Source organism: Spirochaetota bacterium, assembly GCA_034190085.1.
Classification (GTDB): domain Bacteria; phylum Spirochaetota; class UBA4802; order UBA4802; family JAFGDQ01; genus JAXHTS01.
The window spans coordinates 1-57,671 of record JAXHTS010000002.1; the positions used below are offsets into that span (position 1 = coordinate 1).

The 57,671-nt window shown below is 35.9% G+C and carries 47 protein-coding genes (1 of these 47 running past the window's edge); 16 read left to right on the top strand and 31 right to left on the bottom strand.

From position 1 onward, the window contains the following. Positions 1-157 precede the first annotated feature (157 nt). Together purD and SVZ03_00195 are read right to left on the bottom strand one after the other, a co-directional pair. Entirely contained in the window at positions 158-1,408 is a 1,251-nt protein-coding gene (purD, locus tag SVZ03_00190) for a phosphoribosylamine--glycine ligase (GenBank protein ID MDY6932622.1), read from the bottom strand. 199 nt (positions 1,409-1,607) lie between these two features. Continuing rightward, positions 1,608-3,074, bottom strand: coding sequence for a VWA domain-containing protein (locus tag SVZ03_00195; protein MDY6932623.1), 1,467 nt, complete (start codon positions 3,072-3,074; stop codon positions 1,608-1,610). Between the two features lie 428 nt (positions 3,075-3,502). Between SVZ03_00195 and SVZ03_00200 the strand changes: the two genes are divergently transcribed. The 5 genes from SVZ03_00200 (at position 3,503) to SVZ03_00220 (ending at position 7,835) form a co-directional block, all read left to right on the top strand. Further along, positions 3,503-3,925: an NfeD family protein gene (locus SVZ03_00200; GenBank protein ID MDY6932624.1), complete on the top strand. Its 423-nt coding sequence runs from the start codon at positions 3,503-3,505 to the stop codon at positions 3,923-3,925. Between the two features lie 92 nt (positions 3,926-4,017). Continuing rightward, entirely contained in the window at positions 4,018-4,638 is a 621-nt protein-coding gene (locus SVZ03_00205; GenBank protein MDY6932625.1) for a DUF924 family protein, read from the top strand. A 56-nt stretch (positions 4,639-4,694) separates the two neighbouring features. Next, positions 4,695-6,782 carry a hypothetical protein gene (locus SVZ03_00210; protein ID MDY6932626.1) on the top strand — a complete coding sequence of 696 codons (2,088 nt, stop codon included), beginning with the start codon at positions 4,695-4,697 and terminating at the stop codon, positions 6,780-6,782. Positions 6,783-6,848: 66 nt separating this feature from the next. Further along, complete coding sequence (locus SVZ03_00215) at positions 6,849-6,992, top strand: hypothetical protein (GenBank protein MDY6932627.1); 144 nt, start codon at positions 6,849-6,851, stop codon at positions 6,990-6,992. Positions 6,993-7,055: 63 nt separating this feature from the next. After that, a complete protein-coding gene (locus tag SVZ03_00220) occupies positions 7,056-7,835 on the top strand; it encodes an EcsC family protein (protein ID MDY6932628.1) in 780 nt (259 codons plus the stop codon). 306 nt (positions 7,836-8,141) lie between these two features. Here the strand turns inward: SVZ03_00220 and SVZ03_00225 are convergent, their stop codons facing one another. After that, the gene (locus SVZ03_00225) at positions 8,142-8,906 is read right to left on the bottom strand and encodes a slipin family protein (protein ID MDY6932629.1); all 765 of its coding nucleotides are present in this window, start codon (positions 8,904-8,906) and stop codon (positions 8,142-8,144) included. 115 nt (positions 8,907-9,021) lie between these two features. Further along, on the bottom strand, positions 9,022-10,344 hold the full coding sequence (locus SVZ03_00230; GenBank protein MDY6932630.1) for a nodulation protein NfeD: 1,323 nt from the start codon (positions 10,342-10,344) through the stop codon (positions 9,022-9,024). Positions 10,345-10,808: 464 nt separating this feature from the next. On the opposite strand from SVZ03_00230, the gene SVZ03_00235 reads away from it, so the two are divergent. Genes SVZ03_00235 through SVZ03_00245 form a run of 3 tightly spaced genes read left to right on the top strand, consistent with a single transcriptional unit; the run spans position 10,809 to position 13,452 of the window. Beyond that, positions 10,809-12,077 carry a HEAT repeat domain-containing protein gene (locus SVZ03_00235; protein ID MDY6932631.1) on the top strand — a complete coding sequence of 423 codons (1,269 nt, stop codon included), beginning with the start codon at positions 10,809-10,811 and terminating at the stop codon, positions 12,075-12,077. Positions 12,078-12,087: 10 nt separating this feature from the next. Beyond that, positions 12,088-12,504 (top strand): hypothetical protein, encoded by a 417-nt coding sequence (locus SVZ03_00240; GenBank protein MDY6932632.1) that lies wholly within the window; start codon positions 12,088-12,090, stop codon positions 12,502-12,504. Between the two features lie 9 nt (positions 12,505-12,513). Then, positions 12,514-13,452 carry an acetylxylan esterase gene (locus SVZ03_00245; protein MDY6932633.1) on the top strand — a complete coding sequence of 313 codons (939 nt, stop codon included), beginning with the start codon at positions 12,514-12,516 and terminating at the stop codon, positions 13,450-13,452. Positions 13,453-13,465: 13 nt separating this feature from the next. Here SVZ03_00245 and SVZ03_00250 read toward each other — a convergent pair whose 3' ends face one another. From SVZ03_00250 to SVZ03_00275, 6 genes are all read right to left on the bottom strand, one after another. After that, positions 13,466-14,137: a protein-L-isoaspartate(D-aspartate) O-methyltransferase gene (locus SVZ03_00250; GenBank protein MDY6932634.1), complete on the bottom strand. Its 672-nt coding sequence runs from the start codon at positions 14,135-14,137 to the stop codon at positions 13,466-13,468. Further along, positions 14,127-16,172: a VWA domain-containing protein gene (locus tag SVZ03_00255; protein MDY6932635.1), complete on the bottom strand. Its 2,046-nt coding sequence runs from the start codon at positions 16,170-16,172 to the stop codon at positions 14,127-14,129. The genes SVZ03_00250 and SVZ03_00255 overlap by 11 nt, the downstream gene beginning before the upstream one ends. Positions 16,173-16,222: 50 nt before the next feature. Continuing rightward, positions 16,223-19,039, bottom strand: coding sequence for an excinuclease ABC subunit UvrA (gene uvrA, locus SVZ03_00260; GenBank protein MDY6932636.1), 2,817 nt, complete (start codon positions 19,037-19,039; stop codon positions 16,223-16,225). Next, positions 19,036-19,332 carry a hypothetical protein gene (locus SVZ03_00265; protein MDY6932637.1) on the bottom strand — a complete coding sequence of 99 codons (297 nt, stop codon included), beginning with the start codon at positions 19,330-19,332 and terminating at the stop codon, positions 19,036-19,038. Before SVZ03_00265 ends, uvrA begins: the two co-directional genes overlap by 4 nt. 224 nt (positions 19,333-19,556) lie before the next feature. Next, positions 19,557-22,064 (bottom strand): hypothetical protein, encoded by a 2,508-nt coding sequence (locus SVZ03_00270; protein ID MDY6932638.1) that lies wholly within the window; start codon positions 22,062-22,064, stop codon positions 19,557-19,559. A gap of 87 nt (positions 22,065-22,151) precedes the next feature. Further along, positions 22,152-22,838 (bottom strand): hypothetical protein, encoded by a 687-nt coding sequence (locus SVZ03_00275; GenBank protein ID MDY6932639.1) that lies wholly within the window; start codon positions 22,836-22,838, stop codon positions 22,152-22,154. Positions 22,839-23,140: 302 nt separating this feature from the next. Here SVZ03_00275 and SVZ03_00280 point away from each other — a divergent pair, with 302 nt between their 5' ends. The 3 genes from SVZ03_00280 to SVZ03_00290 all read left to right on the top strand — a co-directional run bounded on the left by SVZ03_00280 (position 23,141) and on the right by SVZ03_00290 (position 26,572). Continuing rightward, positions 23,141-23,920 carry an enoyl-CoA hydratase gene (locus SVZ03_00280; GenBank protein ID MDY6932640.1) on the top strand — a complete coding sequence of 260 codons (780 nt, stop codon included), beginning with the start codon at positions 23,141-23,143 and terminating at the stop codon, positions 23,918-23,920. Positions 23,921-24,101: 181 nt separating this feature from the next. Continuing rightward, positions 24,102-25,694, top strand: a complete 1,593-nt coding sequence (locus SVZ03_00285; GenBank protein MDY6932641.1) for a tetratricopeptide repeat protein — start codon at positions 24,102-24,104, stop codon at positions 25,692-25,694. 104 nt (positions 25,695-25,798) lie between these two features. After that, positions 25,799-26,572, top strand: a complete 774-nt coding sequence (locus SVZ03_00290; protein ID MDY6932642.1) for an ABC transporter ATP-binding protein — start codon at positions 25,799-25,801, stop codon at positions 26,570-26,572. A gap of 38 nt (positions 26,573-26,610) precedes the next feature. Here SVZ03_00290 and SVZ03_00295 read toward each other — a convergent pair whose 3' ends face one another. The 18 genes from SVZ03_00295 to SVZ03_00380 all read right to left on the bottom strand — a co-directional run bounded on the left by SVZ03_00295 (position 26,611) and on the right by SVZ03_00380 (position 45,619). Beyond that, a complete protein-coding gene (locus SVZ03_00295) occupies positions 26,611-26,961 on the bottom strand; it encodes an STAS domain-containing protein (protein ID MDY6932643.1) in 351 nt (116 codons plus the stop codon). Positions 26,962-26,978: 17 nt separating this feature from the next. Beyond that, positions 26,979-27,968 (bottom strand): Gfo/Idh/MocA family oxidoreductase, encoded by a 990-nt coding sequence (locus tag SVZ03_00300; protein MDY6932644.1) that lies wholly within the window; start codon positions 27,966-27,968, stop codon positions 26,979-26,981. A 325-nt stretch (positions 27,969-28,293) separates the two neighbouring features. Then, positions 28,294-29,373, bottom strand: coding sequence for a 3-dehydroquinate synthase (gene aroB, locus SVZ03_00305; protein MDY6932645.1), 1,080 nt, complete (start codon positions 29,371-29,373; stop codon positions 28,294-28,296). 326 nt (positions 29,374-29,699) lie between these two features. Continuing rightward, positions 29,700-30,446, bottom strand: coding sequence for a ribonuclease III (gene rnc / locus SVZ03_00310; GenBank protein MDY6932646.1), 747 nt, complete (start codon positions 30,444-30,446; stop codon positions 29,700-29,702). A gap of 294 nt (positions 30,447-30,740) precedes the next feature. After that, positions 30,741-30,977, bottom strand: a complete 237-nt coding sequence (gene acpP / locus SVZ03_00315) for an acyl carrier protein (GenBank protein ID MDY6932647.1) — start codon at positions 30,975-30,977, stop codon at positions 30,741-30,743. Positions 30,978-31,278: 301 nt separating this feature from the next. Beyond that, positions 31,279-31,473 (bottom strand): 50S ribosomal protein L32, encoded by a 195-nt coding sequence (rpmF, locus tag SVZ03_00320; protein ID MDY6932648.1) that lies wholly within the window; start codon positions 31,471-31,473, stop codon positions 31,279-31,281. Between the two features lie 79 nt (positions 31,474-31,552). Next, positions 31,553-32,269 (bottom strand): tetratricopeptide repeat protein, encoded by a 717-nt coding sequence (locus SVZ03_00325; GenBank protein MDY6932649.1) that lies wholly within the window; start codon positions 32,267-32,269, stop codon positions 31,553-31,555. Between the two features lie 7 nt (positions 32,270-32,276). Next, entirely contained in the window at positions 32,277-33,950 is a 1,674-nt protein-coding gene (locus tag SVZ03_00330) for a S1 RNA-binding domain-containing protein (protein ID MDY6932650.1), read from the bottom strand. Between the two features lie 114 nt (positions 33,951-34,064). Next, positions 34,065-34,739 carry a (d)CMP kinase gene (gene cmk / locus SVZ03_00335; GenBank protein MDY6932651.1) on the bottom strand — a complete coding sequence of 225 codons (675 nt, stop codon included), beginning with the start codon at positions 34,737-34,739 and terminating at the stop codon, positions 34,065-34,067. 15 nt (positions 34,740-34,754) lie between these two features. After that, a complete protein-coding gene (gene aroF / locus SVZ03_00340; protein ID MDY6932652.1) occupies positions 34,755-35,771 on the bottom strand; it encodes a 3-deoxy-7-phosphoheptulonate synthase in 1,017 nt (338 codons plus the stop codon). 56 nt (positions 35,772-35,827) lie between these two features. Continuing rightward, positions 35,828-36,880, bottom strand: a complete 1,053-nt coding sequence (gene pheA, locus SVZ03_00345; GenBank protein MDY6932653.1) for a prephenate dehydratase — start codon at positions 36,878-36,880, stop codon at positions 35,828-35,830. Between the two features lie 3 nt (positions 36,881-36,883). Then, positions 36,884-37,402, bottom strand: a complete 519-nt coding sequence (gene scpB, locus SVZ03_00350; protein MDY6932654.1) for an SMC-Scp complex subunit ScpB — start codon at positions 37,400-37,402, stop codon at positions 36,884-36,886. A gap of 315 nt (positions 37,403-37,717) precedes the next feature. Further along, positions 37,718-38,479: a segregation/condensation protein A gene (locus tag SVZ03_00355; protein ID MDY6932655.1), complete on the bottom strand. Its 762-nt coding sequence runs from the start codon at positions 38,477-38,479 to the stop codon at positions 37,718-37,720. Between the two features lie 354 nt (positions 38,480-38,833). After that, complete coding sequence (locus SVZ03_00360; protein MDY6932656.1) at positions 38,834-39,193, bottom strand: response regulator; 360 nt, start codon at positions 39,191-39,193, stop codon at positions 38,834-38,836. Positions 39,194-39,474: 281 nt separating this feature from the next. Then, positions 39,475-40,539 (bottom strand): chemotaxis response regulator protein-glutamate methylesterase, encoded by a 1,065-nt coding sequence (locus SVZ03_00365; GenBank protein ID MDY6932657.1) that lies wholly within the window; start codon positions 40,537-40,539, stop codon positions 39,475-39,477. 2 nt (positions 40,540-40,541) lie between these two features. Continuing rightward, positions 40,542-43,763: a chemotaxis protein CheW gene (locus SVZ03_00370; GenBank protein MDY6932658.1), complete on the bottom strand. Its 3,222-nt coding sequence runs from the start codon at positions 43,761-43,763 to the stop codon at positions 40,542-40,544. A gap of 40 nt (positions 43,764-43,803) precedes the next feature. After that, positions 43,804-44,337: a chemotaxis protein CheW gene (locus tag SVZ03_00375; GenBank protein ID MDY6932659.1), complete on the bottom strand. Its 534-nt coding sequence runs from the start codon at positions 44,335-44,337 to the stop codon at positions 43,804-43,806. A 487-nt stretch (positions 44,338-44,824) separates the two neighbouring features. Beyond that, positions 44,825-45,619: a glycerophosphodiester phosphodiesterase gene (locus tag SVZ03_00380; protein ID MDY6932660.1), complete on the bottom strand. Its 795-nt coding sequence runs from the start codon at positions 45,617-45,619 to the stop codon at positions 44,825-44,827. Between the two features lie 474 nt (positions 45,620-46,093). Here SVZ03_00380 and SVZ03_00385 point away from each other — a divergent pair, with 474 nt between their 5' ends. From SVZ03_00385 to SVZ03_00405, 5 genes are all read left to right on the top strand, one after another. Further along, positions 46,094-46,642 carry a hypothetical protein gene (locus tag SVZ03_00385; protein ID MDY6932661.1) on the top strand — a complete coding sequence of 183 codons (549 nt, stop codon included), beginning with the start codon at positions 46,094-46,096 and terminating at the stop codon, positions 46,640-46,642. A gap of 342 nt (positions 46,643-46,984) precedes the next feature. Beyond that, positions 46,985-47,830, top strand: a complete 846-nt coding sequence (locus SVZ03_00390) for a hemolysin family protein (protein MDY6932662.1) — start codon at positions 46,985-46,987, stop codon at positions 47,828-47,830. Positions 47,831-47,832: 2 nt separating this feature from the next. After that, the gene (gene recO, locus SVZ03_00395) at positions 47,833-48,585 is read left to right on the top strand and encodes a DNA repair protein RecO (protein MDY6932663.1); all 753 of its coding nucleotides are present in this window, start codon (positions 47,833-47,835) and stop codon (positions 48,583-48,585) included. A 124-nt stretch (positions 48,586-48,709) separates the two neighbouring features. Continuing rightward, complete coding sequence (gene purB, locus SVZ03_00400; GenBank protein ID MDY6932664.1) at positions 48,710-50,005, top strand: adenylosuccinate lyase; 1,296 nt, start codon at positions 48,710-48,712, stop codon at positions 50,003-50,005. Between the two features lie 334 nt (positions 50,006-50,339). Then, positions 50,340-51,668, top strand: coding sequence for a hypothetical protein (locus tag SVZ03_00405; protein MDY6932665.1), 1,329 nt, complete (start codon positions 50,340-50,342; stop codon positions 51,666-51,668). Between the two features lie 359 nt (positions 51,669-52,027). Here SVZ03_00405 and SVZ03_00410 read toward each other — a convergent pair whose 3' ends face one another. The 3 genes from SVZ03_00410 to SVZ03_00420 form a co-directional block, all read right to left on the bottom strand. After that, positions 52,028-54,421 (bottom strand): response regulator, encoded by a 2,394-nt coding sequence (locus tag SVZ03_00410; GenBank protein ID MDY6932666.1) that lies wholly within the window; start codon positions 54,419-54,421, stop codon positions 52,028-52,030. Between the two features lie 20 nt (positions 54,422-54,441). Next, positions 54,442-56,064, bottom strand: coding sequence for a histidine kinase dimerization/phospho-acceptor domain-containing protein (locus SVZ03_00415; GenBank protein ID MDY6932667.1), 1,623 nt, complete (start codon positions 56,062-56,064; stop codon positions 54,442-54,444). 306 nt (positions 56,065-56,370) lie between these two features. After that, positions 56,371-57,671 carry the 3' portion of a HAMP domain-containing sensor histidine kinase gene (locus tag SVZ03_00420; protein MDY6932668.1) on the bottom strand. The gene runs 340 nt beyond the window's last position, so only the last 1,301 of its 1,641 coding nucleotides appear in the window; its start codon lies off the right edge, out of view — the gene reads right to left on this strand; it ends in the stop codon at positions 56,371-56,373.

A 57,671-nucleotide genomic window follows, 5' to 3' on the forward strand; every position in this document is an offset into this window, starting at 1 on the left:
GAATCAGGTAAATGCCATCCATCAGATTTTGATATTAAACCCATAACGATATCCTCCAGTAATATTATGCCTCTTAATGAAAGTATCGGCAAATATTACTCCCTACTGGAATAGACTCTAATTGTAAAATCACACAATATAGAGATCATAATACATATTATAAATACTTTTTTACCCTGTTGCCAATGTCCGGTCTATAATACATCCCCTCAAATGAAATCTTTTCGATTTCATTATAAACCTTATCCCTGGCAGAGATATAGTCATCGCTAATAGCCGTTACATTAAGCACCCTTCCCCCATTTGTATAGAGGCTGCCGCCCTCAGTCCTTGTCCCTGCATGGAAGAGGATTATATCATCGCTTAGGGATTCAAGCCCCTTAATTTCCTTTCCCTTCTTATAATCCCCAGGATATCCCCCGGAAGCCAGAACAACGGTTATGGCAAATTTATCAAGAAAAAATAATTTTAAATCTTTCAGATTACCACTAATTGTCTTTTGAAAGACATCCCCAAGTTTGCCATCCAGCAAGGGTAGAATAGCTTGGACCTCGGGATCTCCAAATCTAACATTGAACTCTAAAACCCTAATCTCATCATCACAAACGATTAGACCCGCATATAAAATTCCCTTAAAGGCGATCCCCTCCTCCCTCATCCCAGCTATCGTAGGTTTTAATATCTCAGTGCAAATCCTTTGTAATTTCTTATCATTTATAAGTGGCGCAGGAGCATATGCACCCATACCTCCCGTATTGGGGCCTCTATCTTCATCAAAGATTCTCTTATGATCCTGCGCAGCCACAAAGGGGAGTACCGTCTCACCATCAGAAATGCCTAACACCGAGACCTCCTCACCATCAATAAAATCCTCGATGAATACCCTTGTGTCATCCCTCACATTCTGATTCACAAAATCTATTGCTTCTTTCCTGCTTTCCGGAATACCTACCCCCTTTCCCGCGGCAAGACCATCAAGTTTAATAACCATTGGATAATTTTCGTATCCCTCGATATATTTAATAATACCATCCCTGCCTATAAAGTCAATATGCTTTGCCGTTGGTATGGCATATTTCTCCATTATTGATTTGGCAAATAGCTTGCTTCCCTCAAGCATAGCAGCCCTTTTGCTTGGACCAATGACTGGGATTCTCTTACCCTCTAAGTAATCTACAATTCCTGAACATAGTGGCGCCTCCGGACCCACTATTACAGCGTCTATCCTCTGTTCAACACAGAATTTGGATATCCGATCAAAATCATCTATGGGCATATCAATCCTGTATTCATCCCTTATCCCTCCGTTTCCCGGGGCGACAAACACCTCCCTAGCGCTCCCATCACTGAGCAATCTCCAATATAAAGCATGCTCCCTACCGCCAGAACCGATGATTAAGTATTTCATTACTCCTCCCATAATTATACAATGATATTCAGCCTTTACGAAAGAAATTACAAACCAATTTCCTTCATCCTATCACAGCTTTTGTAGCCGGATCATATAGGACTCAACTCATAAATTATTCTATTAACAAAAAATCCTATAGTTGTGAAAGGGTATTAGCAGATGCTTTGCAGAAATAAAAAGGAAGCATTAAATTTTTTCAAGCCATATTTGTTCCTCTGAAGATGAAGTAGGCTTTGCCTATTCTAATCTCATCCCAATCATACAGCGCCTTTGGCCTAAGAAGCTTTTTGTCATTGAGGTAGGTTCCAAAATCAGAGGCCAAATCAAAAAGATAGTATGAATTCTTAACCCTCTTAATCTTAGCATGTCTTGGGGAAACTGTATCATCATCAATAACGAGATGATTCCCCTCCCCGCTGCCAAGTGTAAACTCTTTATACACTATTGGTATTTTACCCCATTTTTCAGGCCCCTCTCTTCTCATAAGCCAGGGCTTTGAATATAAACTCTCATAATTCTCCGGATCTGATTCGATCTCCATCAAATCGCCTGTTTTGTCATACACCTCAGAATCCTTAGGGGAATCATGATACATCTTAATTATCTTTGGCGGGACAGAGAGCCTTTCAATAATCTTGCTATTTCTTCTAAATGAATATATTATTATGAAGACTAACAGCAGTAATAACAGAAAGATTAGGCCAAGCAATAATATCTCTGAGAGGTTCTTAAAATGAAATAAATCAAATCCTCTCTTTGTCGAAAACTCCACGCTGTCTCTATCCCTAATAGAGCCGTATTTCAGCCTAACCTCTACTTTATGGGATTTTCCATCTGGCTTAGCCATGGATTGATAACTAATCATATAGTGATTGTTTAACATATTCACTATGGTTCTATATATCGAATTCACTTCTTCCACTCTATGATTATATATCACCCTTCCGCCAGTTATTTTGGAGATCCTTGAAAGGATTTTTTTTCTTTGAGATGATTTTGAGCAAATAAAATATATTGGAATATCATTCTCTTTAGCATAATTTATGATATCATCAACCTCGATTGTGCTTCCCTCATCCTTGCCATCGGTAAACACAATAACAGCCTTTTTCAAAACATCAGCCTTAGTTAAAAGATTGATGGAATCATATATGCAATTATAAAGCATGGTCTTGGTGCCATGCCTCTGAACCTTTTCTATATTCTTAAACAACTTAATTTTATTGTTGGTAAAGCTGGTGAGCAGTGTGACCTCATCATTAAACCTGAAGACTGCTATTTTATCATTGGGCTGTGCATTATTTGCAATCTTCTTCGCTGACCTCTTAATCTCTGCGAGGAATTGTCGACTTATGCTCTTGCTCGTATCTATTGAAAATACAAGATAGAGAAAATCTTCTAAATTTGATTGGCTCTTTACAGTTACATAATTGACTCTATAATCATCCTCATAGAGAAGTATATTCTCCTCATCCAATCCTGTAATCACCGTATTATCAATGTCCTTAACTGTGAGAAATAAATTAACCTGTGGGAAATCAGATTCTGCATCAATGCTTTTCAGTTTTATAAAAGGCCCTGCCAGAACTTGGGATTTACCTATAATTATAATTGTAATTATTAAAGACCAAATAAACTTAAGCCCACTACCATAAGGATTCACGGATATACCTTTCCACTCTATTTTATTAAATTATTCAAAAAGATGCCATCATCTCAGTTTCATTATCGGACTAAAGAGTACTATATGCAATACTTTTCTCATTGACTCATTCACACATTGTGTAAATTTGTTGTACATTAATGATAACAGTGCATCATCATAAGCACGTCCGCGAGTGAGGAGATGCTTTTTCACCTAATTCACTTAAGAATAGGCTTTTCTTTTTGACTTGGGTAGAGGCAACCAGATGCTTCCACTTTTAGGAAAGTTACAACTTGACAAGTAAATGTGAAAATGGTATTGATGAGTCATTCATACAAGTTCGATAATAAGTGAGAATATCATAACGCCTATTGCTTTTATTAGGGACGAAGCAGCCATATCGCTTGCGCTTTAAGAATATTATTGCATTGAGGAAAAAATATTTTATGGATGAAAGGGGTTGGACAGTTCGCATCATATGGAGATATACGCTTCTCCAACTTCCTGCTATTGCTTTGCTTGTAATGAGCCTAATTATGGTTCGACGATGGATATGGGATGATATGCCCTTTTGGCTTTTAGGGAGTATTATCGGTTTTTGGATTGCCAAGGATATAATAATGTTCAGGTATGTATGGAGATCTTATGACTGGGATCGTTCATCAGAATCGAACTCAATGATCGGTGAGCGGGGCCTTGCGAAGGAACGTTTGGCTCCCTTGGGATATATCCAGATACGAGGCGAGCTATGGCGCTCCAGGGTGATGGATGATAGTCCTCCGGTTGAGAAGGGAGAAACAGTCCAGGTACGCGATATCAATGGATTAACCCTACTAGTAGAAAGCTGTAATGAAGAAACTCAAAAATAAAATATTCAACCATAGTATAGTTCAGTAAATAATGCCAATAATCGTGGTATAATGCTTAAACATAAATCATATATACTTTGAGAAGATTTAGAATGAGCTCAAGAATAGATGAGATAATTTCCTTCTGGTTTAGCGGATCACTGGATACAGCTGATCTAATTTCAGAAAGGATTAAAGTTTGGTTTCATACTGATGAAACATTCGATAATGAGATACGCGAAAGATTCCAATCCGATTATGAAGCAGCCATTCATGGACAACTTGATTCATGGAAAAACTCATCCCGTGGAATGCTTGCATTAATCCTCATACTCGATCAGTTTTCAAGGAATATGTTTAGAGGAACACAACAGGCTTTTGCACAGGATCACATTGCACTCCAGCTCTGTTTGGAGGGCATTGCACAGGGTAGGGATATAGAACTTAGTCAATTGGAAAGAGCCTTCTTCTATATGCCATTACAACATGCGGAGGACAATGATCTTCAGGAATTAGGCATGAAAAAATACAAACAACTTCATAGCCAAACCCCAGAGGGAATAAAGAAAGAGATGCTCGGTTTTCTTAATGCCTCAACAGAACATCGCAACATCATAAAACAGTTCGGTCGATTTCCTCATAGAAACCAAATTCTTAAACGCGCATCTACTAATGAAGAAGAAAAATTTCTAAAAACCCAAAATTCTTGGTATGGACAAAGGCCTGTACAATAGGCAATTAACTGGCTTTCATGAAATGCTAAAAAACTGAAAGTGCAAGGGATTGAGTAATGATAGAAATCTTTGAATCAATTATTAACACACTAATCAAGCCCAAAGAGGATGACTGTGCTTTCTATATTTATAATCCTATAGAACATCTAGATGATAAAAGTGAAAAAAATATAGACATCTTAAAGTCATTAAACGCCGCTTTCCTCATCACCCTTGCAGGCTCCAGACATCCATTTTATAAAAGAGCTAAAGATTATCTCTGCCGAATGGCAGACTCTTCACAACATATAGATGTAGCTCGATTTTATATTAATGGGACAGAGATAATCCGTCAAGAGATCGAATCTTTATATAAAGACGATCCTGATTTTGCTGACAGAATGAACACTCTTTATAAATGGGTTTCCAATAAAAGGAATCTGAACAGCGTTGAAGAGACAACTGAAAAAATATGGTCAGTTTTTTTCCCAGAAGCGACCGACATGCATACTAACAGAAATCAAAGTGTAGAATCCTTACGTTCGAAACGTACAATAAATATTAAAGAATTGAATGCTACACCAATCGAGAATCCAGCTCAACAGGTGCTGTTTACATCAAATGTTCTCCTAACAACCCCTCCTGAATCTATATCTATAGATGATCTTCACTTCAGTTTTCATTTAAAAGAAAAATTAGCTCAAACCTCCCAGGAGCCGCAACTATACTGGTATGATCATCCAATTCAGATTGGTGTGGAACCTGAGAATAACGAAGTCTTTTATGGCCTAAGCAACTTGGATAGGACACTTGAGTTTGAACGCATCCGAGGAAATGCAACAGATAACTCAAGGCTTTCATGCGTATTGTCAGTTTCAGTAACTCATCAAGGGCTACAGGATTTAGCAAAGGTATATCTTGAGGAAGAGTTTGCACATATTGGGGGTCTGAAAAATATTGATGTTTATGTTTTTACTGAAGCGGACACAGAGCATATTGTCACCGAAATTCTAATTCCTGCTGCTGAGCATTACCTTGGACGCAGTGATGCAAAGGAATTATTTGATATTTTTGGAGTGGATGGACAATATGGCAGACACTATAGCTTTCTGAAAGCAATCGCCGCCTTTTGGACAGTTTTCATTCAACCAAAAATTAAGGCCACCTTCAAGATCGACCTAGATCAGAGCTTTCCGCAAAGAGAGCTGGTTGAGCAATCAGGGGCATCCGCCTTTGAACATCTATGCACGCCTCTCTGGGGAGCATATGGCGTTGACTCTGATGGGAGAGATGTGGAATTCGGCATGATAGCCGGATCTCTGGTTAACGAATGCGATATCTGTAAATCTCTATTCACTCCCGATGTTCTGTTCCCAAACCGCAAGCTATCACCGGATGAATATATCTTTTTTAGTCATCTTCCTCAGGCAGTTTCAACTGAAGCGGAAATGATCACGCGTTACACCATTGATGAACTTGACGGCATAAAAAGATGCATCCAGCGTATTCACGTTACTGGTGGAACAAACGGGATATTAATAGACAGCCTCCGCAGATATAGACCGTTTACACCATCCTTCATTGGTCGAGCTGAAGATCAAGCATACATCTTATCCACGTTCACCAATTCGGGCACAAGTCTTGCATATGTTCATAAGGATGGGCTTATAATGAAACACGATAAGGATTCCTTCGCCCAGGATGCAATCCTTAATGCCTATATTGGCAAGCTTATTGGAGATTATATACGCATTATCTACTTTACTGCATATATCAGGATGCTCACAGATAATAACGTCAATAAGCTAAAAAAAATTATCGATCCATTTACAGGTTCCTTTGTCTCCTTTATCCCTGCAACCGTTGTTTATCTGCGCTTTTCATTAAAGGCTGCCTCTCTCTTTACCGCCGGACAAGAGGAGCAGGGTGTAGAATTTATAACTGACGGTGCTGCGCGTCTAACAGACGCACTAAAGTTTGTCAGCGGCCCAAACAGCATACTCAAACAACAATATGAAAAGGAGCGTATTGGTTGGGAACTCTATTACGATACACTCACAGCATCGGAAAAGGCTCTCGAGAATAACGACAACTTTGCATCAAAACTGCAAAGGAGAGCCAGGGCTAAGATTAACCAATGTGCTATCATGCTGAGCAAGCAATGATATATATTTATAAATTAGCGCTTAGCGCTGATTAAAAAAATTAACATTTATCAGGAGGTATGAATCATGAAGTCAAGATGTGAAAACTGCAAACTTCGTAGTTATGCAGAGAAAAAGCCAGATTCATTGATTAGCAAGATATGGAAATGGCATACGGGATGGTGCCCTGGATGGAAGAAATACCAGGCAGAGATAAACAAGACAAGTTAGGGATCTGCTTGAGTAAGGAATTGCTATATAAGTTAGAGAAAAAAATAATAGTTGGATTCTGTTATGACCATATCAGAAAATGATATTGATGAACTAAAATATGCTAAGGATCTTTTAGAAAATCCTGGTTTTGCAGCAAAAATTACAAATGTATTGGGAAGCACCATTGAGAAGGGATTTGATTTTGTTCCAATAAAGATGTCGGAGATCATCCTTCATGCTGCAAGGGAATCATTGATGAAGGCTTTGGAATTTGCGGTTATCACGATGGATGACCGCAAAAAATCATCATCTTCTAATTTTTTTCACAAAATGAGTGTAGCCGCAACCGGCGCAATTGGAGGCGCCTTTGGATTGCCAGCCCTTGGTGTTGAGTTGCCTGTCTCAACGATTATAATGCTTCGCTCTATAGCTGATATTGCGCGAAGTGAAGGGGAAATGATTAAATCCATTGAGACAAAGCTGTCATGTCTGCAGGTATTCGCTCTGGGTGGAGAATCCAATGCAGATGATGCAACTGATAGCGGATATTTCATGCTGCGTTCCGCCTTAGCCTATCAAGTTACAGAGGCTTCTAAATATATTATCGAAAAGGGTATATATGATAAGGGCGCGCCAGCCATTATCCGGCTTATCTCAACCATTGCATCCCGTTATGGAGTTAATATTTCCAAAAAAATTGCTGCTCAGGCTGTTCCTGTAGTAGGGGCAGGAGGGGGCGCTTTAATCAACACAATTTTCATCAATCACTATCAAGACATGGCGCGTGGTCATTTTATTGTTCGAAGGCTTGAACGAATCTATGGAACAGAGGCTATTCAACTATTATATGAGAAGCTTTGATCTCATAACCTTGCCCCCAAATCAATATCTAAGCAAAATCCTCCCTAAACACCCTCAGACTGGAAATAAATGTTATGGTCATATGACATCGCTGGCTGATTTTTGTATTATTTAATAAATATTTCGAAATGTAATAATATTTGATTAATCACCCTAGGAATGCAAGACTTTCTCACGTTGAGACAATTCATCTATCCTTGTATGAACCGGTGCAAGGGATTTTACCATGTTTTTTACCAACTCCAGAAAAACGACTTAAATCTCCAAGGCGTCATCATAGCCATAAGATTTCTATTTATCTTAATTCTAACTCCCTGTATTCTTTTTTTGAAAGGGATTTAATAAATCAATCGGTATTGGGAATAGGGTTGTAGAATTATTCTCTGTTGCGACCTCCCTAAGGGTTTGCAGATATCTCAACTGCAATGCAATGGGATGCTCCTCCATAAGTCGAGCAGCCTCTACCATCCTGGACGCCGCTTGAAACTCTCCTTCAGCGTTTATCACCTTTGCCCTTCTCTCCCTCTCTGCCTCTGCCTGCTTTGCCATTGCCCGCTGCATCTCCTGTGGAAGGTCAACATGCTTAACCTCAACAGCAGAAACCTTTATGCCCCATGGATCGGTCTGTGTATCCAAAACACTCTGCAATTCCTCGTTAATTCGATCCCTGGCGCTCAGGAGGTCATCCAGCTCAACCATACCCAAAATACTCCTAAGCGTTGTCTGAGCGAGCTGAGAGGTGGCAAAGTAATAATCATCCACCTCTGTTACTGCCCTATTCGGTTCAATCACCCTGAAATAAACCACAGCATTAACCTTAACTGAGACATTATCCTTTGTGATAATATCCTGAGGGGGCACATCCATAGCCACAAGTCTAAGATTAACCTTCACCCACTTATCTATAAAGGGGATTATTATAATTAAACCAGGCCCCTTTGGTCCCCGAGGGGGGTTAATCAGCCTCCCCAATCTAAATACAACAGCCCTCTCATATTCTTTCATAATTTTAATTGCTGAAATAACTAAAAGTACTATTAACACAACTAAGGTTGGGAATAAGCTAAACATAAAAACCTCCATAAAAGCATTTGTTCTATACTCTCAAAAAATTAAAACCTATATACCTAAGAATCAAACCTCATCTTTCCGTCAATCCTTCATCGCTTATTGTTGAAAAAGCCTGCTACTGGCCAATTTCCTTTTCAACGATCAAGGTCATCCCCATAATATCCTTCACTAAAACAGAATCATCTTTTCGAATATCCTCATCTGATTTAGCATTCCATATCTCACCATGAACAATAATCTTCCCCTTTCCTGTAAAATCCATCATAGCAACTCCAGATTCGCCTACCATCCCCTGCATACCAGTAGTAACCTTATCCTTATGCACAACTATCACAGATCTTACAACAATAAAAAAGAAGCAGAGCAAAAATATAACCATTACAATGATAGAGGATAGAGGGATTTGCCCGCCAGGTAAAGGAGAATCAAAGAGCATCATTGAACCAATAATAAATGATATAACTCCACTTATTGTTAGCAAACCATAGCTTGTAATCTTGAGTTCCAATATGAATAACAATATTGCAAGAGCAATCAAAGAAAGGCCAGCAAAATTTATGGGAAGAACCCTAATTGCCAATAAAAAAATAAAAAATGATGCGGCCCCAATAACACCAGGTAGGATTAATCCAGGACTCTTGATCTCCATACCAATTCCAATCACTGCAATTATAAAAAGGAGAAATACTACCTGTGGATCAGCAAAAAAATTGAGAATTCGTTGCTTCCAATCCATCTCATAGGAGATTTGACCAATATGAAGGGTGTTCAGCATGACCATATCTCCATTAACTTCTACTTTTCTATTATGAAGCTTCTTTATAAGATCATTCATGTCCTCAGCTATAAAATCTATTACGCCCAATCTCTCCGCTTCAATATATGTGCTAGATATGGCATCCCTTACAGCCTTCTCTGTCCAATCCTCATTCCTCTTTCTCTTCTGAGCAAGGCTTTTGGCATAGGCTATCGTATCATTCAATACCTTCTTCTCCATTATGCCATCTATGTTTTTGCCCTCTTTATCCTTATTCCCAAAGTTCAAGAAGGGGCTCACCGGATGCATGGCGCCAATCTCAGTGCCAGGAGCCATTGCCGCTATATGAGCTGACAGCATAATATAACCCCCGGCAGAGGCAGCTTGAGCACCCTTAGGATAGGTATATACTACTACAGGCACTTCTGATGAGAGTATTGATTTAATTATCTCCCTCATAGATGACATCATACCGCCAGGCGTATCCAGTTGAAGGACAACAAAATGCACCTGTTCTCTTCCAGCTTTTTCAATGGATTTAACAATGTGCTCAGATATAATTGGATTTACTGATCCCTCAAGCTTTATTATTGCATACTTATTGGATGCAAATAGAACCGAAGAGAATAATGTTGTTGAAATTACATAAAATAACAGTATATAATATAATCTCTTTACCATGTTATTCATCTCACTCCAAATCTAATTTGTCTATTTATGCATTAAAATTGTATTATTAAAGATATTCAAGCTATAAGATAACCTAGGGTAGGTTAACATATAAATTAACATACACTCATATCAAAGCCACAACAAGTTGAAGAGCAAGGCCTATGATTGGTTATTCAGCAAGTCACTTATCAGGATAGTCAATCTACTATAGTTATCATTTTGGGTCAAATCTATTTTATGATTGACCTTTTTATCCGATAATTATTGAAGATATTGAGGTAATTCTATAATACGATGAACTAAAAATAAATAAGACAATTCATGATTCACAAATTTATAATATGCATGCACACGACTGGAAGGATTGTCGGACAAAGGACAGGATAATGGATTATACATCTGTTTTCTCCAAGAATACTTTTTCCGATTATTGCGCTAATCTTAGACCTTTTACAGGAAGGATGCTATTTCTTATGTTTTTAATATTCTTATCCCTAATGCTCTATCAAAATCTATTTGCTCAAGAAAAAAATATAAAACCTTCTATCAAGGATGAAAGAGAGGGCATGATACAGAAGGAAGGTGAAGAGACAAAAGACGGCAGCAAAGATATAAATAATATAACTCAACCAGATTCTACAAAAAATTCAAAAGAAGACAATGAAAATAATATAGAAAATATCGAGACTGAGAAGGTTACAATTGAAAATGGACAAACAGAGGATAAGGATTTTGAGAGAGAGAAAAAACTAGCTGATAGGATAGAGAAAATTATTGATTACGGCACACATAAAGAGAGGAAAAGGGCGATAAACAATATTCTACTCATAAAGAATGTTGAATTAAAGGACAAGCTCGAAAAAAAGCTTATTGATACAATTAGAGACGAAATTGACTCTGATGTCAAGGTTAAGGCCATTACAGTAGCTGGGGAACTGGAGCTAGCAATGGCGATCCCTGAACTCCAAGACTCTTTAAATGACGAATCCGAGGATGTGCAAATTGCTGCAGTTTATGCAATCAAAAAGATAGGCGATCAAAGCACTAAACAGAGTCTCATTCTTAAATTTAAGGAACAGTCGCTGGATAATAATTCAATTCTAATTGAGGCATTGATTGATACTCTTGGTGAATTTAATGCCGTTGAATTACGTGAATACGCCATAAAGGCGATTGAGGATGATAATACCACTAAAGATATCCGAGAGTTATTAGTATTATTTCTTGGTAACATCGGATCCATAGAATCTAAGGATTTTTTAATTAAGCTACTAAAGGATGAGGAAGAAGAAAAGGGAATAAGGGCTTTTGCTGCTAATTCAATTGCGCGCCTCGGTATCAGAGAGGCTGCTGGGGATATTGATGAGATAGTAAAACAGATTGAATCATATTCATACAAAAAGAAGAAGCGATACTATAATTTATACATATATTGCATTGCCGCTTTGGCAAAAATAGGAGATGAGAAAGCAATTCCACGACTCATAAATTCTCTTAGAAGCGACAGCTCAATAGTGAGATTAAGAGCGATAAATCTCATTAAAGAGCTAAACGATAGTAGAGCTATTGATATACTAAAATATAAGATGAAGCATGATCCAAGTCCAAGAGTACAGAGTTCAGCCAAAAAGGCCTTGGAAGAACTGGGTGTGATAATAGATAATAAAAAGCGGGAAGTCAAGGAGATGGGTCAAGAGGAGGAGAACATTTCCATGCCCAGTGAAAAAGAACCTAATGAATAAGGGAGGAAGGATGTACAGGAATAATTCATATGAAAGAGCTGGTCTAAGGAATAGACTTAAAGAGTTATCCATTCTCTTCTGCTTTATCATTACCTCAGCTTTAACCTCACTTATGGTGATGAATCTAACAATATACCCTATTGCCATGTTTTCCATTCAACATAGTGTAATATACACCTATATAATCAACCACCTCATATGGTTGATTATAATCGCACTGTTATTATATAAATTCATAAAAAAGCTTTATATGATGAAAAAATATAGCGCAAAACTTCATCATATAATAAAGGATATGCTATTAAAACCAATGATATTCTTTGCCACATCCCTAATCATCCTTGTTCTAATTATCACAACAGTATCGATCATGTATCTTCTATTACAAAACAACTATTACCTTTTATACCGACTAACGAATATTTAAATTATCCCTATGCCAAGCACCAATTCATTCGATCTCTTTTTCCAAAACTTTCCCCCTCTCAATAGGGCTGAGGATTACATCGAATTCTGGAAAAGATCAATTTCTGAGTTAAAAAGGATAAGCATTGATCCAACCTTTGAGAAGGAAGGGGGCGATTCAGGTTTCTTTGATATCATAAATGTGAGCTTCAGGGGTTATCTGAAATCAAGAATAAGAGGAAAACTCTATTTGCCCAAACACATTGAGAAGCCCAGAGTAATAATATCAATTCCGGATTACAACCTAATGCCTGGATATGAACAATACCCTCTTGACAAGGAGTTGGCCTTCTTTTTTTTAGAATTGAGGGGCCATGATATACTTAATACTATAACAACAAAAGAAGAAAAACTACCTGGATTTATACTAGACAATATCCTTGTCAAGGATAGCTTCTACGTTAAAAGCATATATCTGGATGTTTACAGAATCATTGACTTGTTGAGGCTCTATGATAGGTTGGATTGCAACTCCATCGGTCTAATAGGTAAGGGTTTGGGGGCTGCTGCTGGCCTCTTTGCAACAGTATATTCAGACAGGATTAAAGCCATTGTTCTTGATACTCCTTCCTTTTGTCATCTGGAATTGAGCCAAAATATTTCAAAAAGCGATACAACGAAAGAGATCAATCAATTTCTATCAAATCACAGGGGTAAGAAAAAGATTATCAAAAAGAATCTATCCTATTTCGATGCAATAAACCTTGCAGAAGAGATAATTTGTCCTACCCTTGTTACAGTAGGCTTAAAGGATATCCTGTCCCCCCCCCAATGTGTATTTGCCCTCTTCAATCATTTAGTATGCGATAAAACTGTTGAGGTTTATCCTGAGGGAGGGAATGAAGCTGGTGGGAAAATGCAGTTTACAAAATCAATTCAATGGTTAAAGGCAAGACTCTTGGATTTATAGGAAGGATTTCACTTCATCTTTTTTTCTGAATATGCACAGAATCATTAGTAATCAGGGGCACAAAAAGTGCGTCACCTAAATCATCTTCTATTATGCTATCCTCACTCCTTTTAATATATCTGAATATTCTATGCTCCCCATCCCTCTCAATGGGAATTACCAATACTCCATTTATCTTTAATTTGTCAAATAACTCAAAGGGAATAGATATTGCACCTGCAGAAACAATAATGCCATCAAAAAGGTCATTCAATTTAAGAAAATTTTCACCATGTATTAAATCAATATTCCTATACCCTAATTTAAATATTAAAACATCCCTTGCCCTTTTGGATAATTCTTTAATCCTCTCAAGGGTAATCACATGAGTCGCGATCTCAGCAAGAACCGCTGATTGATATCCAGAGCCAGTGCCAATCTCAAGGATCCTCTCATCCCCCATCAAATTCAACGCCTGAACCATCTTCGCTATAGTTGAGGGTTTGGAAGTTGTCTGATTAAAACCTATTGGGAGAGAAATATTATCATAGGCTCTATATCTGAGTGCCTCGGAAATAAATAGATGACGCGGCACCCCCTCCATTGCGTCCAATACCCTTTTTGAGTAGATACCATATCGCTTGTGTATTTCATTCACCATACCCTTCCTGGCTAAAGAAGAGTTATCTATCTCTCTATGGTACAAAATAACCTCCCCATTCCACCCCTTTCTGCTCCTTGTGATCAACCTCTATCTTTACATCCGACCACCATCCCTTAATTGAGGGCGCCTTATATGTTGAATAAACCAGAACATATCTATTCTCTTCTGATTTTTTTATGGTATTATATATATTCCTTAAATTATTCAACTCAGTCACCATATAAACCGCACCTCCAGTCTCATTTGCTATCTCTTGGAGGGTCAAATTTTTCTCTTTAAATACAATTATATATATTGGAACATAATGACTCCTAGCATACTCAATTACTACCCTTTTCGTATATCTTTGAAAGGAATTGGTCTCAACCCTCCCATCAGTAATAAGCACAACTGCCCTTCTGTTTAGCCTTGGCAAGAGATCGCTAACAGCGTTATAAAGAGTTTTTCCCAATCTCTTACCATCTCCATATTCTCTTTTTCGTAAGGCTCTGAGCGTTCTCTGTCTGCTCCAATCAAAACCATTGCCTACCCAGTAATCGCTGTTATAGTTTATCACCTCAATTGAATCATTTTTCCTCATCTTCTTAAGGATAAATTCTGCTACCCAAGGGATATCATAATGATATCTCCTATTCTCCACTGATCTATCAACACAGAGTGCTATTGAAACTGATGGACTTTTATTGTATAGATAATCCACATATATACCTGAAATATTGGCGCTATCCTCAAGGATCTTAAAATCATTTCTCTTCAAACGATAAATCGGCCTTCCGGCTCGATCCCTAACATTCAAATAGAATGCAATTATCGGATATCGCTCAACATCCACCATTGTTATCTCAATATCAAGATTTGTATACCGATTCACAAGTGGCGAAAAGACGGATACACTCTCCTGCTTATAATCAAGACAATAGAGAAAGCCATCTCTATCATTGATTGCGGAAAACAATTTTACAAAACTCCTCTTTCCATTCTCCCAGGAATGGAATCTGAACACCTCCTTATTATCCAATCGGTACCAGAAAAGGCCCGTCTCTTCATCCGAGATCAGCAGCATGTCATTGTAGACACTTATACCCCTAGGCCTCTCTACACCCTTTACCGATATATAGGAAATATAATTTCCGCTAATATCAAAACAGGATACCCTGGCATTTCCAGTATCAGTAACATAGACCAAATCCTTATGAACGGTTACACCTGTAGGATTCTTCAACTGCCCCTCATATTCGCCAAATTCACCAAATTTTAGGATAAAATCGCCATCATTATTAAATTTCTGCACTCTATGGTTCCCTGAATCAACAACATATATGTTGCCAGCCTCATCAAAACAGACGCCCTCCGGGCCATAGAACATGCCATCCCCCTCTCCTGATCTCCCAAAGGTCTTAATAACATTGCATTCTCGATCCATTATGTATATGCTTTCAAGCTTAAAATCAGAAACAACTATTCTATCATTGTGATAGTCAATCCCGAATAGCCTGCCCGCTGTTCCAGGACTACAGACAGAAATACCCTCGCCATTGGAATCGAGTTTAACCAACTTACCTAAGGAGAAGGAGGTGATATACAAATTCCTCTCCCTGTCGATTGCAACATCAACAGGATCAGAAAATTTATACCTCCCCAAATAAGAGGAAATATACTCATCAGTAAATATATAATTAAATGAATCTGACTCAATAGGATAATGACCCTTTGTCTCGCGATATTTCAGGGTGTTTATCTTATTCTGGATTGTGACAGGATTAGAGGTTACATTTGCAAGAATTTCCCACTTCTGTATCGCATCCTCTACAAAACCAGCCAACTTGTATGATCGCGCAAGATACTCCCTTGCAGTATAATAATCAGGATATTCAGATATGGCTTTTCTGAAAAATTCAACAGCAGCAAGATACTGCATCTGGTTAAAATAGCCAATACCCTTTTTGAAGTGATTCTTAGCAGACTCAAACTTTATAGCATCATCTGATAGGGGGAATCCTGGATTAATAAATATTCCGAAGGAAAAAAATAATATAAAATAAAATACTAAGATGGGAATATTTTGTTTATTTAGCATAATTATTCAATAAATCACAAAAGCGATCTCACTCATACAATCGTCAAATATTAACCCTTATTCAACACTCTTTTTATATAATGTCCAGTATAGGATCTCTTCTCCTTTGCTATATCTTCCGGTGTGCCCTCTGCAATTACTTCACCACCCTCATCCCCGCCCTCAGGTCCAAGATCAATAATCCAATCCGCAGTCTTGATAACATCGAGATTATGCTCAATAACGATAACCGTGTTACCCTTGTCAACAAGGGAGTTCAAGACCTCCAAGAGTTTCTGAATATCAGCAAAATGAAGGCCAGTTGTCGGCTCATCGAGTATATATAATGTCTTTCCAGTGGCTCTTTTAGAGAGTTCAGTTGCAAGCTTTACTCTTTGAGCCTCACCACCGGAAAGGGTGGTTGCTGATTGACCAAGTTTAATATATCCTAATCCAACCCTATTTAATGTCTCAAGCTTTAAACGAACCTGAGGTATATTTTCAAAAAAGGCAAATGCCTCTTCAACGGTCATATCGAGTATCTCATGAATATTTTTCCCCTTATATCTTACCTCCAATGTCTCGTGATTATATCTTTTACCCTTGCATACCTCACAGGTTATATATACATCTGAAAGAAAGTGCATCTCAATCCTCTTCATGCCATCCCCTTGGCATGATTCGCATCTTCCCCCAGACACATTGAAAGAAAATCTTCCAGGCTTGTATCCCCTAATGCTGGCTTCAGGGAGTTTGGAGAAGAGTTCCCTGACTGGAGTGAAAAGTCCCGTGTAGGTAGCAGGATTTGATCTCGGTGTTCTTCCTATTGGGGACTGGTCAATATCAATAACCTTGTCCAATTTCTCAATACCAAGGATCCTCTCAAACTCTCCTGGATGGCATTTCGTTCTCATCAAAAGAGAGGATAGGGCCTTGTAGAGGATCTCAATTATTAGGGTAGATTTCCCTGATCCGGATACCCCTGTTATGCATGAGAATATCCCTAAAGGAAATTTTACATTTATCCCTCTTAGATTATTCTCTCTTGCGCCAATGATCTCAATGAATCCCTTAGCCGCCCTCCTGCATTCAGGAATAGGTATGGTTAGTCTTTTGGAAAGATACTTGCCAGTTAATGATTTCTCCTTCTTGGCAATCTCCAGAGGAGTGCCCTTCGCTACAAGATATCCGCCATTAAGACCAGCTCCTGGACCAAGATCAATAACATAATCCGATGCTCTAATAGTCTCTTCGTCGTGCTCCACAACAATGACAGTATTACCCAGGTCTCTCAAATATTTTAGTGTATTGAGCAATCTCCTGTTATCCCTCTGATGAAGTCCGATACTAGGCTCATCGAGTATATATATAACCCCCATTAAACTTGATCCGATCTGAGTTGCAAGGCGTATTCTCTGAGCCTCGCCACCTGATAGGGTGCCAGCTGGTCTGGCCAGTGTTAAATAATCTATACCAACATCCTTAAGAAATTTTATCCTCATGATTATCTCTTTAAGAACCTGCTGTGAAATCTTCTCTTGAGTCTTGTTTAATTTAATATTACTAAAAAAATCATAACTTTCCTTTATGGTAAGAGAGGTAATATCATCAATTGATCTATCCGTAACCTTTACAGCTAGAGACTCATGCCTAAGCCTCTTGCCATTACACTGATTGCATCTCTGCTGGGACATGAAACCCTCCATCCATTCCCTCATCCCCTCTGACTTGGTTTCCATATATCGCCTCTCAAGATTCGGCAACACCCCCTCAAAGGGCCTTGAAAATCTATACTCCAGATTATGTCTCTTAACATCATAATCTATATTTTCTCCCCCGGTTCCGTAAAGTATTATCTCCTTTATTCTCTCGGGTAGTTCCCTCCATGGACAACGCGCGTCAAAATCAAAATTTCTCTCTAATGTCTCTATCTGCTCTTTATACCAATAACTCGTTGTTTTACCCCAAACCTCCAACACACCTTCATATAATGATTTATCTGGATCAGAGATCAATAGATCAGGAGAGAACCTCATAATATACCCTAATCCATCACACTTCTCACATGCTCCATAAGGGCTGTTAAAGGAAAACATCCTCGGGGAGAGTTCTTGTATGGATACACCACAATCCGGACAGGAGAGTTCAGTGGAAAATAGTCTCTCTTCTTCATCAGTAACAATCACAACCAATCCGCCGGTTATCTCCAATGCTGTTTCAATAGAATCTGAAAGTCTAGATCTTATGCCTTCTTTCAATACTATTCTATCGACAACAATCTCAATATTGTGCTTCTGATTCTTATTTAATCTTATCCCATTGTCCAGGTTGTGTATTTCACCGTTTATCCTCACCCTCACAAAGCCATTCTTCCTTGCTGAAGAGAGAATCTCCTCATGCTCTCCCTTCCTTCCCCTTACAACAGGTGCTAATATTTGCATCTTTGTACCAATTGCAAGGATTAAAAGGGCTTCTACAATTTGATCAATAGATTGGGATGAAATCTTCCTACCACATTTGTAGCAATAGGGTATGCCAATTCTTGCGTATAACAACCTAAGATAATCGTAGATTTCTGTAACCGTCCCTACGGTTGACCTGGGATTTCGATGAGTTGTTTTCTGTTCAATTGAAATTGCAGGTGATAAGCCGTCAATAAAATCAACATCCGGCTTTTCCATAAGTCCAATAAACTGTCTTGCATAGGCTGAAAGAGACTCAACATATCTACGTTGGCCTTCAGCATAAATAGTATCAAAGGCTAATGAGGATTTCCCTGAACCAGAGAGGCCGGTAATGACAATTAGCTGGTCTCTTGGAATATCAATTGAAATATTTTTTAGGTTATGCTCTCGCGCCCCTTTTATCCGAATAGACCTTTTACTCATATTTGAGTTATATTAGTGGAACCACACATGGGACATATTGTATCCTGTCCAATATCTTCCATATCCCATTCATCCTTTTTAAAGATATCCTCCCATCTATAATCACACTCTTCGCAAGCGAAACTCGCTTCAATTCCCTTTTCAAATGTGCTAGCGCTCTCAACATTCTCCTCTTCCTCCCCCTCCTTTTCCTCCTCATCTTCATCAATCAACTCATCTTCCCCAAAAGTTTGCTCATAATACTCATCGCTATAAACTTCATCATTATAATCTTTTTCAAATTCATTTACCATAGACCCACCCTGAATAATTTGTAATATAAAACGAGTCACTTCTCAAGAAGTATGAGTACAAGTTAAACCTCCATATCAATCCCAACATTTACAGGGATCAGTCTGGAGTGAAAACAAGATCGATTGGTAAAAATTATCCCTATAATGAGATGAATTTTCAAGTAAAACTATTATAATTGCAATTTTTTTTTTATTTTTCGGGCAATGGTAATGCGTCCTAATCCTTAATAATCCCTTGTTGTCTTCTGTGGTAGAAATTCCATCTTATGTAGTCCAATATCAGAAAATGATTTGATTGATATTGAAATGAAATAGGATCTCTCATAATAGATCAACCTATCACGATTCTCCGGTCCAATATTTTCCATTTTTCTATTGATATGAAAGTAAAATCCTAGTTCCCAACAATGCAAATCATGTATAACATCAATGCGTAAATTCCTAAAGGAAAAAACAACATTTCCCGATCTCTCTGTATCATAAAAATAGAGTGATTCTTCCATATCATTGAAGAGATTCTCATTAATTTCAGGAGTTACATCATCATCAAAATACCTATCAATTCTATCTGCCTGAGAATTCCCTTCAATGTTTACTCGCCAATATCTTGATATATCAGCATTCAACTTCCATCTGAGGGACATCATATCCCTGAAGTGAAACCTGAAATCATGAAAATAACTATAACCTAGCTCAAGGGCCCTAATCAATCTAATGCCAGGCACAGAGAAGTTGCCACAAGTAAAGGAGAGATCAAGGGTATTATATCCAGAATTACTTTCTTTTGTAATATAGCAGTAATTATTCAAAATATTTAAACCCATATAGAATAATCCTCTACCTCTCCCTGAATGTTTCTCTTTATTAAGATATTTATACATATCGAAAAAAAAATTATTCACAAATATAATATTTCTCCACCTCTCATCCTCAAATGGCCACTTTCGTCTAGCCTCATAACTCGTCGTTATTGACATATTTACTCCATCAAAAGGGTAAAGATACACACCCCCTTCAAAATAATTCAACTTTTCATGAATAAAGGGTTCTATTACTTCCCTTTCGAGGAAAGACCTTCTGTAACGGTGAGCAACCTGTAGATAATAATTGGTTAAACCAAATCTCAAAGTATTAGAAGCCTCAATATACTGATATGAATTCTTATCAGCGGTTATTTCACGGGCTTCTCTATCATCATCATTATCGTTAAAAGTACCACCCCGCACCCATTCTCCATTATAACCTAATCTAAATTCTGGGGTATACGTTACAAATGTTAATAACGGGAATACTGTATTAATATTATAATATCCCGATGATTTGTATATATTGCTATAATAATGTCCCTCTCGATACTCCTCCAGCGATTCTCCAAAAAGAAAAATATTCCAGTTAATAATCTGTCCTTGCCGCTTATTATTGGTTGATTTGTCATTATCACCGAATATGTGAAAGGATCCGTTATAACTAAGACTCATAAAGGGTAACCTATCATAATTAGGCACATAATACCCATTTCTTTCATAATGCTTTACCTTTTCCCTCTCCCTCTCATCCCATAACCATTCTCTCTGCATTAGGAGTGAGACAGAATGCCTATCCCCTCTATCACCAATAGACAATTGCCAATTGAGATTATTTCTAACATTAATTTCATCCGTTGGGACACGATAAAGCATCTCAAAAGTAGTCAATGGCTCATATCTATCATCAAAAAACCTCTCAAACTCATTATTATTCATCCATTCAAAATTCAGCTTACAATACGAATTGGAGTTTTTACGTCTATTAAAAATATAATAAGAGTTTAACATTGATTTAAACCAATTATCGTTTCCTTCCTCTGGGGTTGGTATGTTGTCCAGGTCTTCATTTACATATTTATATTTTGAGCCAGCAAGATAAAGATAGAGATCTAAATCATCCCTGTTCCGCCAATATTCCACCCCACCATATTGACCGAGTTTTTCATAAGCATCTGCCTTAAACTTCCATCTATTACTTTTTATAGTTGTATACTTCAGAGTGTTTTGTGCGAATTTCCCCCTTCTATTGCTCTTTCCAAACTGTGTTATTATTCCAAATCCCTCTTCAGATTGAACTACAACCGGAAAATAGAACATTGGCACATCACCAACCTTATAGATTGCATTGAAGGCGATCAATCTATCCCCGCTATAGATCCATAACTTCTTTACCCTGAAGTGATAATGTGGTCTTACCAGATCACAGGAGGTCATATTAACATTCTCTGTGATATAGGTTCTTTTTAGCACTATTCGAACCATTCTGCTATTGAATATCCTTGGCTCTTTATCAGACTTTACGTTATATAACACTCCTGCCCTATCTTTTACATTGTAAACAGCCTTCTCCGCCTCCAACCTGTTCTCTCCATCATCATAAATTACACGGCCCGTAAGGGTTACATCCCCAGTATTTCTGTTATAATCTACATTTTGTGAATAAAGAACCTTTCCATCAAAATCCATCTTTATATTGCCCGATAGTCTCAGAATACCATCCCCAGAGTCAGCCATATTGATATACTCTCCCTCATCTGCTCCTGAAAATACAACCCCATCATTATCATTATCTAAGGAAACACCCTTTCCATCCTGAATATCTTCACCCTCAGTCTTTAATTGAGAATATCCACTAATTGGGGATAATAATATAATTATGAATAAAATAAAAATTAAAGGGAAAATCTCAAATTTATTAGTCTTCATAGTATATTTGTATATTTTCAGCTATCATTAATCTCACCCTATTTTGCGAGAATCCCTAATTCTTACCCTAACCCTCTCTTGTGCATATCAGTTTATAATCCTTATCCTCTTATCCTTCACAGGTTCAGGCCTATTTTCAATTATTCGATCCCTGACTTTTATACCCTTCTCTTCTACAAATTTAAAATTAATAATTTCCCTCAAAGGCTTGATCCTATCTGATAAAATTATATCCCACACACCGAAAAATCCCCCAGATGTGGATTGCTCTTTGAAAAGCAGATCAATCTTTCCATCTGTGGTCAGTTCAAATGGGATTTCAATCATATATGGATTTTCATCCTCAGCAATACTACCAAATTTTAGTGTTCTTAGGAGTTTTCCATCTATTATTATTTTCAACAACGCTGGTATAAATATATTATCAGTATTATGAAAAATAACAAACTCTATCCAAATCCGATATCTTTTATGGTAATTCAGTCCGGTGATAGATATATGAGAACCGAGTTTGGAAATGAACCTCGCTCTATTATCAACAATAGGTCCCTTATCATGAATGAGTTGAAGCCTCATACCTGAGCCCCAATATAGAATCTCCTCACTGCTCATCGGTCGAAACCATCCTCTGATATATTTTGCATCCCTGCCTGAACCAAGATTATATTCAAGATAATCAGATATTGAATCCTCGGAAGATAGAGAATATGCTTTATCAGAAAAGGAATATATAGCAATTAGCAACACAAGATTCAGATTTGAGAATAATTTCATCCCTATGCTCCTCAATAATTATGATAAGTAGAATACCCTTAGTCCCTTTGGTGATCACTATTACGGAATATTCAAAATAAATGCAAATAAAAGATGACCATAGACTTAATTTATAACAAAATCTCGGTTAATATATAATGGTAAATATAAAAAAAACCTCTTCGGTTCAATCAACTATAATTTTTATATTCTTAAAATCTTATTCTGCCCTTTTTTGAGAACCAAGAGCATTTGTAAAACTATGATTAGCCTTGACTTTTTATATACTCCTGATAATAGATTGTCAAAAAGGAGGCATTTTTATGGAAAATATCATATTAACAAAAGAGGATCAAATTGCTATTCTTACAATTAACAGACCCAATTTTAAAAATGCGCTCGATGGCAAAACCTATGAAGAATTTGGTATCGCCATTGATGATGTAAAGTCAGATTCATCGATCAGGGTATTAATTATTACTGGAGCTGGGGATTCATTCTGTTCCGGACTAGATCTTAGTTATGCAGCAAGCATGAAAGATCAAAGTATGGGGGATTTTAGAGCCGGCATGAAAAGACTTCAGAGCATATTCAACTTCGAAGAGATTTATAAACCTGTTATTGCCGCAGTCAAGGGATATGCTCTGGGAAATGGATGCGACATCGCATTGGCCAGCGACTTTATAATTGCAGGCGAAAGCGCTAAGTTTGCTATGGCGTATACCAATCTTGGTCTGATACCAGATCTCGGTGGAACATTTCGACTTCCCAGATTGGTTGGTCCAGCCAAGGCAAAGGAGCTTATCCTTACAGGAGAAAAAATCGATGCCAAAACCGCCCTTGATATTGGTATAGCAGGTAAATTAGTCCCTGATGAAAAACTTATGGATGAAGCCAATAAATTTGCGCAAAAACTGGCTAAAAGATCTCCAATAGCGCTTTCCTTAGCTAAGAAGGCTATAAACAACAGTCTGGGTACAAACCTATACAACTCCCTAGAGTACGAAGCATATATGCAGAACATTTGCATGAATAGCAATGACACAGCAGAAGCGGTTATGGCTTTTTTAGAAAAAAGGGAACCTAATTTTACTGGCACATAGTAGAGTGGATATCACCTATTGTAATAAATCTTCCCCTCTTCTTCATAACGATGAGAGGAATTTCTCAAATTTCTCTTAGAGAAGGTTGAAATAGTCTCTACTCCTATAAATAAATATGTCCAATATAAGAATTTTACAAGTAACTTATATTATTCTATTCCTAATCACATCAATTGACCACTTGTATTCTGGATATTTTGAAGAGGGATGTAAGTTATATATTCAAAAAAAATACGATATAGCAAAGGAAAAATTCCTTCAATCAGCTAAAAAATACGAAAACGGCAATGCCTATTATTTTTTGGGTGAAATTGAAAAAGTTGAGGGGAACTTTAAAAAATCAGAAGAATACTTCAGGGCAGCAATTACCAAAAGGATATCTAAAAAATATCTTCAATTAGCATATTGGAACCTGATTGTAATCAAGGAGCAGGACAGATCCTATAAGGAGATGGTGCAGCTTTGTCAGGAACTATGGGAAAGAACAGGGGATGATGGGGCTAAAAAAAAGGTAGAGTCGCTTATTAACAAACTTTTATGGACTGATAACCAAGATGCCATAGACTTATATCAACAGGGAATTATTCTAAAAAGAAAAACTAAAATTGATGAAGCCAAAAGCGCCTTCTTTGAGGCAATAGAATTGGACTCCTCTTTTATGGCCCCAAAGTTTGAGATTGGATTACAATATTATAAAGAAGGCAAAATCGATTATTCGATTAATTATCTTATGTCAATAGCAGAAAAGATCCCCTTTTATGGAGAAATACACCTTTTATTGGGGAATATCTATTTTAATAGACAACTTTTCACCAATTCAATACCTCACTTTGATAAAGCACTAGTCTATGGGTTTCTTGACAAAAAGGCCAAGTTTGCCCTACGATTAAAAAGAGGCACCTCATATTATAATACCTTAAATTATGATAAGGCAAAGGTAGATATAGAGAAGATACTTGAATTTGATAAGAAGTCTATTGAGCCTCTATTGCTATTATCAGCAATATATATCAAGGAGGCTAATTATGATGATGCTTTAAAAACCCTGAATAAAGCAGAGATGATTCATCCGGTTAATGCTGAAATTATCTTTCAAATTGGAAGTATATACTACAAAAAGCAAGATACTAAATATATAGCACTTTTTGATAGATTATTCAATAAGGTCTATTCATCGAATAGTGAAATACCAAATAAGTACTATAAGGCCTTTATTATTCTTATTAAATACTATTTTAACAATGCAAGATATTCGAGAGCATCAGAAATCATTGAGTTTCTTCCTGATAATTTCAAAGATTACGATATTATTCTAATCTCTGCTAAGACATATTACAACCTTTCAAGTTATGACAAGTCAATAGAATACTTTGAGAAGATAAACTTGACCAATGATGATAGGTATACCCTATGTAAGGCTTATACTCTAAGTGAAATGATTGACAAGGCCAGGGATATTTTATGGAGTCTATCATACTATGATGACTACTTCAATAGGGCTAAGAATGATCAGATTCTCAAGGAGCTTGCATTAAATATTGAAAAAGAAAAAAACAGAATAATAAGACAGAATACTATGAATGAGAGCAACGCTCAGGTAGACGAGGATAAAGATCAAATCATCTTAGAGGACGAAGAGATCCAAAAGGATGAGAAGGAAATCGTGAACGATGATGAGATAGATACAGATAAAGAAGACACAATAGATGATAATGAAGTAAAGACAAAAGAGGAAATGGTTGATACTGAAGAAGACTTGCATATTACAGAATAAGCAGATATAATGATACTGTTGAATTCTCTCATTAGCATTAATTTTTAAATAATAATTCCCCTATAAGCATGAAAATAGAATAAATCATCATAACTGTATGCTCAATGATTGAGATAAGAGATCTATCTTTAACTCGTAATAAGACAGAGATTTTACAAAACATCAATCTATCATTTAATGAAGGCGATGTGATTGGTATTATTGGCGAGGCAGGTGCTGGTAAAACAGCATTATTACAAATCCTTGCCGGAGTGATTAAGGATTATAAAGGAGATGTAATTATTAAGAATAATAATTTACTATCCTTAACAAAAGGGCATCATCAACTGCTGATATCATCCCTTTTGAATAGCATCCCCTCAAATGATGAATATACTCTATATGATTCCCTTCTTGAAGCACGAAAACCATTTAAAAAATTCTTAAATCCCCTTACCGAACTCGATCTTCAACTTACGGAAGAGTATCTGAATCTATTTGAACTCGACAGATTTAAAGAAAAAAAGATATGCACACTCTCAGATGGTATTATTAAACGTACTCTTCTTGCTTCCTCGTTTATCAGAGATGCTGCTACGCTTATTATTGACAATCCCACATGTGATTTGGATATTCGCTCAATATCATTGCTTCAAAAGGCCATATCCAAATATGTTATTGATGGCGATAAAATACTGATAATTGCATCCAATGACATTAATTTTATAATACAGACTGTAGACCGAATCATTATTCTTCAGGATGGCCACCTTGTATTGGAGACAAGGCCAGACGCTATTGATGGTGAGTTGATAAAGAGGTATTTTAATTTAGAGGTGATCTTTTCAAGAAACATGTATAATGGGAAACCGGATATTCAACTCTTCCCTGTGAATTGATAATAAGCATCCCTTGTACTTACCAAAATAAATTACATTTAAGTGTAATGTCTTATCTTCATCTGCCCCTCCTCAATACTCTCGACAAAAATAAAGTGGTCACAAACATCCATTACCTTCATCATCTTTATTATGTCATCCTGTAATCTCAAAAGCACAACCCTTTTGTTTCTACTACGAGCGTCTGAACATATATTTATCAAGGAATTTAATCCCGAGGAGGTAAGTATGTTTACTTCTTCCATATTAATTATTACATTATTTTTTTGGATAAGCTCATATAATAGTTGTTCAAATTCCCCTTTTGTAACATTTGAAATGTGTCCATTTAGTTTGACAATCTTATTCCCTTCCTGATCCATTATTGAATAGTTTAATCCATCTTTCAATATCAACACCCTTTATGTTAATTCATAGCCATGAGTTCCTCTCTCTGAATTTGACTTCTAACCATATCCTCTATCTCCAATGCTAATTCTAAAATTTTTATATCATCCTCATTAGAGTTTATTGGATTAACATTCTTTTTAATTGAGTCATAAAAATGCTCTAATTCCTGCTTTAATGGATTCTCCTTATGAACAAAAAGCTCTTCCACAAATGATTCTTGACTATACTTAATCTCTTCCTTTGTCAACAGGTATGCTTGGGATGATTGTCTATGAATATGGATATCCTGAGTAGCATAATCAAGAAAGATATATGATTTCTCCTGGCTTACTGCTAAAGTTCTTACCTTACGCTGTGTTACCCTTGAAGCAGTCACAGTGGCCACACAACCATTCTCAAACTGCAGAAGAGCAGTAGCATAGTCCTCAAAGGCAGTAAAAACAGAGCCACCGGTAGCCTTTACCGAGACTAAGGGGGAATTGACAATATTCATTACTATATCAATATCATGAATCATCAGATCAAGCACAACACCAACATCCCGAATCCTCTCAGTAAAGGGTGTTAAACGTCTGGATTCAATAATCAACGGATTAGTTACAATTTTATAAAGTTCCTGCACCGCTCCATTGAATCTTTCAACATGTCCAGCCTGAAAGATCAATCCCTTCCTCTTTGCATTATTTGCAAGCTCCTTCGCCTGCTCCACATTCTCGGTAACAGGCTTTTCAACGAGAACATGAACATCATTATCAAGAGCTAAGGAAGCATATTTATAATGAAGATAGGTTGGAACAGCTATTATGACTGAATCCACATCATTCATCATATCCATAATATTATCATAATTTTTTGTCTCATATTTTTGTGATATCTCCCTTGCCCTCTCTGCATTTGTGTCATAAATTCCAGATAGAATAAATTGTCCCTTGAGAGTGTTTGCAACAGTAACATGATACTGCCCCATATGACCCACACCTATAATCCCAACTCGTAGTCTTCTCATATTTATATACTCCCATTATAACAAAATGGCTATGAATTGATTTTATCTAATGAATAATAAGCTTGCTTATGCCTGAATATTTTTTATATGATAATTATTAAAATTTCAATAAAAAAAATCGAAAAACCAACTATTTTGGATTGTTACAAACCAATACTCATGCTTACCCTCCAATCTTTTGCAAAATCAGAAACATCAGATATTGAATAAAATAATTGCTTAAAAAGCATTGAACGGGATATCAAATAGGGATTGATAAATATTGTTATCTTTTCAAATAAAAGTAAGAGTAAAGTAAACACTGTTAAGATTATTAAAATTTTACTCAGAATTTCTCAATAACTTTCCTAATAATATCCTCTTCAATATTTTGATTATAAACCGGTTTCCCTAATCCCTTTAAGAGTACAAAATTAAACTTACCTTCTTCATTCTTCTTATCATACTTCATATGCCTTACAATATCATCTGCACATAGATTATATCTCTTTTCTAACAGACGATACCGATCCATAATATTATTGACTACTTCTATTTCATCATTTGAAAGCCATCCATAATCTATAGATATCTTCATCTCAATATTCAATCCAATAGCCACTGCTTCACCATGAGATATCCCCCGGTACTCCATCAATGACTCAATTGCATGTCCAATAGTATGACCTAAGTTTAAGATTGCTCGTAGGTTTCCCTCCCTTTCATCCTTCTCTACTATTTCCGATTTAAATGCTGCAGACAAAAATACAAGCTCCTGAATACAATCAATTCTTTTAATTGAATCCAAATCGTTTTCAAGCAAGATAGAAAGCAATCTACTTTCTCCAAGAAGCGCATGCTTCAATATCTCGACTAAACCATTTTTTAACTCATTCTCTGGTAGTGTCTTCAAAAAACTAACATCAGAAATCACTAACTCTGGTTGATAAAAAGCTCCAATAATATTCTTCCCAGAGGAAATATTTACAGCAACCTTACCCCCTATACTTGCATCAACCATTGCCAGCAGAGTGGTAGGAACATGTATAATTGGTATGCCCCGCATATATACAGCAGCTATAAATCCTGAAAAATCTCCAACAGCCCCTCCCCCAATGCCAATTATAACTGATTTCCTATTATATCCCTTCCCTAAAAGTTGATATAAATATTTTTCAGAATTCTTATAACTTTTATTCTCTTCACCATCCTCCATTAGAAGTATATCATAATTATCATATCTCTTAAGGGAATTCTCAATGTAATCTTGATATAAATTAAATACCTTTGAACTAATTATCAAAGCGAATCTCTCCTTCGACAAAAGCTCACGCTTTATTTCAATTTGAGGTAATATATAATCTCCTATTATAATATCATAACATTTACTCTTCGTCTTAACATGAACAATTCTATTATCATTCATTTTATTATAATATTCCTTTATCTTCTATTGCTGAAGAAAAAAATTCATTAATAATTTATTTCTATCTTCACTAAAACAGACTCTTGATATTACTCTGGTCACAGTTGAAAATTTTATGTATAAACATATTATAAGAGATTAATAACAATACTAAATATAGCTTATTATACTCTAAGTTTTTAAGAAGTAACTCATAATCTCTTTGTATATTGAGTAAATTATTTCAGATATAATCGATTATATTCGATTCTTGGATGGGAAATAAGTGGCATATAATTTATATTGTGATCATCAGATACATGCTCTTATGCATCAATCAACCTCAGTTAAATAGAAATAATCCCTTCTTCAAGCTCTCCTAATACCTTCTTTGCAGCTTCCAATTCCGCCTTACCCTTGCTGCTTCCAACTCCAATTGACATATCTCTGCCATGAATCACTAGTTTAACCGTAAATTCCTTTTTATGATCCGGACCATTCTCCTTTATCACAACGTATGAAGGCCTCTCCTTATATCTCTTCTGAACAAATTCCTGTAAGGTTGTCTTGGGATCTCTTAAATATGATAAATTATCGATTCTTTCAATATCTCTTTTAAGTAGAGCAAGTACAAATTTTTTACTCTCCTTAAGACCAGAATCAAGATAAATTGCGCCTATTATTGCCTCAAGAGTATTAGCTAAAATTGAAGGTCTATCCCTTCCTCCGCTCCTCTCCTCACCTTTGCTGATTAGTATAAAATATCCAAGTTTAACTTCTGATGCGACCTTGGCTAGAGTCGCTTCAGAGACTACCGCTGACTTTATCTTGGCCAAATCGCCTTCTAAATAATCCTCATACCGCTTAAAGAGATATTCATTGACGACTAGCGCTAAAACCGAATCCCCTAAATACTCCAGCTTCTCATTATCCTTCATATCAAATCCAGCTTCATTCACATAGGAACGATGAGTTAGCGCTCTATTCAATAAACTCTTATCTCTGAACTTAACCTTAATAACATCCTGGAGTTTATTTAATTGTCTATCTCTCTTCTTTCTTCTCTGTTTTCGTCCTTCCTTTTTATTTTCCATATATATATGTTATTGTTATTCAGTCTGTCAATTTAATATAGATTTACTAATTATCATGATTTCAGTATATAATTTATTTCAATAATACTGACTCCAGCCAATTTAAGACGTATATAGCAAAATGTGTTAAGCAATATTGTATTAAGAAAGCCTACAAAGGCATTATCAATTATTGTGATTACTATAGCCTTGGAATTACACCAATTGCGCTTTTACTAATCGAAATCCTTTTAATCAAATCAATTATCTCAATAGATAGACAGATTGATTTTATCGTTTACTAATTGTTCGTAATTATTTCAATTTAGATTCAATGTATTTAACTACATCATCTACTGTTACGATGCTTTCCGCATCTTCATCCGGTATCTCAATATCAAACTCTTCCTCAAGAGCCATTACTAGCTCGACTGTATCTAAAGAATCCGCTCCAAGATCATCTACAAAAGAAGCATTGGGGGTTATCTCAGATTCATCGATTCCAAGCTGATCAACTATTATCATCTTTACTTTTTCAAAATCAACTGCCATTTGATTGTTATCCTCCTTATAATGAAAATACTTATGTTGGGAATATTTATATTAACATTGGAAAAGAAAAGATATGGCACACTTTACAAAAAATTTTATAGAATTATTATCGTAATAAATCTATAACGATATAAGTCTATTAATTTCATGTCATGATATAATATTTGATTATCAAATATTATATCTAAAAACAAAGCTGAAAAAATAATCTGCCAATTCTCTATTTGTTATTAATCATTTAATAATTTTATAGTAAACAAATCAACGAAAACATACTAATAAAATAAAAATGAAACCCCTATTATTTTTCCTTTAATCTTACTTTCGGCTCAATGACCAACTGCCCTTTATAATGACCACATTCTGAACAAACCCTATGAGGAAGGGTGTAAACGCCACATTTTGGGCAAGGCCTTAAATTTTTAACACCTAGTGAATCATGAGACCTTCTCATTCTTGATTTCGATTTTGATTTTCTTCTTTTTGGTACAGCCACAACTAAACTCCAATGTTTTTATTCCAACTTTAGAAGCTGGGATATCTATCTTCACATTTTACCCAGACTCTCGATTTGCCTATTTATCCTTTGTTGTAAGATATTCAAGTAGAAATAATCTATTCTTTGCTTTATTTGTAAAAAGAGAGAAAGGATATTGAGAGATTAACCTATTGTAATACTCCCTCGCCTTAATAGTATTCCCTTTCTTCTGATATATTCGTCCCATATCAAAGTAAATTCCATCAGCTATCATACTATTGGAATACTCCCTCTCCAACCTTTGATATATTTGAAATGCTTCTTCAAGTTCACCCAAATGCTCACATACATTTCCAGCTTTTCTAAGCGCAAATGGAGCGAAAAAGGACGAAGGGGATTCCTCTACAAATTTCAAGAAATATTCCTTCGCATCCCTAAACATTTTCTGAGATTCATAAAGATCCGCGATTACATAATATCCATTTTCATTAACATACCCCCAATAGGATGAATCAATCAGTTTTTTGAGTTTATCAATTGTCTCCTGAAATCTCTGAATTTCAATACTCTCATCAATACTCTTTTCGTTAGAATATGAATTTCTGTACTCCTCGATAATTTTTTCAAATTCAACAATTTCCCTATTCTCTTCACTCCTATAGTATACCACTCCTGTAATAATGATTATTACAATTAACACCCCTATTGATAAAGTATATAGAATAATTTTCTTATTTCGCTTAATATATTCCTTAATAATCATCAAGGATCTTTCAATAATATTCCTATTTATTTGTATACCACTTTTATCCAATTGTATCCTATACCTCATTCTTCATTTTAATAATATCCCCAATAGTGACTCTTTTGGGACTAGTATCACTTAATATTTTATTAACCTCATCCTCTTCCATAATTTGATTATATTCCTTTATGCTCAAAGAAAGTCTTTTCTTCTCGACATCAATTCCAAGAATAATTGCGCTAACCTGTTGACTAATCTTGTATTGCTCTGCTAAATTATCTACTCTCCTATGACTAACCTCAGAAATATGAACCAATCCCTCAACATCATCATTTATTTTAATAAATAAACCAAAGGGAACAATCCCAGAAATAATCCCTGCGACAACACTTCCAGCAGGATATTTTTCTTTTATAACCTCCCAGGGAGACTTTGTAAGCTGCTTAATGCCACAGGATATCTTCATATCTTCCGATTTAATATCTAGAATCTTAAATTCAACCTCATTTCCAATTTTATAGGATCCTAGCGAGTTCTGGGAGTTTCCATCCCAACTGACATCGGAGATGTGAATCAAGCCATCTATACCCTCCATCAATTCAACGAACATTCCAAAACTCACAATTTTTTTAATTTTTCTACGATGAACAGAATCAATTCCAAAACTTTCCTCGATGGTATCCCATGGATTTGGATGAAGCTGCTTATAGCCCAATGATATTCTTCCTTCCTCCTTGTTGATATCAAGGACCTTTACATCTATAAGCTCACCCTTATGGAAGACATCTCTTGAATTAACATTCCTCTTAGTCCAGGATATATTGTATGAATTTAAAAATCCTTCAATTCCCTCTTCAATTTCAATATAAACCCCAGAATCAGTTAATGTGACTACCCTACCCGATACAACATCATCAACATGATACTTCTCATCTATTCGAAGCCATGGATCCTCTATAAGCTGTTTTATTCCTAGTGATATCTTACCCTCTTCTCTGTTATAATTTAATAATACGAATTCTCTCTCCTCTCCAATGGTTAATATTTTTTTTTGCTTAAAGACCTTTCTCCATGACATATCATTTTTATTCACATATGCCTTTAAACCCTCTATATCTATGATTGCACCTGACTCGACAAATCTTGCGACCCTTCCCATCACCCTATCCCCAAGACTGTATTTTGAGACAAAATTATTCCACTGCCTCTCTCTTTCCTCTTCAAGATATTCCTTTCTTGAAATTATAACAGTCTTCCTCTCCTCATCAATACCCTTAATCTTAAACCAAATAGGAGCATTGTCTACATTTGTTTTGCCTACTCTGATATTTGCTGTATGAGAAAATGGTAAAAAAGCATTCACCCCACCACAGTCAACCAGAATACCCTTGTTAACAGAATTTTTTATTGTGCCTAATATATTTTCAGATTTATCCTTATGAGTTTCTATAAACTTAAGCCATCTCTTCTCTTCTTCAGCTATCCGTTTTGAAAAGACATACATTCCATCAATCATTCTCCTATTGACGAGCATCACTTCAACAACACTGCCTATTTCAGGATTTATATCAAATTCATCTATACTCACCCTACCGTCAGATTTTGTACCAACATTCACATAGACAAATTCATCGTCAACTGTAACAACCTCTCCCTGAATTACCTTCCCTAAGGGAACCACACCAAAGGCTGTATCAGTAACCTCTTGCATGTCTATGCTTTCTTCTGAATTCTCATTTAACTCTTCCATAACCTATCACTCTATATTCATTTCGGATTTTTTCATCCTGAAAACACATTATCATCTTAACTCATATTTTGGATGAATCTACATAACTGCTTGCTCTCAAGCAAAACAAAACATCTATGAGGAGATTATTGCGATAATTCTCTGAATTACCTCCTCCTTGTTCATATTAGATGTATCGAGATAAAATGAATCATCAGCCTTCATCAACGATCCGAAGGGTCTCCCTGAATCCTCAGCATCTCTCAGCACAATCTGGTTTTTAATATCCTCCGCGTCAACTGTTTTTCCCTTTCCTTTAAACTCTTCAGTTCTTCGACATGCCCTCACATCTACAGATGCGTCAAGATAGATCTTTACATCTGCTTTAGGGAAAACCACGGTTCCAATGTCCCTTCCCTCCATTATTATTGAATCACCCATTGACCATTCTCTTAAAAGATCATTAACATAACCTCTAATCCTTATATCATCTGAGACAATTCCAATGTTATTAATTATTATTTCATCCCTTATATCTCCAGAAACGTCCACCCCATTTAGAAAGGTTGATGAGGTTCCATCATTATTGAAGGTTTGGCTAATTGATAATTCTTTTAAGCTGTTAAGGTAATCTCTGCCAACTTCAATTTTATCATATTTTCTCAATAGAAATAGTGTAATCGTCCTATAAATCGCTCCTGAATCGATGTATTTTAATCCCAGCCTCCTTGCAACCTCCCTGGAGACGCTACTCTTTCCTGCACCTGCAGGGCCATCCAAGGCAATTACTATTCTACTATCTATCGTCATAATCCATTTTCATCATCAGTACACCTCTCGCCCAATGACTCCTGATAATTTATGTAGTTTCGATATCAAGCCTTCAAGGGTATTAAAATCTATGGTTTGCTGTCCATCGGACAACGCATCCTCTGGATTAGGATGAGCCTCTACCATTATACCATCAGCCCCTGCGGCTATATAGGCCATTGCTGCAGCGGGCACATAATCCTTCAATCCCATGGCATGGCTTGGATCACAGATTATTGGCAAATGACTCATATCCTTGACTACAGGCACCGCCCCAACATCAAGGGTATTTCGTGTTATATCCTCAAAGGTCCTGATGCCGCGTGGACAGAGCATTACCTCCTTATTACCCTGCGATAATATATACTCAGCAGACATTAAAAACTCTGTTATGGTTGCGTTCATCCCTCTTTTGAGCAATACAGGCTTATTTATCTTTCCTACCTCTTTAAGGAGATTATAATTCTGCATATTTCTCGTCCCCACTTGCAGAATGTCAGCATACTCTGCTACTAGAGAAACATCTCTAGGATCCATAACCTCAGTTACTATACCTAAACCTGTAACCGCCCTCGCTTCAGCAAGGAACTTAAGCCCATCCCCTCCGAAACCCTGGAATGAATAGGGCGAGGTTCTGGGCTTGAATGCCCCAGCCCTAAAGAGGTCTGCGCCTGCCCGCTTAACCATCTTTGCATGATCAACAACCTCTTTTTCTCCCTCAACAGAACAGGGACCAGCAATGACAACAATCCTCTTTCCACCGATTTCAACACCACCAATATCAATTACAGTTCTTTCTGGATGAGTCTCTTTGCTAACCAACTTAAAGGGTCGTAGAATAGGTTTGACAGATTCCACACCGGCAAGAGCCTCAAGAGGTTGCTCTCTTATAACATCCTCATCGCCAATGGTGGTAATAATTGTTCTATGTTCACCGCGAGAAACATGCGGTTGTATATTCAATGATTTTATTTTTTCAACAATATGATCAACCTCTTCCTGGCTTATACCCGGCTTCAACACAATGAGCATTTTTCATCCTCAACAACGATTAAATCCTTCCTGATATCTCACACCTAAATAATTCTTCATTCTGCTGGATAGGAACCAAGAATCTTTAAAAATTGCGTTTCCTCACGCATCTCATCAAGAGCAATTTTAACGACTCTATCATCCTGGTGACCATTGAAGTCAATGAAAAAATTATATTCCCATTTCTTTTTCTTATTTGGCCTAGATTCAATTTTTGTCATGTTTACACCAGCATCACTGAATGGCTTTAATAAACTATATAGAGTTCCAGATTTATCCTTCCCTTTCAGAGCACAAACGATGGAAGTTTTATCCCTACCAGTTGGTGGATTGTCCATCTGACCAATGACAAGAAACCTTGTATAATTATGCCTTGAATCCTCAATATTAGTAGCCAAAGTCCTTAAGGAATAGATAACAGCGGAAGTCTCAGATGCGATTGCAGCTGAATACTTATCCCAAGTCGCAATTTCAGCTGCTTGAGCCGTTGAATCAATATAATGAATCTCAGCATTTGGAAGATTCCTTCTAATCCAACCCTTACACTGAGCAATGGGTTGAGGGTGAGAATAGAGTTTCTTTACACCTTTAAGCTCCTCGCATAAGGAGAGCAAGCTATAGGAGATTCTCAAAAATTTTTCAGATACTATCTTAAGATCTGTATCTAAAAGCTCATCAAGGGTATAGGTTACAGCTCCCTCTGTACTATTTTCAACAGGCACAACACCAAAGGATACTCTTCCCATCTCAACCTCATGAAAAACATCAGAGATGGTGTTTTGTGACACTGATATAATTGACTCACCAAATATTTCTACAAGGGCAATATGACAAAATGTGCCAACAGGCCCAAGATAGGCTACCTTTATTGGTTGTACTAATGATTGAGAACAGGAAATCAATTCTTTATACATTTTTTTGAGAATAGCATTGGTGACAGGCCCTTTGTTATATGTCTCAATCAACCTTGAGGTTATAGCGATATCTTCTGCGGAAAAAGCACACCCAGAATCATGCAAATGCTTTTTTTTCACTTCAATATACAATCTCGTTCTTTCTGAGAATAAGGCAATAATCTCCTTATCAAGATCCTCTATGCTTTTATTCATGTGCTATCCCTCATCTTCAAATTCCAAAGATAATTCCTTTATTTCTGACAACTTAGGCAAGTCAGTAAGATCATTTAAACCTAGAAGCCTTAAAAAATCATCAGTGGTGGAATATATTAGCGGTCTTCCAGGCAGATTTTTACGCCCAGCTGGTTTTATCAATCTTTTTTCTATTAATTTAGCTATCATAATCCTGGAGGATACACCCCTCAATTCATCAATATCAGCCAATACTATAGGTTGTTTATAGGCTATTATGGCAAGGGTCTCAAGCATACCCTTTGAGAGGCTCATCTTTTTCTTTAGTCCCATTACCTCCCTTATTTCATCTGCATATTTTCTATCAGTTACAAACTGGAATCCACCAGATATTTCAGCTAGTTTTATTCCACCATCCCTTTCTTCATATTCTTCAACCAATGATTTTAATATCTCCTTTATGCTTTTAGAATCAAGGCCTATATTTCTAACAAAAAAAGGCACTGTTAATGGATCACTCGATATAAATAGTAATGCCTCGATTAGACCCCTTTTCTCCCTTCTCCTTTCACACTTTCGATCAGTACAATCATCATCAACGTCTCTGCCTTTCCTTGATTGAACATCTCTTAGCTCAATAACATTACAATCATCTATTGAATTATCGGCAATTACGATGGAAGTTGCTCCATCATTTATCCTTTCCATTTCTCTCATTCCCTTTGTCAAAATATCGATCTGGTAAATATACTTATTTATTAAAGCCCTTATTCATTATATGATCTGAATAATTTCATTGAGCAGAACAATTTAATTATATCATAGAAGAAAAAAACTTTTTCCTCATATTATTTTCATTTATTGATAAGAAACATTATCAACTCGAAATATCCATATATTCCCAAAAACCACACTCTGCATCAATCTTATTTTGCTCATTTTATTCATTTCTAATATAGCCAAAAAAGATGCAATAATCTCTACTCTGTGGGAGTTATTAGAGAATATGTCAGTAAATATAATTTGATCCTTCACCCTTAATAGATTCAAAATATGAATGATAATATCACTAACATGAATCTCGTCTAAAATAATTTCATCATTATCATCTTCTCCATCTGTATTCAGCAATTTCACAAAGGCATTCATAAGATCAATAACGGAAACCTCAACAAATTCCTCCTCATTCACTATTTCAGTATGAATCGTGTCTCTTGTAAAAAAATCAGCTTGTCTCTCAATATTCTCTAAAAGATTTACAGAAGCTAGTTGAAATTTCCTGTATTCCAACAATTTCTGTATTAGCTCATGATCAATAGGAAGAGTAAAAAACTCATCTTCGATCTCTTCGCCAGGCAAAAGCGACTTTGATTTAAAATAAAGCAACTCTGAGGCCATTAAAATGAATTCAGAGGCTATCTGCATATCCATCTCTTTCATCAAACGCAAATAATCCAAATATTGATCAGTTATCTGGGAGATGTATATCTGAGTTATATCGATCTTGGCTTTTCTAATTAAACTCCACAGAAGATCAAGAGGTCCTTCAAAATTATCTATGTGCAAAATATATTTATTGGTATCCTGATCATTCAAATTTTTGTCTAATACTCTTTGCATATTCCTTTATTGAATCAATGATATTATAAAGTCTATAACTAATTTTTATCTTTTTATCAAGATACAACAATAGCGTTTAACTTAATAGTGTAAACCCTAAAAAATCTGCCTATATAATTTCTCGAAATCCCCATATGATAGGATAGGATTGTACTTAATAATATTCTTCGCTATGTAGGGTAAGGATAGCTCGTGGAATACTGGATAAAAGCTGAGTTGAAAATACATGTCTAATTATTAAAGGCTCTCATCTTCATTAGTTTTCTCCAACAAATCAGAATGCCTTGCTTCTATTCAAATATCTATCCTTCTTTATTTACTTTATTCGATAATGTTACTCTATTTTCACTTTTATCAAGAGAGAGCCTTTTCAGCAGCTTTTTGAAGTCTTTCCGGAGGGAATGGTTTTACAACAAAATCCTTTACTCCAAGCTTAATGGCCTTAGTCAAAAGATTCTCCTGACCAAGAGCTGTTACCATTATTATCTTCGCCGAGGGGTCCATGGTTAAAATATCCTCAGCAGCTTCTATGCCATCCTTCTCCCGCATTGTAATGTCCATGGTAACCAAATCTGGTTTTATCCTCTTATAGAGCGACACTGCTTCATTCCCATTTTCAGCCTCTCCTACTATTTCATGCCCTTTGGGTACAAGTGCATCTTTTACAAGAGTTCTCATGAACTTAGCGTCATCTACAATTAATATTTTTGCCATAACCTATCTCCATAAAAAATTATATGCATTCTCAGATACAAGTCACATGAATCTTAGTTTATACATACATGTATTACTCTGATGCAGTAAAATCATACGCCTTAATTGCATCACGTTCATTAAAATAATTATGACACCTAAAATAAATTAAAGACTTTCTTTAAATGTATATATATAGTCGTTAATCCTTCCAACCCTTACAATCAGATCAAAAACTTAGATCTATTCTATTTGAAATCAAAATGCTCAATCTTCACCAGTAAATAAAGATATCACATGGTTTACAGTTGTTCAACTATTTTTTTAGGTATTTCTGATAAAGAAACGACTTCATCAATCGATCCCATCTGAACAGCAACCCTATTCATACCATAAACAACCGAAGTCTTTTCATCCTGAGCAATAGTATAGCCACCCTTTTCTTTAACGTGTGAAATACCATCCGCTCCATCCCTACCCATTCCTGTCATAATAACACATAAAGCATTGCTTTCACATGTTTCAGCCATTGAATTAAAGAGAACATCAATTGATGGCATATGGCCCGATATCTTCTCACCTTTATAAAGCCTTATTATATTTCCACTTCTGTGATTCTCAAGCACCATGTGTGAGTGTCCCGGAGCTATATAACCAGAAGCAGGTAGTATTTTGTCACCATCTTCAGCTTCTTTCACGTTAAGCGACGAACTCTTATTTAGTCTTTCAGCAAAGGCATTTGTAAACCCCTCGGGCATATGCTGCACAACTAATACTGGCGATGGAAATCCATTGGGGATATCTTTGAATATCTTCAACAATGCAGCAGGACCGCCTGTTGAAGTGCCTATTCCAACTATCTTCTTTGTGTCATCCTTGATAGACTCTTCCCTTAACTTAACATTCTTACCCTTCCTATCCCCTTCACTTATCGACTTGACCTCTTCATGAGGAACTGTAACCTTACATCCATAAACAGATTTTACTTTTTCTATTAAAAGATTAGATATTTCTCTAGTAGACAATGAAACATTACTAGATGGCTTAGGAATAAAATCCACAGCCCCATACTCAAGGGCTTTAAAGGTTGCTTCCGCGCCATGCTGGGTTAAAACGCTCATCATGATAACAGGTTTTGGATTTGTCCTGATAATGTTACGCAAAGACTCAAGCCCATCCATAATAGGCATCTCAATATCCATCGTTATAACATCTGGATTGAGTTCATTATTCCTATAGATAGCAGTTTTCCCATTATTGACAGTGCCTACAACCTCTATATCCGGATCACTTTCCAGAATATCACTGATTATCTTTCTTACAAGCGGGGAATCTTCAACAACAAGCACCTTGATTTTATTAGGCATTGTTACCTCATATCTTCAATAATCTTTTTCAGAGCTTCTGTATCCATGAACACTAACATCTTGCCTAAAACACTGTCATCATCATCAAAATAAAATTCCGTATCCATCAACAATGAATAATCTCCTGATATCTTATTCTCCACAAGTATTGAATTCATTGTAGATTGAATAAAATCATGTACCACACTAGGAACGGATGGTCTAATCGCTAATCCTGTTTTGTCAGATAATACATTTAATATTGAACATCCAACTATATTAGTTAACTCCTTTAATGCTGATCCTCCATCCTCATCCAATTCTTTGGTTTTACCACTTTCAGTGCCATAGAGCATATCAATTAACTCAAACCCAATATCTTCACTCAAAAGAAAAAGTATAGCCCCTTTAATGTCTCCAACAAGAATGAAATAAACACCAATATAGACGCTATCAATCTCACCAATTATTGAGGGCATATTATTCAACGGAATAATTTTCACTTCCGGAATCGAAAGGGCAATTTTTTTATTTAGTATACTGGAGAGTGATTCAGCCGCATTTGTTATACCAATATTTGCGACTATTTGAATTTTCTGTATATCCCTTTTATCTATCTGAAGCGAATTCATTATATCTTCATTCAATCTATCATCATCCAAAGTACGCTCAATATTTGTCTGCAACTCCTCCTTAAAATCGATCAATGCCTCTTGTACCCTTTTCTGAATATCTTCATCCTCGACCTCAATAACTATGGAATCATCTAAGGCTCCATCACCATCCTCAATAACCTGAGACTTATGAATTTCTAACTCACCCTCCTCCCTGATTGTTGGCATTCTCTCTTTCTCAGATAAAGCATCTTCCGTTTTCTCCTCAGGATCGCTTTCTTGTTCTTCAACAATTCCAATATCTCTTTGATCAGAGCCAGTCTTCTCTTCCCCTATTGTCTGGGAATCAAAGAGCATCACCCTCTCATCTTCTATTTTTTCCGATCCAACAAGTCCCTTATCCAAATCCCCATCACCTTCTACCTTAGGAATTTCTAAAACTTGTTCAACTTCAAAATCCTCCTTCTCAATTACTCTCTGCTTGGACAACCTCTCCTCATTAGAAATAACATTGCTTATCATAGATTGGACATCAAGGATTAAGCATATGCTCCCGTCTCCAAGAATTGAAACACCCGAAAGGCCCTCAATATAGGTATAATTCTCTTCAATTGATTTGATAACAATTTCCTGCTTTCCTTCTAAGGAATCAACAATCACTCCAATTTTTCGATTACCATATCCAACAACAACAACAGAAATCCTCTTATCAGTATCAAGATCCCTCTCTATCCCAACAAAGTCACTAAGCCTTATTAATGATAATATTTCACCTCGGAGATTTATTACCTCATATCCCTCAATTGTAGTAATATCTGAATAAAATATTTTTATTGTTTCAACTACATCGGGCAAGGGAATAGCGTACACCTCATCTTTTACTGTAACCATAATTGCAGGTGTAATGGCGAGCGTTAGTGGAAAGGTAAGAATAAATTTTGTCCCCATTCCAACCTCAGTTTCAATTCTAACATTTCCACTCAATTCATTAACGATCTCTCGCACAACATTCATGCCTACTCCACGGCCTGATATATCAGTGACAACATCAGAAGTGGAAAAACCTGGAGAAAAAATAAAATCATAGATATCATCATTATCCATGTTAGCCAAAATCTCATTGGTTGTAATTCCTTTCTCTAAAGCCTTGCTCTTGATCTTCTCTATATTTAAACCCCGTCCGTCATCACTTACCTCAACTATAATCTGATTTCCTCGCTGGTAAGCACTAAGGGTTATTGTAGCCTCTTCTGATTTTCCCAATTTTCTCCTTTCCTCTGGCGATTCCACTCCATGATCAATCGCATTTCTCATTAAATGCATCAGGGGTTCACCAATTGCATCAATCACCTTTTTGTCTAGCTCTGTATCCTCTCCCTTAAGATCCAACTTTACCAATTTATTAAACTCCTTTGAAAGATCTCTAACCAATCGCTTAAACCTAACGAAAATTTGACCAATAGGGAGCATACGAGTTTTCATTATTCCGCTCTGAAGGTCCTTTGCAATTCGGGACATCTGATCCATTCGATTCTTAAACTCACTTATGAGCGTCTTACTTATTTGAACATCCTTCATCTCCTCATAAAGTTTATGAAATCCGGAATTTGATATTACAAGTTCACCTACATTATTTAACAGCATATCTAGTTTATCTACCGAAACCTTCACTATTTTTATCCCGGGCACCCTTTTATCCCCAGTCTTAGCAGTTTGTTCAATTTTTTCATCTTCTTCATCAATAATCTCTTCTTTGCCAATATTCGTCTTATCCTCTCCAAGAGGATCTAAAGAATCCTCACCTTCCCCTTTTTCAGTCTCCTCAACAAGTGTTTCATTCCCATGAAATCTTAATGCCATCTTTTCATTCTTTTTTATAAGACTAATCTTCCTCATATCAATCCGGCTTATAAGATCCAGTTCACATGCCCTTCTCAACTCTTCTACAGATTGATCAGTTAACAGAATAACCCTAAAGACATTATTGTTCCATTCATCATTTAATTCGTCCTCTGAAGGCATAGTCTTCATTATATCGCTAATCTGTTGTAGATTATTTATAATGAGTTGTGATTTTACCCATTTCATTGGAGCGGAGGGATTTATATAGATTGCTATCTCAGAGCATGATCTCCCAGACCTCAATCCTTTATGTATAAGCTTTCTCTCATCAGGAGTTAAATTAGTTTCGAGTTCCTCCTTTTTTTCTGATATTACTTCTCGCCTTTCATAGGTAGTATCCCCGGTCCCTTCAGCAACCTCTTGAATCCGATCCATAATCTCCTTCAAGTTCTGATTAGGTTCTTCACCAGCAGCAACTGAAGAGATTATTGAGTTTATAACATCAAAACACTTAAATAAAACGTCAACAATATCAGGACGAATCTTCATTGTCCCATCCCGAATGCCCTGCAGGAGGTTTTCCATTTTATGTGCAAGATCGCTAAGATCACACAAACCTACGAAAGCTGCGGAGCTTTTTAGAGAATGGGCTGTTCTAAATATGTTATTAATAGTATCACTATTATTAGGATTTTTTTCGAGTTCTAAAAGATTTTGATTTAGCTCCTGAAGCTGTTCATCTGCCTCTTCCAAAAATAATTCCTGATATTCACCAATGCTAAATGTCATTGTTTGTCACTTATCATCCTTTCATCGTTATATGTAATCATCATTGATCCTCTCTTGGCTTCGATTCCTCGAATAGCATATTATCTAAACTCAAGATTACAATCAATCTATCTTCAACCCTTCCAACTCCACTGATAAACTCCTCCGAAACGCCCTCAATTAGTTCATTAGGCTGATCAACATTATTTTGCGGAAGTCTTACCACATGAAGAACTACATCTACAATGAGACCCACAAGTTTATCATTTGTCTCAACTACAATTATTCTCGTTGAGTCTGTAATCTCACCCTTCTCAAAGCCAAATCGCTCCCGCACATCAACAACAGGGATCACATGACCCCTTAAATTAATAACCCCTCTAATAAAGGATGGAACATTCGGTAGTCTTGTGATATCTGCTATTTTCAATATCTCATGTACTGAAAGTATATCAATTCCATATTCTATTTCATCTAACAATAAAAATGTAACAAGTTGAATTACGTTCTCATCAACTAATGACTCTAAATCTTCCTCGTTATCGCCTTTCTCAATTATGCCGGTCTTATCATTTTCTACTTTAGATATACTCATATGGATCAACCTAATTTATTAAACATTTCGCTATGTCTTATAATCGATTATATCTTTTTATATATGACAAAGGAACTAACCAACTACAAGACTAAGAGCTATAATCACTTAATACTCATTCGTAGGAATGAATTCATGACAACCCCTATGCCCCCCCTCAAACGCAGCGAATGATTTCATCAATAATTACAACAAAAAAAGGCATTTAATAAATACCTGAATAAATATTATTTTTTAGAGTAATTTAGAAACTCACATAACACGACAGGATAACCCTAAATATCTATAAGATAAAGAGGTAAATATATTTTCATACTAAAATTACTAGCGATAATAATGTTATAGCATATTATCTCCCATTTCAAGCATTTTTAGATAATAATCAACATTAAGTGAAAGTAGCATGTAACTTCTTTATCTATTTTTATTGATCAGGATTGTGAAGATGATGTTTGATTCATAATCTTTATCGCAAATACGCTATAGATCAATTATCATTTGCTATTTGTTTTAATAGAATTGGATCATCTGAGATTATTCCATCAACCCCCAGATTAAACAACCGTATGATATCGTCTCTATTATTTATAGTCCACACATGCACTTGGATTCCCTTATTATGAGCATGTTTTACGAATGATTTTGTAACAATCCTGATTGGCCCGAAATGCTCTGGTATCTGTAAGGCATCACCATTAAAATGAGAAGTGAGAAACATGAATCCTGTTTTATACAGCGTATAGAATCCCAACGCTTCCCATAAGCTGAAGGAAGTTGCCATATCTGGAAACAATTTCCTAATGCCCTTCAAATTAACGCTATGCTCTGATGCTGTCAACACCCTATTCTGTGCATTATGCCTTTTGATAATATCCGCATAATATCCGATCTGTTCTTGATTTTTTTCCTTAAGGTCAATATTAAATCTTTGATTAGGGAATTCATTCAGCATTTCTTCAAGGGATAGCAATTTTATATTTTTCCCCTTAAATGGATAGGTTTTGCCATTATCTTTTGTAAATCGAAATCCCGCATCAAACTGCTTTAGTTCTTTTATTGAATAATCCCTTACATTTCCAACACCTTCTGTTAACCTTTCAAGACTTTCATCATGAATAACAATAAATCCCTTATCCTTAGTAAAATGAATATCCGTTTCAATCACATCAACCCCTAGTTCTACAGCCCTTTTAAAAGAGAGAAGAGTATTTTCCGGAAATTCGATTGGCACACCTCTATGTGCAAATACCCTTGTATCGTTATCAAAAAAATGTTTTGCCATAGTGTATTCCTTTAATTTACGTTTAATAAAAAGAGTTTAATCCTTACTCCGAACTCATCAGGATGCATAAGGATTCATCTCCATTAATATACATCCATCAAAACACATTCAATAATTTCTTATAATTTTTTGTTGATTTTTCATACCGATTCATTATAATCATAACAGATATTGTCAATATAGCATACTAATTATTTTTCTGGTTCATAACAATATTACATTATATTATTATAATGTAATGAAATATACTAACTTGCAGGAAAATAAATCAAGGGCGGTTTTAGCATATTCAAATTTCAACACCTTTAGAAGGACGTAGTTTCATGGGATTTGTCCATATTCAAAGGGTATAAATACCCATGAACAATTTCTAATATTGAAATCAATATGCTCTTAAACTCAGTCCTCATGAAAAGATGTGAACCCTTATGGGGGTAGTTTTATGCATAATCACAACCTAAAGGATTAATAATTATGGCAAAAGCAACATCACTATTAAAAGCATATCTAAGTGAATCCATTCCATCTAGGGGAGGATTTATTATCTCAGCCTATTTTGATCCAGATTCCATTTATGCCAGATACGAGATAACAGCATATGTCAATGTCAAGGAGATATTAAAAAATCAGGATGGCCTACAATTCAATACTGATGGGAACAGAACACACATCCTTGTGGAGCCACCTACATACCCACAAAAATCTGTAGAACCAACATTTAGGGATCAAGATAAATCTATACCCTATCGATTCAACGAGTTACACATTTATTCTGGGAGGAAACAGGAAAAGATCATGATACCTAAAGAGCCGACCATGCTTCATTCCTATTTTAGTGTTACGGATACTCATGGAGAAAATTTTTCTTTCGTATTTCACCCAACAGAGGATGTTTATGTGGCAATGAGAAAATTCATTGCAGATACACTCTATAATGACTGTAACATAGAAAAAAATGATGCTCTTGAAGCATCTAAACTTGCTCTTGAGACAATTAAAAAATTCAGCATATGGAAGAAATAGGTTTTAATAAAAATATTGACAAAATTGATTATAGGGATTATTAACTATCATTATTATAAACTGACATATCTGTTCCTTATAAAAATATTATAATAAATAAATTTATACTTGATATTCTATAAATAGTCTATTTTTGCTCATCTCTATGAGCAATTTGGAATTATACGGTTGCGCCCTCTACTACATAATATTTACGCTAAAACTCCCTGTACCATTGACAAAAGGGGAATTCAAGGATAGGTTATTTTACCACAATGAATGATAGTAATAAAATTAGACAATAGGCTTTTCAATTCATATGCAACTAATTATTTCACATAAAGGCTGGACAATTCAATTAATATGACTTCAGATGAATCCTGGTATAAAAAGAGTATTTCAGGAATAAAAAAATTTTTTCAAAAACCCATTAAACCCAAAGATGAAGAAGGAAGAGATGATGACATCTTCTTTGATTCTATTGCCTTTGATAGATTAGAAAGACCCCAACAGGAGATAATAAAAAGTATAATCGAACTCCCTAATAAAAATGCCAGGGAGATAATGATTCCCAGAGTGGATGTGATCAGCACTTCATCGAAGACAACACTAAAAGCTCTTCTAAAACTCGTCACCAACACAGACCATACAAGAATACCTGTATATGATGGCACAATTGACAATATCATTGGCATATTATATCTAAAAGACATATTCAAATTTTTAATAGACAAACCTCGCAACTTTCAGCTAAGGAAAAATCTTCACAAACCCCACTTTATCCCAGAAACAATACCGTTAGACGATCTTCTTCTTGAGTTTAAAAAAATCAAACTGCATATTGCTATTGTTGTTGATGAATATGGGGGATTTAGCGGTATATTAACGTTAGAGGATATCTTGGAAGAGATTGTTGGTGAAATCAATAATAGCGCAAATGATGAATTGCATTCTGCCCAGAAAATAGGCAAGAATATTTATAAAGTAGATTCAAGAATGCCAATATCAGATTTTAATGAAGAAGCTGGAATATATCTACCAACGGATGAGTTTGATACAATCGGGGGATTCGTTTTTGATCTATTTGGGAAGATCCCCCAAAAGAATGAAACTGTCAAGTATGAGAACACATCCTTTAAGATATCCGATATAAAGGGCACTCGTATTGATCGAATTCTTATAAGAATTTCCGGTAGAGAACAAGATTGATTATGGAAATTCAAAAAACTACCGGGATTGTATTGTCGTCCGTCACATTAGGCGAAGCTGATAAGATTGCCAGAATATATACTAAAGAGTATGGGAAGAGAAATTTTATTTTTAAAGGCATTAAAAAGAGCAAAAGGCGCCCCATAACTGTTGCAGAACCAGGCACAATCTCAAAGTTAGTATATTATTTCCATGAAGATAAGGATATCTATTTAGTTAATGAATTTCAAATCTTCAAACAATACTTTGCCATTCGAAACAATTTTAAAAAAATTGTGGTTCTCTATTTTCTGCTCGAAACAGCAGAAAAGACATCCGCTTACAATGATCCAAACAGGTCTATCTTTGATCTGATTGTGGCGGGAATAGATAACCTTGTAAAAACAGAATACCTTGAACACTTCTCTGTTTTTTTCATTCTTCATATTTTAAGGCTTAATGGCATTCTGCCTGATCTTAATATATGTAAAATGTGCCACAGACATGATTATGATGAATTCGCTATAGACCTCACTGATTTTTACCCCATTTGCAGGAACTGTTCTAATTCAATGAAAAACAATAAAATGCTTTTTCACATGAGAATAAAAGAATATATTGATCTGGTTTTATTACAGAAATACGTTTCCATAAATCATTCCCTATTCCCTGTAGAAGATATACTTAATCTGTTATTTTATTTAATTCTTTTTATTGAAAGCTATTTTCATGTTGAAATCAAATCAAAAAATTTTATCCTCCAAAAACATTACTAACATTAGATGATATATTATTTATAAATCCATTATAACAAAATTCATTCATTGATGACATTTACTATTCATACCATTAATATTTAGGCATATTTATTAATATTATCAATAAGGGGAGATAAAGTATATGATTGAACGATATTCAAGAGAAGAGATTGCCACAATATGGTCGCTTGAAAACAAATTCAGGATATGGCTCGATATTGAAATAGCCGCATGCGAAGCATGGGCTGAGCTTGGGATTATTCCTCAGGAAGACCTCATCACTATTAAAGAAAAAGCAGCCTTTAATGTTAATAGAATAATTGAAATTGAAGCAGAGGTTCATCACGATGTGATCGCCTTCCTGACGTCAGTTGCAGAAAATGTAGGGCCATCCAGCAGATACATCCATTACGGCTTAACATCCAGCGATATTGGAGACACCGCCCTATCCATACAGCTGAAACAATCAGGGGAAATAATATTAAAGGGAATAGATGCCCTAATAACAGAACTAAAAAATTGTGCAATCACCTACAAAAACACACCCTGTATAGGAAGATCACACGGCGTTCATGCTGAGCCGACCACATTTGGTTTAAAGATAGCACTATACTTTGATGAATTTAGAAGAAACCGAGAAAGACTTTTAAGATCAATAGAGAATATCTCCATAGGCAAATTATCAGGAGCAGTTGGAACCTTCAGCAACATACCCCCTCCAATTGAATCTTATGTATGTCAAAAATTCGGTCTTAAACCAGCTCCAGTTTCTACACAAATAATACAGCGTGACAGACACGCTGAGTTTATGGCTGCAATTGCAATCGCTGCCGGCAGCCTGGACAAACTCGCTACAGAGATAAGGCACCTCCAAAAGACTGAGGTTAGAGAGGTTGAAGAGCCATTTCAGAAGGGCCAGAAGGGTTCTTCAGCAATGCCTCACAAAAGAAACCCGATTCTATGCGAGAGGGTATCAGGTTTATGTCGGGTAATAAAGTCAAATATGAATGTAGCATTAGATAACATAACACTATGGCATGAAAGAGATATATCACATTCATCTGCTGAGAGAGTAATCTTGCCTGATTCCACAATAGCCCTGGATTATCTAATTCATAGAATGATATTTATAATAAAGAATCTCCATGTCTATCCAGATTCAATGCTGGAGAATCTAAATAGAACTGGTGGACTCTTCTTTTCTCAATCCCTTCTACTTAAACTAGTTGAAAATGGATTAACCAGAGAAGAATCATATAAACTGGTGCAGCGCATTGCAATGAGAGTCTGGGACAGAGAAAATAATCTCCAAGAACTCGCTAAAAGGGAAAAATCTATTATGCAGAAGCTATCAGAAGATGAATTTAGTGAGATATTCAGTATTGATAAGTATTTAACAAACATCGATTATATTTTCAAAAGGGTTGGATTGGAGTAAAGGCAAGTTTAAACTCAGTTATCAAACCCAAAGAGTAGCATGATATAATCAAGCTTAGATATATAACCATCCTGATCTATAATAACCGCTAAGGATACATTCCTATCATTAATTCGTATTTTCATGAAAAGTTGTTAACCCCTAAAAAAGTGTCATAATCTCAATCAGGGGTGGGGATTATGACACTTTACCCACTATTTTAAAAACTTACAAAGATTGCTATTTTTCAAATTGCGTCTAAATTGTTCTTGCTCAAATAACATACGCTTTTTAAAAAAGTAAAAAATTTTTCATAAAAGGAAAATATACATTAACATACAATCAGGAGAATTTCATGAAACTCTTTTGCTTACTTTGTATTTCAATCGTAATATTATTAGCATTTATATTCATTTGTGTTAGTAGACTACTTGCTGGAAGCGTATATCACACATCTTATCAAAGCGTTGAATTTATTAGATCATTAAACAGGAACGCATCAACTGAAGTAGACGCAACATTCTTCAATCCCGCTGGAACTGCAAGGTTGGAGGATGGGCTTTACTTTTATTTAAGCAACCATTCTCTTTTTCAGACTAAGACAATAGAGGATACAACCATATTACCAGCCAGCATGAATTCTGTTCAATTGAAGGATGAATATGTAGGTGATGTTAATGCATATATCTTCCCTAATGCCTATGTAGTCTACAAGACCGAGGATTGGGCATTTTTTGGTGGTTTACTACCTTTAGCCGGAGGTGGCAGCGCGGATTTTTCAGAGGGATTTCCTTCATTACAAATAAGCGCTCTTAGATTAATTGGCAATCCCCTTGATGAAGGAGACCCAAGTTCTACAGTTACTGGTTTAGATTCATTTATATCAGAATTCAAGGGGTCATCCGTCTATTTTAGCGGTCAGCTCGGATTAGCTTATAATTTAAATGATACTATATCCATAGCACTTGCTGGAAGAACGGCATATGCCTACAACAAATATGATGGAAAGATAACAGCCATATACTCAACCCAAGCAGATGAGCAACGCTCCTTAACACAAAATATCGACTTTAAGGAGACAGGTATATGCTATTCTATAATAACAGGAGTGAATGCTGCCCCGACTTCAGAGCTTAATATTGGCGTTAAATTTGAGTATAATACCAAATTAGTGTTAGAACGTGATAAATCTAGCGGAGATACTAGTAGTTACCCTGATGGCGAACGGACAAAAAAGACACTACCCATGGTAGCTACACTCGGAATATCATATATGATAATGCCAGGACTTAGGATTGAGACTGACTTTAGCAATTATTTTAATAAGCAAGTTGATTGGGATGGCGCGGAGGATGATTACAATCATGGTTGGGAAGCAGGCATAGGATTGGAATATGTTATAAACTCTAAACTCAAGGCAAGTGCTGGTTATCTCTACACAATTAAAGGAGCAACTGAAGAGTCTCTCTCTGAAATGAGCATGTATCTCGATCTACATCAAATCGGATTAGGAGCTGTGTATAGCGTTAATCAAGATGTTGATGTTTCCATCGGATATATGTATGGAATATATATGGAAGAAGAAGTGGATAGCCTATCTAAAAATTTTGGTTTAGAAGGGACTCTAAAACTTGACCAGACGGTATGGGATATTGGAATTGGATTAACATACAAGGCCATGTAGATTTATTTATTAAGATTATTCTCTTACGTGCAAGGATGGGATTGACTTCAAATTCGATAAAACAAGTATTTAAACCAAGATTACAGAATCAATTATACTCATTCTAAATAGGTTTGCAAAAAATCTTTATCCAAAATTAACCAACTTTTAACCGTAACTCCTCGTAATCAGAAGACTTACAGAAGTTAAGATATAATAAAAATTTTATACTTTCGTAATCTCAAGTCGACTGAGTATAGCGCATTAGACAGGGTGGATGACCGACTAAGGGAGCATGAGAATGGAGTAAATACTTGGGAACAAACCATGGAGTAGAATCAGAATAAATTGTCCGAGGAGACTGAGGTGGATAGGATCAATCAATTTCCTATACTCGATTTAAAATATCTTGCCTCTATATTTGTATATTTTACTGAATTTCTTTTTAGAATTGCAATGTCATGAAGTATTTCAAATATCTCATGAACTTCGAAAGGTTTCTGAATAAAGGCATAAGCTCCTTTTTGAACGAATTGATTGTTATCCAAATCTAGTTTTCCACTCATAAATACAACCGGCACCTGTGGATCTACCGCTTTTATTTTTTCAAATACCTGATAACCAGTCATATCCGGCATTACCACATCAAGAAAAACCACATCAGGTCTACATCTAAGCAAAGAAGTAATAGCTCTCTCCCCTTTATTTTCAATAATATAGTTTTCAATGCAGGCTTTCCGAAATATCAATTTCATTAAATCAATCATCTTTTCCTCATCGTCAATAACTATCACTCGTAAATCTTTAATCTTTTCTATTCCTAAATCGAATACTTTTGCTTTTTGGGTCTCCTCCCTCACCAATCCTGATGCAACAGTAGGCATTTTTATAATGAAAGTTGTGCCTTTGCCATACTCAGATTCAACTGCAATTGTACCATTATGTTGTTTTATTATCGTTTGTGTCACGGAAAGGCCTAATCCAGAACCGAGTATTCCCAGGTTATCCTTTGCCCAGCCACCCTTAGTTGTAAAAAAGGGATCAAATATTTTTATCCTCGTGGCTTCTTCCATGCCAATTCCTGTATCAGAAAATCTTATCTCAACATGTTTATTCTCTTCTTTTACTGAAATTGAAATCTTTCCTTTCCCTTTGGGTTTAATGGCATGTGATGCATTTATTATGAGGTTAATGAATACCTGCTCAATCTGACCCCGATCATAAGAGACTCTACTATGATCTTTATATTCTCTCTCAACTTTAATACTTTCCAAATACAACTGCTTCTCTTGAATTTTTATTATTTCATCAATAGTCTTGGTAATATCCATTGATATGAATTTTAGCTCCTTAGGTTTGGCATATGCCATCAATTTTTTTACTAAATCACTACCACGTTTAGAAATGCCTTCAATAACATGTAGAGAATCCTTAATCTCAGTAACAGAATCTTCCGCATTTGATAATTGAGCATGACCCAGAATGATGGTAAGCAAATTATTAAACTCATGTGCGACACCGCTTGCGAGTTGTCCTAAAGCCTCCATCTTTTGCATTTTTACAATTTGAACTTCAATCTCCTTTTTTGCTTCTTCTGCGCGCTTTAGATCTGTAATGTCAGATATCACCATCAGGATGCAGTCTTTTCTTAATATTACAGCACGGCTTATGCTTATCTCAACCCAAAAGGGTTGTCCATGTTTGTCTTGGATATTCCATTCAAAATGTACAATCTTTTTATAAGAATCAGGGGCATTTATGAGGTCAACAACCTTGTCATTAACAATTTGATCAAATATTTCAACTACACCCTTTCGCAATACTTCCTCTCTCTTCTTTCCAAACATATTACAATAGGCTATATTTACAGACTCGATTCTTAATGATTTGTTTATTGTTAAGATGGCATCTGGCACATTGGATACAATGTTCTCGTAATGTTCCTTTAACCTATTTATTTCTAAATCAGCCTTTATTCTGTCAGTCATATCCCTTAAAATACACTGTATGCCAATCACAACATTTTCATTCATAATTGGTCTCATCCCCAACTCCCCAATTCTATCCTCATTATTCCCGGCTGTAACTATTACCTCTACCGTATCCATCTGCTTCCCTTCCAATATCTCTTTAGACTTAATTTCGTACATTCTATCCTTAATGGAAGAGATAATCATTCTATCGCTCTTTCCAATCAATTCCTTTTTCTTATATTTCGTAACCTCCTCCATCTTCTGATTCACAGAAGTAAAAATCCCGTTTGTATTAACAGTATAAATAATATCACTAGCTGAATCATATAAGTCCCTGTATCTCTCTTCAGATAACTCCAACTCATACATCTTTATTTGAAGCGAATTTAACAATTTTTTGTTCTCCAACTCCAATCTATAACTATGTACCGCATTATAGATAGGTTTTAAAAGCTGCTCAATATCCTCAAGGGGTTTCAATAAATAATCATAGGCCTTTAAGGAGACAGCTTCTCTAGCAGTATCCAGACTTGCGAATCCTGTTAATAGAATAACAGGCAAATCTTCATCCAATTCATTCACCTTCGACAAAAACTCGATTCCATCCATTCCCGGCAATTTTATGTCACATATAATCACCTCATAATCATTGGAATCAAATTTGTTCAACCCCTCTTCAGCAGTGCCAACTGCTTCCACCTTAATATTCCTTTTTATAAGACTCGAAGCCATGGCATATCTGAAATCCTCGTCGTCTTCAATTAATAATAAATTAATTGTTCCTAATTTCTGAATATCCATTTGTTTAAGCTCCTCCCCAATTATTGATTGTAAGGAATGATTACTGTATATTTTGTCCCCCTGCCCGATTCGTTATTAACAATCATATCCCCATTAAAACGCTTAATTATATTGTAACTTATGGCCAAACCCAACGCGCTTCTTTCCCCATATTCTTTTTTTATGGAGAATGGATCAAATGCTATGTTTAAATCATCCTCAGAAACACATTTATCATTATTTGAAATCTCAACTATAACATTATCTGCGGTGTTGTTGGTTTTCACAAAAATCCGTCCCTCTTTCTTGATGGGCTCCATAGCTTTTCTAAAGATATAAATAAAAACCTGCTTCATCTGCATAGAATCTGCCTTAATCGTTGGCAGATTTGGGCTAAGTTCTTTTAATATTGTTACATCTAAATATGGGTTTTCTACTTTAATTTTAGTTGTAATAATTTCTAAAATCTCGTTAAAATCCAAATCAATTAAACTTAGACTATCACTTTCCCTGGAAAAGGAGAGCAGTTCATTTACAATATCCTTGCACTCGCTGGTGGACTTAACAATGCTGTTTAAATGATCCCAACGCAAATCATCATTGGAAATGTCCTCCAATACATCCTGCACATAGCTCCGAACAGCTCCAACGGGATTATTCAGCTCATGAGCCATTCCTGCCGCTAACTGACCTACTGTGGCCATCTTTTCCTCATGGATTAAATGATCTCTGCTGGCTTTCAATTCTGCAAGGCGCTTCTGCAGTTCTTCATTAGTCTTTTGAAGCTCTTCAGTCCTCTCCTCCACCTTTTGCAATAATTCCTCATTTAGTTTTTCAACACTTACAAGAGAATCGATTAACGCCAAATTCTGTTCATCATTCATTCTTATATTATCATTCAGTGTTCTCTTGTAATCTATTATTCGACCTCCCCAAAAAAATGCAACAGGAATCAACATTATTGATAAGATTGATAATTGAAATATGCTAATTATTTCCCATTGTAATAGCAAATAAGATAAATATACCACAATGAGTCCCCCTAGTAAAGCATAAAACCTGAGCCTCTTATATGCATAATTAATCCACCTTACTTCGTAAATACATGAATCCGCTCCCTCCGCAGCACACTGAGTCTCTGTAATTTTAGCATAAGGCAAATTCCAGAATGTCGGCACAGCGCATAGCTGTCCCTTGACATTAAGACAATTATTCTTATCCTGCTTTAAGTCGTCTTTCAGCCGAAAATCAATAACTGCTTTATTTCTCTTAAAAAATAAGAGTCTAAAGTTTCCAACTCTTGCCCAATGATCAATAAACCTGCTGCAATTTTTGTAAAAAGTAATAGGTGACGGGAAAATATTCATTATCGTTTTAAGAATGCCCCAAGTCTCAATAAATCTGACTGCATTCAATCCGTATGTATAGGGTGTTTTCGGGTCTCCTGTATACTCAACCATCGCTTTAAGCAAATTACAGAAATATTCATAGCTTACCCAGTTGTCATTCTTTTCAAAAAATTCCAAAGGCATTCCAGTACCTTCAATGAGTTTCCTTAACTCCTCCTTTCCATACTCCTCTTCAAATGAATATAATAAATGATTTACTACTGTAAGACCAAAATCCATTCTTGTATTTTTTGGATCAATAGCAACGTTTTTCATAAAAATTCCTTCTTAAATTATTCTCATTTTATAGCATTGAAGATAGGCACAATGTAGCTAAATTATTTAAATCATATTTTCCCGATCATTCAGCTTACGATAAGATTAAATTATATCGTATGTCATTCTGGCCGGAGTGCCGAAATCTTCTGGTTTTTTTAAAAGGTTATATATTCCTCCTTACGCAGAGCCTGCACCTGTGTTTACTGATGAATGATATATATCAAAGTTAGTCAATAGTGCATTGTTACTCCCACTTTATAAGCAGTTACTAAAATCTGCATAGGGATCCATTTCCCTTATTCTTTAAGTCTCTGAGCTTCTTTCCACAAAAAGAGGTATAGTTACAGTAAACATTGTTCCCTTGCCAGGCTTGCTCTGTACTCGTATATCCCCATTAAAACGTTTAATGATATTGTAGCTTATAGCCAGGCCAAGTCCCTTACTCTTCCCAGGAGCCTTGGTAGTAAAAAAGGGATCAAATACTTTATTCATATTTTCCTTAGGTATTTCTTCACCATTATTAAAAATTCTGGCAAGTACACTATCCTCAACCATCTCTGTCTTTATTATTATCTGTCCCTTTCCCTTAATAGCATCGCTGGCATTCATAATGATGTTCATAAAAACCTGCTGAAGCAGCATGGAGTCTGCCTTGATTTTGGGTAAAACTTGGGTTAAATCTTTTATTATAATTTTATATGGATTTGATATCTCCTCTTCAGCATTTACAATACATTTTTCTAATATATCGTTAATATCAACCAAAACTAAACTTGTATCACCAATATTATTTGAAAAGGAAAGTAAATCATTCACAATATTCTCACAACGATCTGCGGCCTTCACTGCTTTTATCAAGCGTTCCTCACATGAATCACCCTCACCAATCAGCATTGTTTCATCAATAGCATCATGCAGACAACTCTGAATAGCGCTAACAGGGCCATTAAGCTCATGCGCCAATCTCACTGCCAGCCTGCCAACTGCAGCCATCTTCTCAGATTGTATCATTTGTGACTCATTACTTCTCAATTCAGTGTATGTCTTAAGCAGCCGCTCATTGCTCCTTCTAAGCTCTTCACTCCTCTCTACCACTTTCTTTTGAAGAGATTCTTTCAGTTTTTCAATATTGATTAACATATCAACTAGCGTATCATTTTGTTCCTCTATTACCTCAATATTATCCTTCAGCGTTTTCCTATCGTCTAATATCATGCCACATAAAAAAAATCCTACTGGAATAATGATAAATGCTGCTTTGGATAACATAGATAAATCAATTATCTCCAAGCTTATCAGAATATAAATTACTAATGTATTAACTATTCCTAATAATAAAGTAAATAATCCGACTCTCCTATATGATTTATTAATCCAATTAATCTCATATATGCATGAATCAGCACCTTCAGCAGCACACTGGACTTCTTTAATACATGCATTTGGTAATCCCAGTATGTTAGGGAAAGAAGCTAGTTGCCCTTTAATATTTTTACAATTGTTTTTTGTTTGTGGAAAATGTAATAATGGAATAAATTTTATAATTGCCCAATTTCTTCCTTTATCTTCTATTACCCACCTACTATTTTTTGAGAAGAGAGAAG

Bases quoted from the DNA above. Each gene is read 5' to 3' on its own strand.
- purD (MDY6932622.1), bottom strand. From the start codon at position 1,408: ATGAAATACTTAATCATCGGTTCTGGCGGTAGGGAGCATGCTTTATAT.
- SVZ03_00200 (MDY6932624.1), top strand. From the start codon at position 3,503: ATGGATGAAAGGGGTTGGACAGTTCGCATCATATGGAGATATACGCTT.
- SVZ03_00205 (MDY6932625.1), top strand. From the start codon at position 4,018: ATGAGCTCAAGAATAGATGAGATAATTTCCTTCTGGTTTAGCGGATCA.
- SVZ03_00210 (MDY6932626.1), top strand. From the start codon at position 4,695: ATGATAGAAATCTTTGAATCAATTATTAACACACTAATCAAGCCCAAA.
- SVZ03_00215 (MDY6932627.1), top strand. From the start codon at position 6,849: ATGAAGTCAAGATGTGAAAACTGCAAACTTCGTAGTTATGCAGAGAAA.
- SVZ03_00220 (MDY6932628.1), top strand. From the start codon at position 7,056: ATGACCATATCAGAAAATGATATTGATGAACTAAAATATGCTAAGGAT.
- SVZ03_00225 (MDY6932629.1), bottom strand. From the start codon at position 8,906: ATGTTTAGCTTATTCCCAACCTTAGTTGTGTTAATAGTACTTTTAGTT.
- SVZ03_00230 (MDY6932630.1), bottom strand. From the start codon at position 10,344: ATGGTAAAGAGATTATATTATATACTGTTATTTTATGTAATTTCAACA.
- SVZ03_00235 (MDY6932631.1), top strand. From the start codon at position 10,809: ATGTTTTTAATATTCTTATCCCTAATGCTCTATCAAAATCTATTTGCT.
- SVZ03_00240 (MDY6932632.1), top strand. From the start codon at position 12,088: ATGTACAGGAATAATTCATATGAAAGAGCTGGTCTAAGGAATAGACTT.
- SVZ03_00245 (MDY6932633.1), top strand. From the start codon at position 12,514: ATGCCAAGCACCAATTCATTCGATCTCTTTTTCCAAAACTTTCCCCCT.
- SVZ03_00255 (MDY6932635.1), bottom strand. From the start codon at position 16,172: ATGCTAAATAAACAAAATATTCCCATCTTAGTATTTTATTTTATATTA.
- uvrA (MDY6932636.1), bottom strand. From the start codon at position 19,039: ATGAGTAAAAGGTCTATTCGGATAAAAGGGGCGCGAGAGCATAACCTA.
- SVZ03_00265 (MDY6932637.1), bottom strand. From the start codon at position 19,332: ATGGTAAATGAATTTGAAAAAGATTATAATGATGAAGTTTATAGCGAT.
- SVZ03_00270 (MDY6932638.1), bottom strand. From the start codon at position 22,064: ATGAAGACTAATAAATTTGAGATTTTCCCTTTAATTTTTATTTTATTC.
- SVZ03_00275 (MDY6932639.1), bottom strand. From the start codon at position 22,838: ATGAAATTATTCTCAAATCTGAATCTTGTGTTGCTAATTGCTATATAT.
- SVZ03_00280 (MDY6932640.1), top strand. From the start codon at position 23,141: ATGGAAAATATCATATTAACAAAAGAGGATCAAATTGCTATTCTTACA.
- SVZ03_00290 (MDY6932642.1), top strand. From the start codon at position 25,799: ATGATTGAGATAAGAGATCTATCTTTAACTCGTAATAAGACAGAGATT.
- SVZ03_00300 (MDY6932644.1), bottom strand. From the start codon at position 27,968: ATGAGAAGACTACGAGTTGGGATTATAGGTGTGGGTCATATGGGGCAG.
- aroB (MDY6932645.1), bottom strand. From the start codon at position 29,373: ATGAATGATAATAGAATTGTTCATGTTAAGACGAAGAGTAAATGTTAT.
- rnc (MDY6932646.1), bottom strand. From the start codon at position 30,446: ATGGAAAATAAAAAGGAAGGACGAAAACAGAGAAGAAAGAAGAGAGAT.
- acpP (MDY6932647.1), bottom strand. From the start codon at position 30,977: ATGGCAGTTGATTTTGAAAAAGTAAAGATGATAATAGTTGATCAGCTT.
- SVZ03_00330 (MDY6932650.1), bottom strand. From the start codon at position 33,950: ATGGAAGAGTTAAATGAGAATTCAGAAGAAAGCATAGACATGCAAGAG.
- cmk (MDY6932651.1), bottom strand. From the start codon at position 34,739: ATGACGATAGATAGTAGAATAGTAATTGCCTTGGATGGCCCTGCAGGT.
- aroF (MDY6932652.1), bottom strand. From the start codon at position 35,771: ATGCTCATTGTGTTGAAGCCGGGTATAAGCCAGGAAGAGGTTGATCAT.
- pheA (MDY6932653.1), bottom strand. From the start codon at position 36,880: ATGAATAAAAGCATAGAGGATCTTGATAAGGAGATTATTGCCTTATTC.
- SVZ03_00355 (MDY6932655.1), bottom strand. From the start codon at position 38,479: ATGCAAAGAGTATTAGACAAAAATTTGAATGATCAGGATACCAATAAA.
- SVZ03_00360 (MDY6932656.1), bottom strand. From the start codon at position 39,193: ATGGCAAAAATATTAATTGTAGATGACGCTAAGTTCATGAGAACTCTT.
- SVZ03_00365 (MDY6932657.1), bottom strand. From the start codon at position 40,539: ATGCCTAATAAAATCAAGGTGCTTGTTGTTGAAGATTCCCCGCTTGTA.
- SVZ03_00370 (MDY6932658.1), bottom strand. From the start codon at position 43,763: ATGACATTTAGCATTGGTGAATATCAGGAATTATTTTTGGAAGAGGCA.
- SVZ03_00375 (MDY6932659.1), bottom strand. From the start codon at position 44,337: ATGAGTATATCTAAAGTAGAAAATGATAAGACCGGCATAATTGAGAAA.
- SVZ03_00380 (MDY6932660.1), bottom strand. From the start codon at position 45,619: ATGGCAAAACATTTTTTTGATAACGATACAAGGGTATTTGCACATAGA.
- SVZ03_00385 (MDY6932661.1), top strand. From the start codon at position 46,094: ATGGCAAAAGCAACATCACTATTAAAAGCATATCTAAGTGAATCCATT.
- SVZ03_00390 (MDY6932662.1), top strand. From the start codon at position 46,985: ATGACTTCAGATGAATCCTGGTATAAAAAGAGTATTTCAGGAATAAAA.
- recO (MDY6932663.1), top strand. From the start codon at position 47,833: ATGGAAATTCAAAAAACTACCGGGATTGTATTGTCGTCCGTCACATTA.
- purB (MDY6932664.1), top strand. From the start codon at position 48,710: ATGATTGAACGATATTCAAGAGAAGAGATTGCCACAATATGGTCGCTT.
- SVZ03_00405 (MDY6932665.1), top strand. From the start codon at position 50,340: ATGAAACTCTTTTGCTTACTTTGTATTTCAATCGTAATATTATTAGCA.
- SVZ03_00410 (MDY6932666.1), bottom strand. From the start codon at position 54,421: ATGGATATTCAGAAATTAGGAACAATTAATTTATTATTAATTGAAGAC.
- SVZ03_00415 (MDY6932667.1), bottom strand. From the start codon at position 56,064: ATGAAAAACGTTGCTATTGATCCAAAAAATACAAGAATGGATTTTGGT.